Origin of the sequence: Croceicoccus gelatinilyticus, from assembly GCF_018398395.1 — a bacterium.
In the GTDB taxonomy this organism is placed as follows: Bacteria; Pseudomonadota; Alphaproteobacteria; order Sphingomonadales; family Sphingomonadaceae; genus Croceicoccus; species Croceicoccus gelatinilyticus.
On the sequence record NZ_JAHCBF010000002.1, the window covers coordinates 1 to 55,309 of the forward strand.

General features: G+C 63.1%; 58 protein-coding genes and 1 pseudogene (1 of these 59 cut by a window edge). 29 read left to right on the top strand and 30 right to left on the bottom strand.

Features of this window, described 5'->3' with window-relative positions; genetic code table 11:
• Positions 1-13: 13 nt before the first annotated feature.
• The gene (locus tag KIH45_RS03895) at positions 14-826 is read right to left on the bottom strand and encodes a TonB-dependent receptor (RefSeq protein WP_213174708.1); all 813 of its coding nucleotides are present in this window, start codon (positions 824-826) and stop codon (positions 14-16) included.
• 88 nt (positions 827-914) lie between these two features.
• Positions 915-1,598, bottom strand: a complete 684-nt coding sequence (locus KIH45_RS03900; RefSeq protein ID WP_213174709.1) for a cupin domain-containing protein — start codon at positions 1,596-1,598, stop codon at positions 915-917.
• Here KIH45_RS03900 and KIH45_RS03905 point away from each other — a divergent pair.
• The 6 genes from KIH45_RS03905 to KIH45_RS03930 are packed head-to-tail and all read left to right on the top strand — an operon-like array spanning position 1,597 to position 7,331.
• Complete coding sequence (locus tag KIH45_RS03905) at positions 1,597-2,682, top strand: aromatic ring-hydroxylating oxygenase subunit alpha (protein WP_213174710.1); 1,086 nt, start codon at positions 1,597-1,599, stop codon at positions 2,680-2,682. The genes KIH45_RS03900 and KIH45_RS03905 overlap by 2 nt on opposite strands.
• 27 nt (positions 2,683-2,709) lie before the next feature.
• Positions 2,710-3,363 carry a TetR/AcrR family transcriptional regulator gene (locus KIH45_RS03910; RefSeq protein ID WP_213174711.1) on the top strand — a complete coding sequence of 218 codons (654 nt, stop codon included), beginning with the start codon at positions 2,710-2,712 and terminating at the stop codon, positions 3,361-3,363.
• Between the two features lie 40 nt (positions 3,364-3,403).
• A complete protein-coding gene (locus KIH45_RS03915) occupies positions 3,404-4,333 on the top strand; it encodes a fumarylacetoacetate hydrolase family protein (protein WP_213174712.1) in 930 nt (309 codons plus the stop codon).
• Positions 4,323-5,078 carry an SDR family NAD(P)-dependent oxidoreductase gene (locus tag KIH45_RS03920; RefSeq protein WP_213174713.1) on the top strand — a complete coding sequence of 252 codons (756 nt, stop codon included), beginning with the start codon at positions 4,323-4,325 and terminating at the stop codon, positions 5,076-5,078. Before KIH45_RS03915 ends, KIH45_RS03920 begins: the two co-directional genes overlap by 11 nt.
• Entirely contained in the window at positions 5,075-6,271 is a 1,197-nt protein-coding gene (locus tag KIH45_RS03925) for an acyl-CoA dehydrogenase family protein (RefSeq protein ID WP_213174714.1), read from the top strand. The genes KIH45_RS03920 and KIH45_RS03925 overlap by 4 nt, the downstream gene beginning before the upstream one ends.
• Complete coding sequence (locus KIH45_RS03930; protein ID WP_213174715.1) at positions 6,264-7,331, top strand: phosphotransferase; 1,068 nt, start codon at positions 6,264-6,266, stop codon at positions 7,329-7,331. The genes KIH45_RS03925 and KIH45_RS03930 overlap by 8 nt, the downstream gene beginning before the upstream one ends.
• 58 nt (positions 7,332-7,389) lie before the next feature.
• Here KIH45_RS03930 and KIH45_RS03935 read toward each other — a convergent pair whose 3' ends face one another.
• From KIH45_RS03935 to KIH45_RS03970, 8 genes are all read right to left on the bottom strand, one after another.
• Complete coding sequence (locus tag KIH45_RS03935; RefSeq protein WP_213174716.1) at positions 7,390-7,926, bottom strand: VOC family protein; 537 nt, start codon at positions 7,924-7,926, stop codon at positions 7,390-7,392.
• Between the two features lie 11 nt (positions 7,927-7,937).
• Positions 7,938-9,377, bottom strand: a complete 1,440-nt coding sequence (locus tag KIH45_RS03940) for a 2-oxo acid dehydrogenase subunit E2 (protein ID WP_213174717.1) — start codon at positions 9,375-9,377, stop codon at positions 7,938-7,940.
• Between the two features lie 13 nt (positions 9,378-9,390).
• Entirely contained in the window at positions 9,391-10,404 is a 1,014-nt protein-coding gene (locus KIH45_RS03945; RefSeq protein WP_213174718.1) for an alpha-ketoacid dehydrogenase subunit beta, read from the bottom strand.
• Between the two features lie 15 nt (positions 10,405-10,419).
• On the bottom strand, positions 10,420-11,406 hold the full coding sequence (locus KIH45_RS03950) for a thiamine pyrophosphate-dependent dehydrogenase E1 component subunit alpha (protein WP_213174719.1): 987 nt from the start codon (positions 11,404-11,406) through the stop codon (positions 10,420-10,422).
• Positions 11,407-11,432: 26 nt separating this feature from the next.
• Positions 11,433-12,641 carry an acyl-CoA dehydrogenase family protein gene (locus tag KIH45_RS03955; protein WP_213174720.1) on the bottom strand — a complete coding sequence of 403 codons (1,209 nt, stop codon included), beginning with the start codon at positions 12,639-12,641 and terminating at the stop codon, positions 11,433-11,435.
• Between the two features lies 1 nt (position 12,642).
• Positions 12,643-13,791: a thiolase family protein gene (locus KIH45_RS03960; protein WP_213175346.1), complete on the bottom strand. Its 1,149-nt coding sequence runs from the start codon at positions 13,789-13,791 to the stop codon at positions 12,643-12,645.
• Positions 13,788-14,180 carry a Zn-ribbon domain-containing OB-fold protein gene (locus tag KIH45_RS03965; RefSeq protein WP_213174721.1) on the bottom strand — a complete coding sequence of 131 codons (393 nt, stop codon included), beginning with the start codon at positions 14,178-14,180 and terminating at the stop codon, positions 13,788-13,790. Before KIH45_RS03965 ends, KIH45_RS03960 begins: the two co-directional genes overlap by 4 nt.
• Before the next feature lie 192 nt (positions 14,181-14,372).
• Positions 14,373-15,143, bottom strand: a complete 771-nt coding sequence (locus KIH45_RS03970; RefSeq protein WP_213174722.1) for a helix-turn-helix transcriptional regulator — start codon at positions 15,141-15,143, stop codon at positions 14,373-14,375.
• Positions 15,144-15,270: 127 nt separating this feature from the next.
• Here KIH45_RS03970 and KIH45_RS03975 point away from each other — a divergent pair, with 127 nt between their 5' ends.
• Both KIH45_RS03975 and KIH45_RS03980 read left to right on the top strand, forming a co-directional pair.
• On the top strand, positions 15,271-16,386 hold the full coding sequence (locus tag KIH45_RS03975) for an acyl-CoA dehydrogenase family protein (RefSeq protein WP_213174723.1): 1,116 nt from the start codon (positions 15,271-15,273) through the stop codon (positions 16,384-16,386).
• 24 nt (positions 16,387-16,410) lie between these two features.
• The gene (locus tag KIH45_RS03980; protein ID WP_213174724.1) at positions 16,411-17,373 is read left to right on the top strand and encodes a quinone oxidoreductase family protein; all 963 of its coding nucleotides are present in this window, start codon (positions 16,411-16,413) and stop codon (positions 17,371-17,373) included.
• Positions 17,374-17,383: 10 nt separating this feature from the next.
• On the opposite strand, the gene KIH45_RS03985 is transcribed toward KIH45_RS03980, so the two are convergent.
• From KIH45_RS03985 to KIH45_RS04015, 7 genes and pseudogenes are all read right to left on the bottom strand, one after another.
• On the bottom strand, positions 17,384-17,860 hold the full coding sequence (locus KIH45_RS03985; RefSeq protein ID WP_213174725.1) for a YtoQ family protein: 477 nt from the start codon (positions 17,858-17,860) through the stop codon (positions 17,384-17,386).
• Between the two features lie 3 nt (positions 17,861-17,863).
• A pseudogene (locus tag KIH45_RS03990) lies at positions 17,864-19,390 on the bottom strand (peptide chain release factor 3); the annotation flags it as partial.
• A 10-nt stretch (positions 19,391-19,400) separates the two neighbouring features.
• Positions 19,401-20,144, bottom strand: coding sequence for an SDR family NAD(P)-dependent oxidoreductase (locus KIH45_RS03995; protein WP_213174727.1), 744 nt, complete (start codon positions 20,142-20,144; stop codon positions 19,401-19,403).
• 4 nt (positions 20,145-20,148) lie between these two features.
• Entirely contained in the window at positions 20,149-21,057 is a 909-nt protein-coding gene (locus tag KIH45_RS04000; protein ID WP_213174728.1) for an aldose 1-epimerase family protein, read from the bottom strand.
• Positions 21,054-23,453 carry a phenylalanine--tRNA ligase subunit beta gene (gene pheT, locus KIH45_RS04005; RefSeq protein WP_213174729.1) on the bottom strand — a complete coding sequence of 800 codons (2,400 nt, stop codon included), beginning with the start codon at positions 23,451-23,453 and terminating at the stop codon, positions 21,054-21,056. Before pheT ends, KIH45_RS04000 begins: the two co-directional genes overlap by 4 nt.
• Positions 23,450-24,550, bottom strand: a complete 1,101-nt coding sequence (pheS, locus tag KIH45_RS04010) for a phenylalanine--tRNA ligase subunit alpha (RefSeq protein ID WP_213174730.1) — start codon at positions 24,548-24,550, stop codon at positions 23,450-23,452. The genes pheT and pheS overlap by 4 nt, the downstream gene beginning before the upstream one ends.
• A 467-nt stretch (positions 24,551-25,017) precedes the next feature.
• On the bottom strand, positions 25,018-26,607 hold the full coding sequence (locus tag KIH45_RS04015; RefSeq protein WP_213174731.1) for a phosphoenolpyruvate carboxykinase: 1,590 nt from the start codon (positions 26,605-26,607) through the stop codon (positions 25,018-25,020).
• Positions 26,608-26,976: 369 nt separating this feature from the next.
• Here KIH45_RS04015 and KIH45_RS04020 point away from each other — a divergent pair, with 369 nt between their 5' ends.
• The 7 genes from KIH45_RS04020 to KIH45_RS04050 all read left to right on the top strand — a co-directional run bounded on the left by KIH45_RS04020 (position 26,977) and on the right by KIH45_RS04050 (position 32,286).
• Positions 26,977-27,687 (top strand): response regulator transcription factor, encoded by a 711-nt coding sequence (locus tag KIH45_RS04020; protein WP_213174732.1) that lies wholly within the window; start codon positions 26,977-26,979, stop codon positions 27,685-27,687.
• Positions 27,674-29,299 (top strand): HAMP domain-containing sensor histidine kinase, encoded by a 1,626-nt coding sequence (locus KIH45_RS04025; RefSeq protein ID WP_337925398.1) that lies wholly within the window; start codon positions 27,674-27,676, stop codon positions 29,297-29,299. The genes KIH45_RS04020 and KIH45_RS04025 overlap by 14 nt, the downstream gene beginning before the upstream one ends.
• A 5-nt stretch (positions 29,300-29,304) precedes the next feature.
• The gene (locus tag KIH45_RS04030) at positions 29,305-29,724 is read left to right on the top strand and encodes an HPr kinase/phosphorylase (RefSeq protein WP_213175347.1); all 420 of its coding nucleotides are present in this window, start codon (positions 29,305-29,307) and stop codon (positions 29,722-29,724) included.
• 37 nt (positions 29,725-29,761) lie between these two features.
• Positions 29,762-30,697: an RNase adapter RapZ gene (gene rapZ / locus KIH45_RS04035; RefSeq protein WP_213175348.1), complete on the top strand. Its 936-nt coding sequence runs from the start codon at positions 29,762-29,764 to the stop codon at positions 30,695-30,697.
• Between the two features lie 90 nt (positions 30,698-30,787).
• A complete protein-coding gene (locus KIH45_RS04040; protein WP_213174734.1) occupies positions 30,788-31,192 on the top strand; it encodes a PTS sugar transporter subunit IIA in 405 nt (134 codons plus the stop codon).
• Positions 31,189-31,479, top strand: a complete 291-nt coding sequence (locus tag KIH45_RS04045) for an HPr family phosphocarrier protein (RefSeq protein ID WP_213174735.1) — start codon at positions 31,189-31,191, stop codon at positions 31,477-31,479. Before KIH45_RS04040 ends, KIH45_RS04045 begins: the two co-directional genes overlap by 4 nt.
• Positions 31,480-31,491: 12 nt before the next feature.
• A complete protein-coding gene (locus tag KIH45_RS04050) occupies positions 31,492-32,286 on the top strand; it encodes a TrmH family RNA methyltransferase (protein WP_213174736.1) in 795 nt (264 codons plus the stop codon).
• Positions 32,287-32,289: 3 nt separating this feature from the next.
• On the opposite strand, the gene KIH45_RS04055 is transcribed toward KIH45_RS04050, so the two are convergent.
• Together KIH45_RS04055 and KIH45_RS04060 are read right to left on the bottom strand one after the other, a co-directional pair.
• On the bottom strand, positions 32,290-33,000 hold the full coding sequence (locus tag KIH45_RS04055; protein ID WP_213174737.1) for a hypothetical protein: 711 nt from the start codon (positions 32,998-33,000) through the stop codon (positions 32,290-32,292).
• A gap of 11 nt (positions 33,001-33,011) precedes the next feature.
• Positions 33,012-34,448, bottom strand: coding sequence for a DNA recombination protein RmuC (locus KIH45_RS04060; protein ID WP_213174738.1), 1,437 nt, complete (start codon positions 34,446-34,448; stop codon positions 33,012-33,014).
• A 104-nt stretch (positions 34,449-34,552) separates the two neighbouring features.
• Between KIH45_RS04060 and KIH45_RS04065 the strand changes: the two genes are divergently transcribed.
• Positions 34,553-34,957 carry a four-helix bundle copper-binding protein gene (locus KIH45_RS04065; RefSeq protein WP_213174739.1) on the top strand — a complete coding sequence of 135 codons (405 nt, stop codon included), beginning with the start codon at positions 34,553-34,555 and terminating at the stop codon, positions 34,955-34,957.
• A gap of 256 nt (positions 34,958-35,213) precedes the next feature.
• On the opposite strand, the gene KIH45_RS04070 is transcribed toward KIH45_RS04065, so the two are convergent.
• Both KIH45_RS04070 and recR read right to left on the bottom strand, forming a co-directional pair.
• On the bottom strand, positions 35,214-35,780 hold the full coding sequence (locus KIH45_RS04070; protein ID WP_213174740.1) for a peptide deformylase: 567 nt from the start codon (positions 35,778-35,780) through the stop codon (positions 35,214-35,216).
• Between the two features lie 87 nt (positions 35,781-35,867).
• Positions 35,868-36,479 (bottom strand): recombination mediator RecR, encoded by a 612-nt coding sequence (gene recR, locus KIH45_RS04075; protein ID WP_213174741.1) that lies wholly within the window; start codon positions 36,477-36,479, stop codon positions 35,868-35,870.
• Between the two features lie 58 nt (positions 36,480-36,537).
• On the opposite strand from recR, the gene fmt reads away from it, so the two are divergent.
• Both fmt and truA read left to right on the top strand, forming a co-directional pair.
• Positions 36,538-37,443 (top strand): methionyl-tRNA formyltransferase, encoded by a 906-nt coding sequence (gene fmt, locus KIH45_RS04080; RefSeq protein ID WP_213174742.1) that lies wholly within the window; start codon positions 36,538-36,540, stop codon positions 37,441-37,443.
• 6 nt (positions 37,444-37,449) lie between these two features.
• Complete coding sequence (gene truA / locus KIH45_RS04085; protein WP_213174743.1) at positions 37,450-38,196, top strand: tRNA pseudouridine(38-40) synthase TruA; 747 nt, start codon at positions 37,450-37,452, stop codon at positions 38,194-38,196.
• 1 nt (position 38,197) lies between these two features.
• Here the strand turns inward: truA and KIH45_RS04090 are convergent, their stop codons facing one another.
• The 3 genes from KIH45_RS04090 to KIH45_RS04100 form a co-directional block, all read right to left on the bottom strand.
• Positions 38,198-38,404 carry a dodecin gene (locus tag KIH45_RS04090; RefSeq protein ID WP_213174744.1) on the bottom strand — a complete coding sequence of 69 codons (207 nt, stop codon included), beginning with the start codon at positions 38,402-38,404 and terminating at the stop codon, positions 38,198-38,200.
• Positions 38,405-38,478: 74 nt separating this feature from the next.
• The gene (cobS, locus tag KIH45_RS04095; protein WP_213174745.1) at positions 38,479-39,456 is read right to left on the bottom strand and encodes a cobaltochelatase subunit CobS; all 978 of its coding nucleotides are present in this window, start codon (positions 39,454-39,456) and stop codon (positions 38,479-38,481) included.
• Positions 39,457-39,506: 50 nt separating this feature from the next.
• Complete coding sequence (locus KIH45_RS04100) at positions 39,507-40,196, bottom strand: winged helix-turn-helix transcriptional regulator (protein ID WP_337925399.1); 690 nt, start codon at positions 40,194-40,196, stop codon at positions 39,507-39,509.
• Positions 40,197-40,319: 123 nt separating this feature from the next.
• Between KIH45_RS04100 and KIH45_RS04105 the strand changes: the two genes are divergently transcribed.
• The 6 genes from KIH45_RS04105 to KIH45_RS04130 all read left to right on the top strand — a co-directional run bounded on the left by KIH45_RS04105 (position 40,320) and on the right by KIH45_RS04130 (position 43,923).
• Complete coding sequence (locus KIH45_RS04105) at positions 40,320-41,003, top strand: glutathione S-transferase family protein (RefSeq protein WP_213174746.1); 684 nt, start codon at positions 40,320-40,322, stop codon at positions 41,001-41,003.
• Positions 41,004-41,006: 3 nt separating this feature from the next.
• Positions 41,007-41,357, top strand: coding sequence for a DUF1428 domain-containing protein (locus tag KIH45_RS04110; RefSeq protein ID WP_213174747.1), 351 nt, complete (start codon positions 41,007-41,009; stop codon positions 41,355-41,357).
• A 15-nt stretch (positions 41,358-41,372) separates the two neighbouring features.
• Positions 41,373-42,167 (top strand): VOC family protein, encoded by a 795-nt coding sequence (locus tag KIH45_RS04115; RefSeq protein ID WP_213174748.1) that lies wholly within the window; start codon positions 41,373-41,375, stop codon positions 42,165-42,167.
• 158 nt (positions 42,168-42,325) lie between these two features.
• Positions 42,326-42,973 carry a glutathione S-transferase family protein gene (locus tag KIH45_RS04120; RefSeq protein ID WP_213174749.1) on the top strand — a complete coding sequence of 216 codons (648 nt, stop codon included), beginning with the start codon at positions 42,326-42,328 and terminating at the stop codon, positions 42,971-42,973.
• 16 nt (positions 42,974-42,989) lie between these two features.
• Positions 42,990-43,436, top strand: coding sequence for an SRPBCC domain-containing protein (locus KIH45_RS04125; RefSeq protein ID WP_213174750.1), 447 nt, complete (start codon positions 42,990-42,992; stop codon positions 43,434-43,436).
• 10 nt (positions 43,437-43,446) lie between these two features.
• Positions 43,447-43,923: a GFA family protein gene (locus KIH45_RS04130; RefSeq protein WP_213174751.1), complete on the top strand. Its 477-nt coding sequence runs from the start codon at positions 43,447-43,449 to the stop codon at positions 43,921-43,923.
• Positions 43,924-43,926: 3 nt separating this feature from the next.
• Here KIH45_RS04130 and KIH45_RS04135 read toward each other — a convergent pair whose 3' ends face one another.
• On the bottom strand, positions 43,927-44,523 hold the full coding sequence (locus KIH45_RS04135; RefSeq protein WP_213174752.1) for a J domain-containing protein: 597 nt from the start codon (positions 44,521-44,523) through the stop codon (positions 43,927-43,929).
• A 59-nt stretch (positions 44,524-44,582) separates the two neighbouring features.
• Between KIH45_RS04135 and KIH45_RS04140 the strand changes: the two genes are divergently transcribed.
• Positions 44,583-44,867 (top strand): BolA family protein, encoded by a 285-nt coding sequence (locus KIH45_RS04140; protein ID WP_213174753.1) that lies wholly within the window; start codon positions 44,583-44,585, stop codon positions 44,865-44,867.
• On the opposite strand, the gene KIH45_RS04145 is transcribed toward KIH45_RS04140, so the two are convergent.
• On the bottom strand, positions 44,864-46,093 hold the full coding sequence (locus tag KIH45_RS04145) for an MATE family efflux transporter (protein ID WP_213174754.1): 1,230 nt from the start codon (positions 46,091-46,093) through the stop codon (positions 44,864-44,866). The genes KIH45_RS04140 and KIH45_RS04145 overlap by 4 nt on opposite strands.
• A gap of 39 nt (positions 46,094-46,132) precedes the next feature.
• Here KIH45_RS04145 and KIH45_RS04150 point away from each other — a divergent pair, with 39 nt between their 5' ends.
• Positions 46,133-47,242 carry a glycosyltransferase family 4 protein gene (locus KIH45_RS04150; RefSeq protein WP_213174755.1) on the top strand — a complete coding sequence of 370 codons (1,110 nt, stop codon included), beginning with the start codon at positions 46,133-46,135 and terminating at the stop codon, positions 47,240-47,242.
• Here the strand turns inward: KIH45_RS04150 and KIH45_RS04155 are convergent.
• Complete coding sequence (locus tag KIH45_RS04155) at positions 47,226-48,356, bottom strand: glycosyltransferase (protein WP_337925400.1); 1,131 nt, start codon at positions 48,354-48,356, stop codon at positions 47,226-47,228. The two genes, KIH45_RS04150 and KIH45_RS04155, sit on opposite strands and share 17 nt — an antisense overlap.
• Before the next feature lie 146 nt (positions 48,357-48,502).
• Between KIH45_RS04155 and KIH45_RS04160 the strand changes: the two genes are divergently transcribed.
• The 3 genes from KIH45_RS04160 to KIH45_RS04170 all read left to right on the top strand — a co-directional run bounded on the left by KIH45_RS04160 (position 48,503) and on the right by KIH45_RS04170 (position 51,601).
• Positions 48,503-48,766: a spike base protein, RCAP_Rcc01079 family gene (locus KIH45_RS04160; RefSeq protein WP_213174756.1), complete on the top strand. Its 264-nt coding sequence runs from the start codon at positions 48,503-48,505 to the stop codon at positions 48,764-48,766.
• A gap of 3 nt (positions 48,767-48,769) precedes the next feature.
• A complete protein-coding gene (locus tag KIH45_RS04165) occupies positions 48,770-50,212 on the top strand; it encodes a DUF1565 domain-containing protein (protein WP_213174757.1) in 1,443 nt (480 codons plus the stop codon).
• Positions 50,213-50,275: 63 nt separating this feature from the next.
• Complete coding sequence (locus KIH45_RS04170; protein ID WP_213174758.1) at positions 50,276-51,601, top strand: hypothetical protein; 1,326 nt, start codon at positions 50,276-50,278, stop codon at positions 51,599-51,601.
• Here KIH45_RS04170 and KIH45_RS04175 read toward each other — a convergent pair.
• The 3 genes in view from KIH45_RS04175 to KIH45_RS04185 are tightly spaced (at most 2 nt apart) and all read right to left on the bottom strand, a layout consistent with a single transcriptional unit that may run on beyond the window.
• Positions 51,551-52,732: a hypothetical protein gene (locus KIH45_RS04175; protein WP_213174759.1), complete on the bottom strand. Its 1,182-nt coding sequence runs from the start codon at positions 52,730-52,732 to the stop codon at positions 51,551-51,553. The genes KIH45_RS04170 and KIH45_RS04175 overlap by 51 nt on opposite strands.
• On the bottom strand, positions 52,677-54,842 hold the full coding sequence (locus KIH45_RS04180; RefSeq protein WP_213174760.1) for a GumC family protein: 2,166 nt from the start codon (positions 54,840-54,842) through the stop codon (positions 52,677-52,679). Before KIH45_RS04180 ends, KIH45_RS04175 begins: the two co-directional genes overlap by 56 nt.
• A gap of 2 nt (positions 54,843-54,844) precedes the next feature.
• Positions 54,845-55,309 carry the 3' portion of a polysaccharide biosynthesis/export family protein gene (locus KIH45_RS04185; protein WP_213174761.1) on the bottom strand. The gene runs 249 nt beyond the window's last position, so 465 of the gene's 714 nt are visible here — the last part of the coding sequence; the start codon falls outside the window, past its right edge; the stop codon is at positions 54,845-54,847.

The window sequence follows — 55,309 nt, forward strand, 5'->3', positions numbered from 1 at the left end:
AGGTGGACGACTTTTACGCCGCCCGCAGCAGGACTATCCCGCCGCTACCGTGGTCGAATATTGCTCCGCCGTTCTCATCGAGGCGGGCGTCGCTGCCCACATCAAATGACAAAGACGCACGAATGCTTTGACTGCGGCTGTCATCGACATCTTTGCCGGTAGTGAGATTTTTGCCGTAGCCGCTTCGATCGCCGACCTTCGCAGCAATCCGCGCTCGCACGCCTTCACCAAGGGGGCCGCCTACCGCGCCTTCGAGGGAAAGAGCATCGTAGTTGCCGAAGCCTGCACGGATGTAGCCTCCAAGATAGTCTTCCGGCTTCCGGCTGATGACGTTGATCGATCCGCCCGTGGCGTTGCGTCCGTAGAGCGTTCCTTGCGGACCGCGCAGAACCTCCACGCGCTCGACATCGAAGAATGTGCCGATCTGTGCGGCAGGCCGGCCGATATAAATCCCGTCGAGGTGGTAGGCGATCCGACCTTCCGCCCCCGGATTGATGGTGTCGAAGCCAATGCCCCTGATTGCAAAGCGGGCCGAGCCCCCGAATACGCCGAGATCCACGTTAGGCACAGCCTCTGCCAGTCCCGTGATCGACACGATTTGCCGGTCTTGTAAGCTGTCGCCCGAAAGCGCTGTGATCGACAGGGAGGTATCCTGCAGACTCTCTTCGCGCCGCTGCGCCGTAACCACGATCTCGTTGAGACCGCTGGGCGCAGAACGGCTCTGCGCCCGCTCATTCTCGTAATCGCTCTGAGCGTAAGCATGCCCTGACAGCAGCATGGCCAAACTGGTAGAAGCCAGTGCGGTCGCTCCAATCCGCTTGATCATTACCCTCTCCTAAATTTGCCTTTTTTCGCGGCTCGTTCTGTTAAATCTATTCTGTAAAGTCCCATGCCGCGCGCCCCGCGGTTACCTTTCAAACGGCCGGGGTCGCTGACACCAGCGTCACAGCTAAAACGCACGGCTTGTCGCCCTTCACACTCCAGCTGTGCACGGTGCCGCGCTGAACGAGCGCGTCTCCCCGCCTCAAGCGGATGGTCTCGGTGTCAAGCACCGCGTCGATCTCGCCTTCCAGGATGACGATGTAATCGATGGTGTCCGTTTTATGGCGCAGCGGATCGCTTGATCCGTCGTCATGCGCTCCACCCGCCGCAACGGAATCAAATGCAGTGGAGACGTCGACTTTATCGAGCCAGTCACCGTCCGGCGGAAATTCAACGATCCGAAAAATTGACCCGCCCGTCATCGGCTCCAGTCGCACCGGACGATTAACAGCATCATCTGTCCCACTATTGTCCGCTGGGGAACTAACAGTCTCCCAAAGGTCGGTAAGAACCAGACCCGGCATCGAGTCCATCTCTTTCACTTGCCCGTTTTTGTCATCGAAAATGACAGTCGACCGGCCGTTTTCATCATGGCCCGTAACGACCCGCCTGATGCTCCAAACCATCGTGGCCCCTCCATTGTTGCCATTTCGATAGGTTACAAAATTGAACTGTGCAACGGTTTTTTTGAACAAGCGTTCAATTATATTGATCAATTGGTCTGCAGGCGCTAATGCTCCGGGAACAAGACAAGACAAGGCGGAGAGCAGCCCCATGAATTTCCTGCACAACAGCTGGTATTGCGTTGGATGGTCACTCAATCACGGCGACGGACCTGTCGGGATCAAGCTGCTTAATCGTGAACTGGTTCTGTTTCGGAGGTCTGACGGCACAATCGCCTGCATCGATGGCATATGCCCACACCGTTTCGCGCCATTATCGCGCGGCGAGGTTTGCAACGACGTGATTCAGTGCGGTTATCACGGGCTGGAATTCGATGGCGAAGGCCGCTGCGTGCGCAACCCTCATGGCAGCGGGACGATCGCGCCGAATGCGCATTTGAACTCATACCCGGTCGTCGAGAAGAGCGGGGCCATCTGGGTCTGGATGGGCGGAAAGGGCGCTGCCGATCCTGCCGAAATTCCAGAATTCGATTTCGTTCACGATCGCAAGAATTGGGCCGGGGCGACAGGTTACCTCAAGATCGATGCGAACTATCAGCTACTGATCGATAACCTTCTCGATCTGACGCACGCCACCTATATCCATGCCAATACGGTCGGCGTCGGTACGGACAAGTGGGAGGGTGAAACCCGGATCGACTATGACTTTAGCGCTAGTGGGAAGGTCATCAATTCCGATTATATATGGCGCAACAGCCCGCCCACCCCGCTACTTCGCGAATTTTCGGAAAGGTCCGCTGGCGACATCCATGTGCCCATGCGGCTTTACCTAGCCTCCAGCCTGATCCTCAACATTGCCATGTGCGACAGGGGCGCCCCACCCGAAACGGGAGACCAGATGCCGAGCGCGCACCTGTTGGCTCCCGAGACTGAAAACACTACCCACTACTTCTACGCGATTGCACGTGACGATAAGCTGGACGACGCTGAAATCACTGCGCGTATGATCAAACTGGTCGAACAGGCTTTTGTCGATGAAGACGCTCCGATGATCGAAGACATCGCTGAGATCATGGACAACCGCGAATTCTTCGCAATGCGTCCACTCATTTTGGAGACGGACAAAGCAGCCATCCACGCGAGGCGCACTCTGGCAAAGTTGATCCGAAACGAATTAGACAATACCGCATCGCCCACCGATGGCGCTGCTCAAAAAAAGGTTGAAGAAAGTGCTTGAGCCGATGATGATCGAGGCAGAACGGCTATGAGCGGAGCACGTAAGCGCAGCGGCGCCGAAGAAAGCACGCAGGAACGGATTTTAAACGCCGCCGAACAACTTTTCGCCTATTCAGGCTTGGACGGCACATCAGTCCGCCAGATCGCCGACAAGGCTGATGTCCAAGTCGGACTCATCAACTATTATTTCGGCAGCAAGGAAGGTCTGTACAGGGCCGTTTTCACGACACGCGCGCCAGTGGTCGTAGAAGAACGACGCATCGGCCTTCGCATGGCTGCGCTGGAAAAAGATCCGCACCGCAGGCTCGAGTTGATTGTGAAAGCGATCATAGTGCCGATGCTGAACATGCGCTCGCGCGACGGCTCCAACCATTTCAGCCAGCTTCTGGCTCGCGAACCGCGCGATCCCCGCTCTGTTGAGCGGGGAATCATTGCCGAGATTTTCGATCCGATCGCTCTAGAGATCATCGAAAGCCTCAAAGAGATCTGGCCCGATCGATCGGATGCAGAAGTGCACTGGGCCTACCAAATGATCATTGGTGTCATGATGTACATAATGTCTGACCACGGCCGGATTTCGCGCCTTAGTGGAGGTGCGGCCGATCCCAAAAATGCTGATGAAACACTCCGAATTATCCTGCCGCTTGTGATGCAGGGAATTGAGGGAAAACCGACCGGCTAGACCCGCAGCTCATTGGCTGCCACGCAACTGGAGACCAGCTATGAAATTCGTAACTTACGACGCGGGCGAAGGCCCCGTCGTCGGAGCCATTGTCGTGTCCGGCATCCTGGACCTTGGCGCAGAGGCCGCCAGACAGGGTACTGAGGCACCGACCTCTATGCAGTCTCTGATCGAAGGTGGCCGAACGTCCCTCGACCAAGTTCAACAGCTTGTAGACGGCTACGACCCCGCCAATTGTCGGAATAGGGACAGCGTCCACTTGCTCGCTCCCCTGCCACGGCCAGTACGGTTTCGCGATTGCTGTCTTTTCTTGGAGCATCTCGAGAAATCGTTCGGCTTGATCAGCCAAAAGCTTGATCCTGAGTACAGGCAGCAAGTTGTCTATTACAACGGCGACAACGTTCATGTGTTCGGAGACAATGATGTCATAAATTGGCCCAGCAACTCGCACGAGATGGATTACGAACTCGAATGGGCGATAGTGATAGGCAAGGGGGGCGCCGACATTCCGCGCGAACGCGCACGGGATCACATCTTCGGATACACGATCCTGAACGATTGGTCGGCACGCGACGTTCAGATCCCGTTTATGAGATGTGGACTTGGGCCTGCTGCGGGGAAGGACTTTGCCAACAGCTTTGGCCCATGCATCGTCACCCCTGACGAGTTCGACAATCCCTACAATCTTGAAATGACCGCCCGCGTGAATGGCAAGCTTTGGTCTCAAGGCAATACTGCCTCGATGCATTGGAGCTTCGAGGATGCCATCGCGAAGTTGAGCGTTGACCGCCCCCTAGTGCCTGGCGAAATTCTGGGGTCCGGGACGGTGCTGGATGGTTGTGGCTTTGAGCTCGGACGCAGACTTCGTGACGGGGACCGGGTCGAACTTTCGGTCGAGGGTATCGGCACGCTCACCAATCTCGTCCGGATGTATTCCGCGCAAAACGACGATGCACACCATGAATCTTGACGTTGATCTAAGAGGGAAGACCGCGCTCGTAACCGGTGCATCCAGCGGGCTAGGTGTGCATTTCGCGGGTGTTCTGGCGAATGCCGGCGCAAAAATCATCCTGGCTGCGCGCAGTAGGGCCAAATTGGAAGCCGTGTCTTCCAGGATCATTTCCGCAGGAGGTGAGGCCGAAGCAATTCCCCTGGACGTGTCGAGCCCTGAAAGCGTCAACATGATCGCACCATATATGGAACACGTCGACATTGTGGTGAACAATGCCGGGATCGTCCGTGAGGCCACGCTGCTGGATATGTCCGAAGACGACTGGGACGCGGTTCTCGATACGAACGCGAAAGGAATTTTCCTGACGACCCAATTGGCGGCGCGCGCAATGAAGGCACATGGGCGTGGCGGATCGATTATCAACGTAGCCTCGATCTTGGCGCTGCGTCAGGCCGGCATGGTGACTTCTTATGCTGCCTCGAAAGCTGCAGCGATACAGCTCACCAAGACATCCGCACTCGAACTGGCGCGTTATGGCATACGCGTAAACGCGCTTGCCCCAGGATATTTCGACACCGAACTCAATGCAGACTTTTTTCAGAGCGAGAACGGGCGCGCCCTGATCAAACGCATTCCCCAGCGCCGGTTGGGCAGACCGGAGGATCTTGACGGTCCGCTGCTGCTGCTGGCATCGGACGCATCCGCCTACATGACCGGATCGGTGATCGAAGTCGACGGCGGTCATCTGGTAGGCTCGCTTTGATCGCCGTTCCCGACCGCGCGCTTGAAATCGGCGCGCGGGTAGAGAAATTCGTCCGCGAAGTCGTCATTCCTTACGAAAAGGATGACCGGCGCGACCACCACGGCGCGCCGCTGGACGAAATGGTCAACGAGATGCGCGAAAAGGCCCGCGCCGCCGGCGTGATGACGCCGCACATCCTCGACGACGGTTCTCACCTCACGCAGGTCGAGACGGCATATGTCCTGATCAAGTCCGGCCTGTCGCCGCTGGGCCCGCTGGCCTGCAACACGATGGCACCGGACGAAGGCAACATGTACCTACTGGGCCATGTCGGTTCGCCCGAACTGAAGGACCGATTCCTGAAGGACATGGTTTCGGGCCACGCCCGCAGCGCATTCTTCATGACCGAACCTGCCGAATGGGGCGGTGCGGGTTCCGACCCGTCGATGATGAAGTCGACTTGCCGCAAGGACGGCAATCACTGGGTCATCAACGGCAAGAAGACCTTCATCACCGGCGCAGACGGCGCCAAGGTCGGCATCGTCATGGCTGCGTCCGAGGAAGAGGATTCCAAGGGCGGCGCATGCATGTTCCTGGTCGACCTGCCCGATCCGGCGATCAAGATCGTGGACGTGCCGAACACCATCGACAACTCGATGCCCGGCAGCCATGCCACCATCGATATCGAAAACCTGCGCGTTCCCGCAGATCAGCTGCTGGGCCAGCCGGGCGAAGGGTTCAAGTACGCCCAGATCCGCCTCTCGCCTGCACGCCTGTCGCACTGCATGCGCTGGCTGGGCTGCTGCATCCGCGCGCAGGAAATCGCCACCGACTACGCCTGCCGCCGCGAGGCGTTCCGCAAGACGCTGATCGATCACGAGGGCGTGGGCTTCATGCTTGCGCAGAACAAGATCGACATCCAGCAGGCCGAACTGATGATCTACTGGTGTGCCAGCGTTCTGGACACCGGCGATCTGGGCACGACCGAAAGCTCCATGGCCAAGGTCGCCGTGTCTGAAGCGCTGATGCGCATTGCCGACAACTGCGTGCAGGTCATGGGCGGCACCGGCGTGACCGACAAGACCGTGGTCGAGCAGATCTTCCGCGAAGTGCGCGCCTTCCGTATCTACGACGGCCCGACCGAAGTCCACAAATGGTCGCTCGCCAAGAAGATCAAGCGCGCATGGCGCGATGCGCAGGCCCAAGATGGCTGAGACGATTGCAGAGGCCAACACCGGCACCACGCCGGTGCGCGAAGGTTACGAGGTCGATCTGGGCCGCCTGAGCACGTGGATGGAAGCCAATGTCGAAGGCTTTTCCGGGCCGCTGACGATCGAGCAGTTCAAGGGCGGCCAGTCGAACCCGACCTACAAGCTGACGACGCCGGACGCGAAATACGTCCTGCGCCGCAAGCCGCCGGGCGAACTGCTGAAAGGCGCGCACGCGGTGGAGCGTGAGGCCAAGGTCATGACCGGACTCGGCAAGGCGGGCTTCCCCGTGCCCAAGGTCTACGGCATCTGCACCGATGACGATGTCATCGGCACATGGTTCTTCGTGATGGACATGGTCGAAGGCCGCATCTTCTGGGACGCGACGTTCCCCGAGGTCACCCGCGAGGACCGTCCTGCCTATTTCGACGCCATGAACAAGGTCATGGCGGACCTCCACAAGGTCGATTACGAGGCTGTCGGCCTTGGCGACTATGGCAAGCCCGGAAACTACTTCGCGCGCCAGATCGGCCGCTGGTCCAAGCAGTACCTCGCCGACGAGGAAGCAGGCCGTAACGACGACATGGACCGCCTTGTCGCATGGCTGCCCGAGAACATTCCGGCCGGTGACGAGACCACCGTCGTCCACGGCGACATGCGCTGCGACAACATGATCTTCCACCCGACAGAACCGCGCGTTCTGGCGGTGCTGGACTGGGAACTGTCGACGCTGGGCCATCCGCTGGCGGACTTCGCCTATCACGCGATGATGTACCACATGCCGCCCGACATCGTGGCGGGGCTGGAAGGCGCGGACCTGAAGGCACTGAACATCCCGAGCGAGGACGAATACGTCGCCGCCTATTGCGAGCGCATGGGACGCGAGAGCATCCCCAACTGGGACTTCTACGTCGCCTTCCAGTTCTTCCGGCTGGCCGCGATCTTCCACGGCATCAAGGGCCGCGTAATCCGCGGCACGGCTGCCAATGCGCAGGCGAAGGAACGGGCCGAGGCCTTCCCCCGCCTCGCCCGATTGGCGGCAGAGGCGATGGATCGCTGCTCCTGATACGAAAAGAGCCGCCGGTCACCCCGGCGGCTCTTTCATTTTCAGCCTAGCGGCCTGATCAGCCGAGCTTGCGAACCGGGTCGCTGCCGTCCCAGTTCACCGAAGCTTCCTTGATCATCGCGAACAGTTCGGGGCCGCCGGCGCCAAGCTGAACGAATTCGACGATACCGCCTGCGCCGAAGCCAGGATCGGCGTAAATGACGTAACCATCTTCACCTACCTTGCCTTCGACCACGATCGTCGCGCCTGCCGCTTCCACGGCCTTGCGAGCGTCCTCGATGTCGTCGACCACCTGGCAGACGTGGTGCAGCCTGTCGTGCACCTTGTATTTGCCGGTGTAGTGGGCTGGCGCATCGTTTTCGGGACGCACCAGTTCCACCTGAATGTCGCCCCAATAGGCGATGGCGACGGTGAAGACCGCGTCGGTCGGCTGACCCAGACAGGTCATGTCGCCCAGCCGGATATTCTCCAGCATGTAGAACGGGCCGACGCCCATCGTCTCGGTCCAGTACTTGACCGCGGCGTCGAAATCCTCGGGCAGGTAGGCCTGCTGCATGATCGGACCGAGATCGGCGATCGAGTTTGCTGTCGGCATGGCAGCCTCCCTTAAGCGAACAGCTCTTCGGGGTTTTCGAGAAGCCCCTTGAACGTCTTGAGGAACTGCGCGCCCAGCGCACCGTCGATGGCGCGGTGGTCGACCGACAGGGTGAACGAAATCATCGTCGCGAACTCGATACCGCCGTCATCGGTTTCGACCGCGCGACGCTCTGCCCCGCCAACGGCGAGGATCGCGCCCTGCGGCGGATTGATGATGGCATCGAAATTCTCGATCCCGAACATGCCGAGGTTGGAAACGGTGAACGTGCCGCCGTCCATTTCCTCGAAGCCCAGCTTGCCCTCACCGGCCTTGCCGATCAGCTCCTTGGTCTTGGCCGCGATCTGGTCGATCCGCATGCGATCTGCCTGGCGCACGATCGGCGTGACGAGACCCTTGGGGCTGGCCACTGCAACCGCGATGTCGGCGTGCGGGAAGGAATGAATCTCCTCACCATGCAGTTGCACGTTGACGTCGGGATGCGCGGCAAGCGCCTTGGCGGCGGCCATGACGACGTAGTCATTGACCGATGCCTTGGTGCCCAACACGAGGTTCGCCGTCTTGCGCAGTTCCAGCATCTTGTCCGCCTTGACGCTGACGCGCAGGTAGAAATGCGGGATGTTCTGCTTGGCCGCGGTAAGCCGCTTGGCCACGACCTTGCGGATCTTGTCGAAGGGGATGACCTTCGCCTCGTTCGGCACGGCCTGGAACGGCGCACCGAAAGCTGCAGGTGCCGACGAACCGCTGTCTTCCGGAACCTTGGCGAGGACGTCCTTCTTCGAGATACGCCCACGCGCGCCCGTTCCCTTGATCGAGCCGAGTTCGATCCCGTGGATAGCCGCGATGCGGCGCGCCAGCGGCGATGCGAAAACGTCGGTTTCTTCAGGAAGAACAGCCGTGCCCTTGGGCGATGCCGTCGAAGGCCCGCGCAGAGCCTGCTGCACGTCCTGGAACGTGATGCGGCCGCCGCGGCCCGAACCCTCGATGTCCGAAATGTCGACGCCTTCGGCCTCGGCAAGTTTAAGCGCCTCGGGGCTGATCGGGCGATTGGTGTCGATCGTGATCGCCTTGGGCTTGTCTTCGTGCCCCTCGATCGCGGCTTCCTTGGGCTCGCCTTCCTTCTTCTTCTGCTTTCCCTCGGCAACGCCGCCCTGCGCGGGAACGAAGTCGTTCGCGAACTGCGCGATTTCCTCGTCACTGGCAGAGCCGTCGTCGAACACGGCCAGAAGCGCGCCGACCGGTTCGGGCTGGTCGCTGCTGGGCACGACGATCTTGCGAACGGTCGCGTCGTATTCGGCTTCGACCTCGTTGGTGATCTTGTCCGTTTCGATCAGGCAGATCAGGTCGCCCTTGGAAAAAGACTCGCCCTCGCCGAACTTCCATTCGGCGATGGTCCCTTCCGTCATCTCGATGCCCCATTTCGGCATCGTGAAAGCACGTATCTTAGACATTATCCGTGCCTCCTCAATTGTAGGCCAGCGCCTTGCGGACGGCGGCCTCGATCTTGTCGGGGTTCGGCAGGTAGGCGCTTTCCAGTTCGCGTGCGAACGGGATCGGGGTGTGCGGAGCAGTGACCATCTCGATCGGCGCCTTGAGGCTGGCGAAGGCCTTGTTCGCGACGATCGCGGCAAGGTCGGTCGCGAGGCTGCAACGCGGCGGAGCTTCGTCGACGATAACGAGACGGCCGGTAACCTCGACCGAATCGAGGATCGCTTCCTCGTCCAGCGGGCTGGTCGTGCGAAGGTCGATGACGTCCGCGCCGATGCCGTCTTCCGCCAGCTTGTCGGCAGCGCCCTCGGCCATGCCGACCATCATGCCGGTGGCAAGGATCGTCACATCCTGGCCCGCACGGGTAAGGCGCGCGTGGCCGAAGGGGATGGTGAAGTCCGGATCGTCGGGCACTTCGCCCTTCATGCCGTAGAGCGCCTTGTGCTCCATGAAGATGACCGGGTCATCGTCACGGATTGCCTGGCGCATCAGGCCCGCAACGTCCGCCGGAGTGGACGGCATGACGACCTTTAGCCCGGGCATACCGGTCAGGATGCCGTGCGGGCTCTGGCTGTGCTGGGCCGCGGCGTTGTAGCCTGCGCCATAGATGCAGCGGATGATCGCCGGACACTTTGTCTTGCCGCCGAACATGTAGCGGAACTTGGCGATCTGGTTCCAGATCTGGTCGAGGCTGACGCCGATGAAGTCGGCGAACATCAGTTCGGCGATCGGGCGCTTGCCCGACAGCGCAAGGCCGCCCGCCGCGCCGACGATGGCGCTTTCCGAAATCGGGGTGTCGATCACGCGATCGGGGCCGAATGCCTCGTAGAAGCCGCCACTGGTCGACCAGATGCCGCCGATGGCTTCGGGGCCGCCTGCGGTGCCCATGCCGCCAACGACGTCTTCGCCAAGGACGACGACGTTGGGGTCGCGTTTCATTTCTTCAAAGATGGTGTCACGAACGGCGTCGCGATACATTTTCCGTGCCATTGTTTCGCTCTCCGCTCAGTAATCGATGTAGACGTCGACGAGGACATCTTCTGCGGTGGGTCGTTCGGCACTTCGGGCCGATTCAACCGCCTTCTCGATCCGGCTGGCGACTTCTGCGTCGATCTTGTCGAGGTCCGCGCCTTCGAGCAGCTTTGCCTCGGTCACGGTCTCGCGGAACTTCTTGATGCAGTCACGCTCGGCGCGGATGCGGTCCAGCTCTCCCTTGGCGCGGTAACGCTGCGGATCGCCTTCGAAGTGGCCGTAGAAACGTTCGGTATCGAACTCGACCGCGGCAGGACCGTTGCCCGCGCGGACATATTCGAGCACTTCGCGCATGGTATCGTGAACTGCGCTGAAATCGGTGCCGTCGGCGCGCCAGACCTTCATGCCGAAGGCTTCGGCGCGGCTGGCGATGTCCTTGTCGGTGCCGACCGCATATTCAAAGCCGGTGTGTTCGGAATAGTGGTTGTTCTCGAACACGAAGATCGCCGGGGCATGGGTCACGACGGCCATGTTCATGGCCTCGAACGTGGTGCCCTGGTTACAGGCGCCGTCGCCAGAAAAGGCGATGGAAACCTTGAGGTTGCCGTTCTCGTCCTTGCCGTCGATCTTGGCGGCAATGGCCGCGCCAACCGCAATCGGCGCGCCTGCGCCGACGATGCCGTTGGCGCCCAGCATGCCCTTGTCGACATCGGCGATATGCATCGAGCCGCCCTTGCCCTTGCACAGGCCTTCGCGGCTGCCCCAGATTTCCTTCATCATGCCTTCGACATCGCAGCCCTTGGCAAGGCAGTGCCCGTGGCCGCGGTGGGTCGAGACGATCTTGTCATCGTCGGACAGGTGTTCGCACACTCCGACAGCGACGGCTTCCTGCCCCGCGTAGAGGTGGGTGAAGCCGGCAATTTCGCCCTTCGCGATCTCGTCGTGGAGGAAATCCTCGAAATCGCGGATGATCTTCATCCTGCGATAGGACTCCAGCAGGTCTTCACGGCTGAGTTGCATTTATCTCTCCCGAGTATGGATTCTTGTTAGAGGCCAAGCACCGTCTTGGCGATGATCGTGCGCTGGACTTCGTCGGTACCACCGAAGATCGTCCATGCACGGCTGTTGAGATAGCGCGCTGCGGCAACTTGCGCCTTTTCGCAGCGGAACGGAGCCGGCGCGTTCTCGCCATAGAGCGGGCGCGCGGTCGGCAACTGAAGCCCGGCCGGACCGAACAGGTCGACGGCCAGCAGATCCACATCTTGCCGCAGGTTCGATGCCAGCAGCTTGGTCAGCGAGGTCTGGGGACCCGGCTTCTGCCCCTTGGCAATGCGCGACAGGATCTTCAGTTCGATCACTTCGAGCGACTGGACGCCGAGACGCAGCCTCGCCATGCGGCGACGCCAGTCGAGATCATCGACCAGCTTGCCGCCACGGCCATCGGGCACGTCCTTCGACATTTCCTCGATCTGGTCGAGGTCGAACAGCAGCTTGGGCGCATGGCACGAACCACCGCGTTCGTTTTCCAGCAGGAACTTGGCGATCGTCCAGCCCTGCCCCTCTTCGCCGACAAGGTCGTCGGCAGGGACTTCGACGTCTTCCATGAAGACCTGGTTCACTTCATGATCGCCCGCCAGCGTCAGGATCGGGCGCACCGAGATGCCCGGCTGGTCCATGTCGACAAGGAAGAAACTGATGCCGGCCTGCTTCTTCACGGTCGCGTCGGTGCGGGCGAGCACGAACATCTTGTTCGCCCAGTGCGCGTGCGTGGTCCAGATTTTCGAACCGTTCAGGACGTACTTGTCACCCTGTTTGACCGCGCGGGTCTGCAGCGAGGCAAGGTCCGAACCGGCGTTGGGTTCGGAGAAGCCCTGACACCAGTAATCATCGCCCGCGAGGATGCGGGGCAGGTACTTGTCCTTCTGCTCCTGCGTGCCGAAATTGAAGATGACCGGCGCGACGAGTTTCAAGCCCAGAACGGTCAGGTTCGGCGCCCCTGCAAGCGCGCATTCCTTTTCGAAGATATAGCGCTGCACCGGGGTCCAGCCCGTGCCGCCGTCTTCCTTCGGCCACTGGTAACCCAGCCAGCCCTGTTCGTTGAGAACCGCGTTCCAGTCCTGCCCGATGTCGGGTTCGACGAACACCGTCGGCGAACTGGCCGCACCCTCGCGTATGCGATCGGTCAGGTTGTTCTTCAGAAAGTCGCGGACTTCCTCGCGGAAGCTTTCCTCTTCCGGGGTCAGCTCGATATCCATCTCAACGCTCCAAGATGGTCACCGCGGACACGCCGGGTGCACCATAGACATGACTGTAAGCGGTCTTGGGATCGCCCGGCACCTGCCGTGCGCCGCCCTGTCCGCGCAATTGAACAACGTTTTCGTAAACCTGGCGCAGGCCCGACGCGCCGATCGGTTCGCCGCAGGCAAGGCAGCCGCCATCGGTGTTGACCGGCAGCTTGCCGCCGATCTCGGTCAGGCCCTCGGCCAGCCACTTTTCCTGATCGCCATCGGCGCAAAACCCGTTTTCGGCCATGTGCATCAGTTCGGCGCCTGCCTCGGTGTCCTGAAGCTGGGCGACATCGATGTCTTCGGGGCCGACGCCTGCGATGGCAAAGGCATCGCGGCTGGCGATGTTGGTCGCACTGCCGCCGCGCTCGATATCGACCGACGGTGCGAAGACCTCGAAGCTGCCCGGGGGGCGGGTGCGCATCGTCGCGGCCTTCAGGCGGACCATCGGCACGCCCAGTTCGCGAGCCTTCTTTTCGCTACCGAGGATGAGCGCGACCCCCCCTTCGGCGGGCGAGCAGAACATGTATTTCGAATAAGGGTCCGAGACCATCGGAGCCTCGAGGATTTCCTCCAGCGGCACTGGCTGGCGGCGCCATGCATGGGGCGCTTTTTCGCCGTTGCGGAACGCCTTTTCGGACACGCGGCCCAGCGTTTCGCGGCTGATGCCGTTGAGGTGCATGTAACGCATGATCTTGTTCGCGAAGAACTGCGTCGTGACCATGTAGCCCGCATCACCATACCATTCAGGCAGGTTATATTCGGACGGCTTGGCGTCGAACGCGCCGCGCGGGTGCTTGTCGAAACCGACGGCAAGGCCGATGTCGCACTCACCCGACTTGATCGCCATCTGCGCCGAGAACAGCGCCGAACCGCCCGCCGCGCAGCCGTTGCGCACGTTGATGAACTGGACGCCGGTCAGCCCGAGCTGGTCGACCATCGTGTCGGGATTGCCCGCGGCATCCGACGCACCATAAGCGAACTGAACGTCATTCCATTCCAGCCCTGCGTCCGAAAGCGCCTGGCGCACCGCGAAGACGCCTTGGTCCACGCCGGTCATGCCTTCTGTCCGGCCGAAGGGATGGATCCCGATACCCAATACGAAAACGTCGCCCATTATGCAGCCTCCGCCGGGCGGAACGCCGGGATCATGACCGGATCGGTCGCATCGGGGTCAAGCGGGGTCGGCGTGAATTCAAGCGGCATGCCAATCTCGATATCGTCGAAGTCGACGTCGACCAGCCGCGCCTCGACGATGGTTTCGCCGGGCAGCTCGACATAGGCGACAGGGAACGGGGTGAACGCCTCGGGCCCGGCATAAGGCGGGCTTTTCGGGCGGAAACGCTGGATCGTGTAGCTCCACAGCGTACCACTGCGCGACAGGGGAACGGGTTCGAAACGATCGCTCTCAGGGCAGGGAAAAACGATACGGCCGCTATCGCGATCCTTCCCGCCGACAAGACGTGGCTGGGGCTCGCTCGTGAACAGGCCTTCGGCGATCGCTTTCATCTGTCTCCCCTCCGGCGTCGGCGTGGTTGCCGACTTGAGTCGCTTTGTGTCTCCACGGTTAAAGCGCAATCGGCGGACCTGCGCAGGCTCCTAAAAACGCTAGGCACTTGTCGCAGGTCGCATTCCCGTATGCGCGCACAAACACCCGCCGCCGAAGCGACGTAAGTCCGTATTTACGCGGAAGACAGGCGATCAGTTGAGCGAGATGTAACCGAGCTGCGCCGCCTTGAAGACGGTCTGACTGCGGTTGACCGCGTTCAACTTTGTCGAAGCGTTATGAATGTGGAAACGCACGGTGGCACGGCTGCGCGACATGATCATCGAAATTTCCATGTCGGTCTTGCCGATGGCCGCCCAGCGCAAGCACTCCACCTCGCGCTTCGACAGGCGGGAGCCCGGCGGCAGCGCCTGGATTGCGCCCATCACGCGCGAATAACTTTCGATGAACGCACGTGCATAGATGCCGAACTTGTCGCCATTGCGGGCGAAGTCCTCGCTCAGGTCGACCTTTTCCGGATCGTCGAAATCGAAACTGACCGCGCCGATCTGGCCAAACGCCATGTGCACCGGCACGACGATGGCCGCACGGGTCCGGGCGCGGGCCTCGAAATTCGAAAGATCGATCGATTCGAGGTACTTGTTCGGCGCGGGCAGGTGAAAGCCTTCCGCGTTCACCCAGAACGGTTCGTTCTCGAAACGGCACGCCGACGTGATCGGCGATTCGAGCGCGATGCGCGGGTTGCGCCACCACACGTCTTCCGTGTCGGGCCAGCCGAAAACGGAGGTTGCAAGGACATTGCCTTCCATGTCCACGGGGGTACGCTTGTCCGCGATGTCGTGCGCGGGGGCTACTTTCATGCCTTCTGCAGCGGCGATATCGGCCAGCGCCTTCGCGGCGCGCGGGATATCTTCCGGTTTGCGAATACGGACATCGTCCAGCTTGTCGATAATCAATTGGGCCATGGGTTCCTCTCGTGCCCGGACGATAACCTGCTGATTCTGTCAGGACAATGACGCAATCCCTAACACTTTGCAGAGCCTCCGCACGGTTCAATTCCTGCTAGGCACCGAACCGGAGAAGGAGTGACCCTTGAATTTCGAGCTCAACGAAGACGAAGAAATGCTCAAGGCGGTCGTCGAAAGGTTCGTTTCGGACCGTTACGACGTTGAACGCCGCCGTGGCTATCTGACCGAAACCGCAGGCTTCAGCGCCGAGAACTGGTCCTTGCTGGCCGAACTCGGTGTGATGTCCGTGCCTTTTTCCGAAGAAGCCGGCGGGCTTGGCCTCGATGCGACGGCGACTGCCGTGATCTTCGAGGCGCTGGGCCGCGGCATCGTGGTCGAACCGGTGCTCGAAAGCTGCGTCCTCCCCGGCCTTTATCTCGCCGCCGGCGCCGATGAAGCGGTGCAGGAAGAATGGCTCCCCGCCCTGCTCTCAGGCGAAAAGCGCATGGCCGTGGCCTCGCTTGAAAACGGGTCGCGCGACGGCAGCCTCTGGATCGAAACGACTGCCATGAAGGACGGCGACGATTTCGTCCTCAATGGTGAAAAGCAGTACGCGATCGCCGGTTCGCACGCCGACGCCTATCTGGTCAGTGCACGCGAAAGCGGCGATGCGACCGACAAGGATGGTTGGGCCTGGTATCTCGTCTCCGCCGATGCGGAAGGACTGACGGTCACCGACTGGCGCCTTTCGGATGGCACCTGGACGGCCTCTCTGACACTTTCGGGCGTGAAGGTTCCGGCCTCGGCGCGGCTCGCCGACAATTCCGACGGTTTTGCACGCGCCGACGCACTGGCAAACCTTGCTCGTTCGGCAGAAGCTCTTGGCATCATGGAGGCCATGTTCGCCGAAACGCTGGATTATTTGCGCACCCGTGAACAGTTCGGCACCTCGCTCGGCAAGTTCCAGGTCATCCAGCACCGCATGGCGGAGCAGTATGCCCACCTCGAACAGGCGCGCGCGCTGGTCGAACTCGCCATCGTCAGCGACGGTGAGGACGGCTTTACCCGCAACGTCGATGGGGCCCGCGCCTTCATTTCCGACGCCTCGCTGGAACTGGGGCACGAGATGATCCAGTTCCACGGCGGCATGGGCGTGACGGACGAGCTTTCGATCGGACAGGGGCACAAGCGCCTGCTGGTCCTTTCGCGCTGGCCCGAACCGCCGCAGAGCACGCTGGACCGCTACGCACTGGCATCCTGATCGCATCTGCGGCAGGACCGGCACATGAAAGCAGCATGGTATAGCGAGAACGGAGGGCCAGAAGTCCTCCAGTACGGCGAACTTCCCGATCCGGAAGTCGGCCCGAAAACAGTGCTCGTCCGCGTCGAGTGGATCTCGATCGAGGGCGGAGACCTGCTCAATCGCATCCACACGCCGCCTTCGTCGGACCACCACATCCCCGGCTATCAGGCCGCAGGCATTGTCGAAGCAGTCGGCGACGAAGTCACTCGGTTCAAAACCGGCGACCGCGTCGTCGCTTTCGACTGGAGCGGAAGCCATGCCGAGCTGTTCGCCGTTCCTGAACACTACGCCTATGCCGTGCCCGAAGGCATGGACATGCGGCAGGCGTCGACTGTTCCCATCGCTTTCGGCACCGCTCATGACGCCTTGTTTGAATATGGCGGACTGAAAGCAGGCGAATTCGTGCTGGTTCAAGGCGCAGCAGGCGGCGTCGGCCTATCGTCTGTGCAACTGGCTGCGCGCGCCGGGGCGCAAGTGATCGGCACGGCTTCGGGCGAAGCGCGCCTCGACCGCATCCGCCCGCTCGGCCTCGAACACGGTATCGACTACAAGAACGAGGATATCGCCGCACGCTGCCGCGAGATTACCGGCGGCAAGGGCGTCGACCTCGTGCTCGATCTCGCCGGCGGCAAGGGCAAGGATCTGCTGGTGAAGGCCTTGCGCCCGCATGGCCGCTATTCGGTGATCGGCGCAGCGGAAGGCACCCTGCCCAGCTTCGATTTCTTCGAACTGATCCGCAAGGCCATGCAGGTGACCGGCATTTCGTTCGGGCGCGACATGCACACGCCGCGCGTTCACAAGCTGCTGGAAGAGCTGTTCGCAGACGTTGCCAGCGGCGCGCTCGTCATGCCGATCGAACGGGAATTCCGCCTGTCCGAAGTGCGCGAGGCCCACGAATTCGTGGCGACCCAGCACCCCTTCGGACGCGTGGTGATGCGCCCGTGATCAGGCCAGCTCAGCGCTTGTCGGTATAGCCTGCGAGCCTGCCGGTAATCACGTAATCGAGAATGTCGACGATCTGCGCCGGGCTTTCCGCCACGGCCAGAGCGGCGGCGTCCACTTCCTTCAGCGGGTGGGTCAGGCTTTCGTCGTGGTTGACGATGATCGCCTTGCCCAGCGCCGCGGCGAAGCCTGCGTCGAATGCGGCGTTCCACTGCTTGTACTTGTCGCCAAAGCGCACGACGACGACATCGGCATCCTTGATCAGCGTTTGCGTACGGATCGCGTTCACTTGCGCGCCCTTGCGGTCATGCCAGAACTTGTTGTCCTCCGCCCCCGTGATCGCGACGCCGCAATCGTCGGATGCAGGGTGATCGGTAACCGGAGCGGAAAAGCGGATCGGCAAACCGCGATGCTTGGCCGCGTCCTCGATCTCGGTGCGCCAGTCGGTGTGGATTTCACCGGACAGATAGACGTTCCAGGTGCGTTCCATGGCTTATCGTTCCTTCGTGGCGCTGAAAGTCAGGTCGGGGTTCTTTTCCTGCTGATAGCCAACATCCCATGGCGACTTGGCAAGGAAGACCGGGTCTTCGTCGCGGTCCTTCGCCATGTTGGCGCGGTTGAAACCGGCGAACTCGTCGATCTTCTTCTCGTCACCCTTCACCCAGCGCGCGGTCGCGAAAGGCGCGGGCTCAAGGCTGGCATCGACCTTGTATTCCGCCGAAAGACGGCTGATCAGAACGTCGAGCTGAAGCTGTCCGACGACGCCGATCACCCACTGGCTGCCGATTTCGGGATAGAAGACCTGGATCACGCCTTCTTCGGAAAGATCATCCAGCGCCTTGCGCAGCTGTTTGGTCTTGGTCGGGTCGGCCAGCTTTACGCGGCGCAGGATTTCGGGCGCGAAGTTGGGCAGACCGGTAAAGCGGATGTCGTTCTTTTCCGACAGGCTGTCGCCGACGCGCAAAGTGCCGTGGTTGGGGATACCGATGATATCGCCGGGGTGCGCGGTGTCGGCGATCTCGCGGTCCTGCGCGAAGAACATGATCGGCGAATGGACCGCAATCGGCTTGCCAAGGCCCGACGGCGTCAGCTTCATGCCGCGCTTGAAGGTGCCCGACACCAGCCGCATGAAGGCGATACGGTCGCGGTGCTGCGGGTCCATGTTGGCCTGCACCTTGAAGATGAAGCCCGAGACCTCGTCCTTGGTCGGCTCGACCGGGCCAGCCTCGCTCGGCTGCGGGCGCGGCGGCGGGGCGTGGTTGGCGATGGCCTCGATCACGTCGGTCACGCCGAAATTCTTGAGCGCGGAACCGAAGAAAACCGGCGTCAGGTCGCCAGCGCGATAGGCGTCAACGTCGAATTCGGGATAGCCGATCTGGGCCAGTTCAACCTGTTCGGAAAACTCTTCGGGGATGGTCGCATCCTCGTCGACTTTGCCGAGAAATTCCTTCGACCCGCCCTCGGGCCGCGCAACTGCGCCGCTGGCCAGGTCCATGATGCCTTCGAAGCGCCCGCCCATGCCAACCGGCCAGGTCATCGGGCAGACGTCGAGGGCCAGCATGTCGGCCACTTCGTCCATCAGTTCGAAAGGCTCTCGCCCCTCGCGGTCGACCTTGTTGACGAAGGTGATGATCGGCACGCTGCGCAGGCGGCAAACCTCGAACAGCTTGCGGGTCTGCGGCTCGATACCCTTTGCCGCGTCGATCACCATGATCGCGGAATCGACCGCAGTCAGCGTTCGGTAGGTGTCTTCGGAAAAGTCTTCGTGGCCCGGCGTGTCGAGCAGGTTGAAGGTGATCCCTTCACGCTCGAACGTCATGACCGAGGACGTGACCGAGATACCGCGCTGCTGTTCGATCTTCATCCAGTCCGAACGCGCGCGCCGCGCCTGCCCGCGAGCCTTCACCTCGCCGGCAAGGTGGATTGCGCCGCCGGTCAGCAGCAGTTTTTCGGTAAGCGTCGTCTTACCGGCGTCAGGGTGCGAAATGATCGCGAATGTGCGGCGTTCGGCCATTTTGGTTGTGCTTTGCTTATTCCCGCTCGACCGAGAAACCGGCGAAGGCCTGCCTCACCGGCATAAGTTCGAGCGTGTTGATGTTGAGATGCGGCGGCAGCGTCGCCACCCACAGAACGGTTTCGGCGATGTCGTCGCCGGTCATCGGGTTCACACCTTCGTAAAAGGCATCGGCGGCTTCCTGGTTGCCGCCATTGCGTACGACAGTGAATTCGGTCTCGACCATGCCCGGCTCGATCGAAGTGACGCGAACGCCGGTCCCGTTGAGGTCGGAGCGCAGGCCGAGGCTGAACTGGCGCACGAAGGCCTTTGTCCCGCCATAGACGTTGCCGCCCTTGTACGGATAGTTCGCCGCGACGGACGAGATATTGATGATCGCGCCCTTGCGCTCCACCAGCATCGGCAGGAGCTTGCGCGTGATCGAGACGAGCGCGGTGACGTTCGTGTCGATCATCGTCTTCCAGTCGTCGAGATCAGCTTCCCACGCAGGCGCCATGCCAAGCGCAAGGCCGGCATTGTTCACCAAGCAATCGATCTGCGCGAAGTCGCCTTCAAGCGCGTCGAGCGCGGCGTCGCGACCCGCTTCGTCGCGAACGTCGAAGACACAAGGCATGAAATTATCGCCCAGCTCCTCGCGCAGCGCGTCAAGGCGGTCGGCCCTGCGGCCCGTGCCCACGACCTTCCAGCCCGCGCCGATGAATTCACGCACGCAGGACGCGCCAATGCCCGAAGTCGCTCCGGTGACGAGTGCGGTAGGCATGGGTCTATTCTCCTGTAACGGCGGGTCGGATCGTGATGCTTACCCGGAACGAGCGTTCACCACCCGGTTCCAGTTCCATGACGCCGGGTTTTTCGCGGAAATCGCCATCGAACCCCACGGGATCCGCGTGCCCTGCCCATGGTTCGAGGCAGATAAAGTCTGCGCCCGGTTTTTGCCAGATGCCCAGCATCGGGCAATCGGGAAAGGCCATCTGGACTGACGCGGGGCTTGCCCCCTCACCTTCGGGCGCCGCACCTTCGTAGCAAAGCCCACGGCTTTCCAGCCGGTCCCAGATCATCGCATCGGCGCGAAACAGGCCGGAGTGCAGCGCGATCCTGCGATCGACGACCGGCGTATCTTCGTAAAAGCAGAGCAGGCCATCGCTATCGAGGCGGCGGATCGGGCCGCCTTCGCGTTCGAAGAAACGCACCGAATGCTCGCGCTTGTCCCCGCCGCCGGGCAGCGGCCATGCGAAACCGGGGTGGAAGCCGATGCTGAACGGCATTGGCTTGTCGCCGGTGTTACGGACCGTCGCGGTCATGGCGAGCGTCGTGCCCTCTATCGCGTAATGCAGGTCGAGATCGAAGGCGAAAGGGAAAACAGAGCGAGTATCCTCGTTGTCGGAGAGGCGAAACAGCACCGCCTCGCCGTCATCCGAAATGCGTTCGAATTCGCGCTTGCGGGCGAAACCGTGCCGCGCAAGATCGTACTCCGCCCCGCCCAGCCGCAGCTTGCCGCCGGCCAGTTCACCCACGATGGGGAACAGGATCGGCGAGCGGCCCGTCCAGAATTCGGGATTACCATCGGTCATCCACTCGGCCCCGCCGGCATCGGTGATCGATACCAGTTCGGCGCCGAGCGGCGATATGCGTGCCGTCAGCTCGCCCGACCCGATGGCAACAGCATCGCTCATCCGCGCAACGTTGCGCCCTGCTTGGCCGCTGCTGCCGTCACCGCGTCGCTAACCGCCTTGAGGTCGGCGTCGGTGAACGTCGCTTCGACCGGCTGCATCGTGATTTCGATGGCCAGCGATTTCTGTCCATCGGGCACGCCCTGTCCGGTGAAGACGTCGAACAGTCGGGCATCGACAATGCGTTTCTTGTCCGCGGCCTTCACCACGCGGACCAGATCGCCCGCAGGAAGATCGGCAGGGACAAGAAACGCGAAGTCGCGCGAAACGGCCTGAAGCGAGGGCGGCGTATAGCTGGCCCGCGTAAAGGTGGCCGCGCCCTTCTTCGCCGGGATCGCTTCGAGGTCGATCTCGACCGCAACGACTGCGCCTTCAAGGTCGAACTGCTTGGCGACAGAGGGGTGCAACGTGCCGAAGCGCGCGAGCACGTTCTTGGGGCCAAGCCGGAGCGTGGCCGACTGGCCGGGGTGATACTGGCTACCCGCCTCGCCCATGACCATCAGGTTGCTGACCGGCGCACCGGCAGCTTCGAGCAGGGCCATCGCCTCGGCCTTGGCGTCGAAGGCGTCGAAGCCCTGCGCCTTGCCCGACTGCCACGAACGCGGTGTGCGCTCACCTGCCAGCACGACGCCGAGCGTCAGGCGCTCGTCACTCGCGCCGCCCTTGCCGCGCAGATAACGGCGGCCAACCTCGAACAGGCGGACCGAGGAAGCGCCGCGCGCCATGTTGCGCTGTGCCGCCATGAGCAGGCCGGGGATGAGCGAGGGGCGCATGGCCTTCATGTCCTCGCTGATCGGATTTGCCAGAACCCAGAGCGGTTCGTCGGCAAAGGCTTCCGCCTCCGCCATAGGCAGAAACGACCAGGTGATCGCCTCGTGCAGCCCGCGCGCGGCAGCGGCGCGGCGTGCACGGCGTTCGCGGGTCTGCATCGGAGTCGCGGTCGGCTTGGCGACGCCCTCTGCGCGCGGCAGCGCGACCGAGGGGACATCGTCCAGCCCGTGGATGCGGATCACTTCCTCGACAATGTCGGGCGCGCCATCGACGTCGGGACGCCAGCTCGGCACGGTGACGGCCCAGTGGTTCTCGATCTCTGCGATCTCGAAGCCCAGCGCGGACAGGATGCGGCGCTGTTCGTCGTCGTGCACGGCAACACCGCCAAGGCTCTCGGCCAGTGCCGGTTCGTAGCGCACGACCTTGCCGCCCGCAGGGGGCGCGCCGACGTGGACCGCTTCGCTCGCCTCGCCGCCGCAGATGTCGAGGATCAGGCCCGTCAGGATTTCGAGGCCGGTGCCGAGGAAGTCGGTGTCGACCCCGCGCTCGAACCGGCTGCGCGCATCGCTCGTCAGGTTGAGCGCGCGGCCCGTGTGGGCGATGCGTTCGGGATCGAAGTACGCAACTTCGAGCAGGACATCGCTGGTATCGTCACCGCAACCCGAATGCTCACCGCCCATGATGCCCGCGATGTCGTGGACGCCGTTGTCGTCGGCGATCACGGTCATGCTCTCGTCGAGCAGGTAGTGCTTTTCATTGAGCGCGGTGACGCCCTCACCCGCCTTCGCACGGCGCGCGACGACCGGGCCGGTCAGCTTGGCGATGTCATAGGCGTGGCTGGGACGGCCATACGTCAGCATCACGTAGTTCGTGATGTCGACCAGAGCCGAGATCGGTCGCTGGCCCGCGGACTTCAGGCGCGCCTGCATCCACGCAGGGCTCTGCCCGTTGGTCACGCCCTTGATGGTGCGGCCGAAGAACGCGGGGCAACCCTCGCGGTCGTCGCTGCCGATTTCGACCGGACAGGGGTAGCTGCCCGCATGGGCCGTATCTGCCACCGGCTTGAGAGTGCCAATGCCAGCCGCCGCCAGATCGCGAGCAATGCCATAGACGCCCATGCAGTCGGGGCGGTTCGGCGTGATCGAGAGGTCGAAGACCGGATCGTCGAGATCTGCGAACGTCGCGAACTCGGCACCGATCGGCGCGCCTGCGGGAAGCTCGATGATGCCGTCGTGATCGTCGCCAAGGTCAAGCTCGCGGCTCGAACACATCATGCCGTTCGATTCGACGCCGCGGATCGCGGCCTTGCGCATTTCCATGCCGTTCGACGGCACGACCGCACCCGGAGTGCCGAGCACGCCGACAAGGCCGGCACGCGCATTGGGCGCGCCGCAGACGACCTGCAGCGGGTTGCCGTCACCCAGATCTACCGACAGCACCTGCAGCTTGTCCGCATCGGGATGCTTTTCAGCCGTCAGCACCTTTGCCACGCGGAAACCCGCGAGCGCCTCTGCCGGGTTTTCGATGCCTTCGACTTCGAGGCCGATGGCATTCAGCTTGGCCGCGATTTCGGTGAGCGTCGCGTCGGTTTCAAGGTGATCCTTCAGCCAGGAGAGCGAGAACTTCATGCCGAAACTCCTACGCCGCCGGAAAGGGTGGGCACATCGAGCGCCGCGAAACCGTAATGCTTCATCCAGCGCAGGTCGCCGTCGAAGAAGGCGCGCAAGTCGTCCATGCCGTATTTCAGCATGGCGAGCCGGTCGACGCCGGTGCCGAAGGCAAAACCCTGCCATTCATCGGGGTCGAGCCCGCCGAATTCGATGACCTTGCGATTGACCATGCCGCTACCCAGCACTTCCATCCAGGCGTGGCCTTCATCATCGCCCGAACCGCCGACGACGCGGCGTCCCTTTTCCATCGAGTAGCCGACGTCGACTTCGACCGAAGGTTCTGTGAAGGGGAAATAGCTGGGGCGCAGGCGCAGGACGATGTCGTCACGCTCGAAAAAGGCTTTGAGGAAGGTTTCCAGCGTCCATTTCAGGTGACCGAGGTGTATGCCCTTGTCGATGACGAGGCCTTCGATCTGGTGGAACATCGGCGTGTGCGTCGCATCGCTGTCCGAACGGTACACGCGGCCCGGCGCGATGATGCGCAGCGGTGCGCCTTCCTTCAGCATAGAGCGGATCTGCACCGGCGAGGTATGCGTGCGCAGCAGCATCGACCGGCCCTGTTCGTCAGCGTCGGGGAAGTAGAACGTGTCGTGCATCGCGCGCGCCGGATGGCTTTCCGGCATGTTGAGCGCAGTGAAGTTGTGCCAGTCGTCCTCGATTTCAGGCCCCGTCGCGACGGCAAAGCCCATATCGGCGAAGATTTCGGCCAGTTCGTCCATGACCTGCGAAACGGGGTGGACCGAACCGGTTGCCGCGTCTGGCGCGGGGAGCGAAAGGTCCAGCGTTTCGGAAGCAAGCTTTGCCTCCAGCGCCGCGCCTTCGAGCGCGACCTTGCGCGCGGCGATCGCATCGGCGACTTCGGTGCGCAGCGCGTTGAAGCGTGCGCCCGCTTCTGATCGTTCTTCCGGGCTCATCCCGCCCAGCGTTTTCATCAGCGCGGAAATGCTGCCCTTCTTGCCCAGAAAGGCGACGCGGTGCTGGTCCAGGAGGTCCAGCGTGTCCGCCTCGGCGATTTTCGCCAGGGCCTCGGCAAGCAAAGAATCGGTATCGGCCATCGGTTCCGTCAACTTAGGGAATTTGCAGGTTCGGAGCGCTCTCTAGGCACTGCCGCGCATCACCGCAATGCCCCGCCTTGGGACGGTTTCGAACCGAGACGGCATTAGAACCGGCCTACTTATGACAATTGCCGTATGAAACTCGCCATCCCATTGCCAGTGGGCGCGGCTGGCGTTCATACCTGTGCTCGAAATTAACGACCAGCGATGCCCGATCGTTCAGAACGCGGGCGAAGAGTTGGTTAACAGGTCGCCGGTTTTTGGGTCGCAGATCCGGCGGACGCTCGGAACGTCGAAGCGCAGGTTGGGGGACCGGCAATTCGACACCCCGGGGGCACGAAGGCGCGGGGAAGTGGCAAGCTCCCCGCGCCTTTTTGATTCTCCAGTCCGAAAATCCCACCGCCACAAACGAAAAACGCCCCGAGCCATCGGCCCGGGGCGCTTTCGCGTGTCGGTGATCGGTCCGATCAGGCGGCGGTCGGCGCAGCCTTGCGGACACCTTCGTCGACGTGTGCTTCGAAGTCGGCGAAGTTGTCGACGAAAAGCTGCACCAGCTTCTGCGCGGTGCGGTCGTACTCTTCCTTGTCGCTCCAGGTCGCGCGCGGGTCGAGAATCTGGCTGTCGACGCCCGGCACTGCGACCGGAACCTCAAAGCCGAAGTTCTCGTCCTTGCGGAATTCGACATTGTTCAGCGAGCCGTCGAGCGCGGCGTTAAGCAGCGCGCGGGTCACCTTGATCGGCATGCGGCTGCCGGTGCCGTACTGGCCGCCGGTCCAGCCGGTGTTGACCAGCCAGCACTGCGCACCGCCCTGGGCGATGCGTTCCTTCAGCAGGTTGCCATAGACGCTGGGATGACGCGGCATGAAAGGCGCGCCGAAGCAGGTGCTGAACGTCGCCTGCGGCTCGGTCACGCCGATCTCGGTGCCGGCAACCTTCGCGGTATAGCCCGACAGGAAGTAGTACATCGCCTGATCGGGCGTAAGACGCGCGATCGGGGGCAGAACGCCGAAGGCATCGGCGGTCAGCATGATGACGTTCGACGGAACCGGACCGAGGTTCTTTTCCGAAGTGTTCGGAATGTACTCGATCGGATAGGCGCCGCGCGTATTCTCGGTCTTCGAAGTGTCGGTAAAGTCGATCTCGCGGGTCTGTTCGTCCATCGCCACGTTCTCAAGGATCGTGCCGAACATCTTCGTCGTCGCGTAGATTTCCGGCTCGCCCTCTGCCGAGAGGTCGATCATCTTGGCATAGCAGCCGCCTTCGAAGTTGAAGACCGCCGAATCCGACCAGCCATGTTCGTCATCGCCGATCAGCGTGCGGCTGGCATCGGCCGAAAGCGTGGTCTTGCCCGTGCCCGAAAGGCCGAAGAAGATCGCGGTCTTGCCGTCCGCGCCGACGTTGGCCGAGCAGTGCATGGGCATGACGCCCTGTTCGGGAAGCAGGTAGTTGAGAAGGCCAAAGACGCCCTTCTTCATCTCGCCCGAATATTCGGTGTTCGCGATCAGGATCAGCTTTTCGGTGAAGCTGACGGCGATCATCGTGTCGGACACGCTGCCGTGGCGTTCCGGATCAGCCTTGAAGCTGGGCAGGTTGATGATGGTGTATTCCGGCTCGAAATCCGCCAGCTCTTCCTCGGTCGGGCGGACCAGCAGGGTGCGGATGAACAGGTTGTGCCAGGCCAGCTGATTGATGACGCGCACGTTGACGCGATATTCGGGCTGAGAACCGCCGAACAGGTCTGCGACGTAGAGCTTTTCCTGACCTTTGAGCGCATCGAGCATATCGGCCTTGAGGTTCGCGAAGTGCTCCGCGCTCATCGGCTGGTTGATCTTGCCCCAGTTGATGGTGTCTTCGGTCTTCTCGTCGCGAACGACGAACTTGTCCTTGACGCTGCGGCCGGTGAAACGGCCGGTGTCGACGACCAGCGGACCATGCGCGGCAAGGCGGCCCTCACCGTTGGCCAGCGCGTGTTCGACAAGGGCGGCAGTGCCCAGGTTGGAATGAATTTTGGCCCCGGTTTCAATTCCCTGGGCTTCAAGCGGCGTATTGAGCGACACGTCTCTCTCCTGTCAGCGCCCCCGGCCCGTCCTCACGCGATCGGGGGCGAAGCGGCACCGGTCGGCACCGCGACAAATACGGGCTCGTCACGAATGGTCGAGCAATAGCCCCGGTGATTCTCCCTCTCTCCGGGTCAGTCCGGCCATGGAGACCGGACCCGCCACAAGCGCATAGTCGAGCGGATACGGGAGGTCAAACCAACTGAAAGTTACATCGGAAACCTTGAAAAATACCATTTTGTTTTCGAGATTTGCCGCAACTGCTTAGCAACTGGCGGGACCCGGCAATTGGCGAATCCGTTCATGATTGTCTAAGCGGTGAAATAACAGGGCCGCGAAGCGATCGCGGCACGCAACACGGGATGACGCATGGCGCAGGTAATCGCGCTGGTCGATGACGACCGGAACATACTCACGGGCCTGTCGATCGCTCTACAGGCCGAAGGGTTCGACACGCGCGTCTATTCCGACGGTTCCGCCGCGCTTGAGGCGTTGATCGAAAACCCGCCGGATCTGGCGGTTTGCGACATTAAGATGCCCCGGATGGACGGGCTGGAACTGCTGCGCCGCCTTCGGGAAAAAAGCGCGCTGCCCGTCATTTTCCTGACCAGCAAGACCGACGAGCAGGATGAGGCCATTGGCCTTGCCATGGGTGCTGACGACTACATCGCGAAGCCTTTCTCGCAGCGTCTCCTGATCGCCCGCATCCGCGCGCTGCTGCGCCGGGAAGAATTGGTTCGTGCTCGCCTGGCGGGCACGAGCAAGGAACCGCCGGCCGAAATCATCACGCGTGGCCGCCTGGCGATGGAACCGGAACGCCATAGCGTGACGTGGGACGGCAAGCCGGTGTCGCTCACCGTGACCGAGTTCCTGATTCTCGAAGCGCTGGCCCAGCGGCCGGGCGTGGTGAAGACGCGCAACCAGTTGATGGACGCGGCCTACCAGGACGATGTCTTCGTCGATGATCGCACGATCGACAGCCACATCAAGCGCCTGCGCCGCAAGTTCCGCGAGGCCGATCCCGAATTCTCCGGCATCTCGACGCTCTACGGGGCAGGCTACAGCTTTGCAGGAGACTGATCCGCCATCGGGGCCGACAGAGCCCGAGGCGATTGCGGAAAAGCCGCCGCTAGTCCCCGATCGCCTGTTCTGGACAAGGCGGTTCTCGCTCACCACCCGCATCCTTGCGGTTAATGTCCTGATCGTCGGGCTCGTGCTCGGCGGGCTGTTCATTCTCGACACTTATCGCAAGCAGCTGATCGCCGAACGCTTCAAACTCGCGCGATCGGAAGTCGAGATCATCGCCAACGCGCTGGCCGAAGCCCCGTCGAGCGAACATGCAGCCCTTCTTGCCCGCATCGGCGCCGAACAGCGCCTGCGCCTGCGCACCTTCGACGCGCTGGGCGAATTGCAGACCGACAGTTTCGTGGTCGGCGAACCGGCCTTCCGCTTCGTCGATCCGGCGGACGAGACCTGGGTGCAGGATTTCGCACGCTGGATGGACAAGGCGGTCGACTTCATCGTCGGCGCGCCGCCGGTTGCATCCTACGATCCGGCGATTGACGAGCGGCCTGCCGAAAAGTCCGAGTGGCCCGAGGTCTTCGTGTCCGAACAAGCGGGGCAAGGCGCGGTCATGCTGCGCTATGCGCCCGATCGCACGCCGGTCATCACCGCTGCTGCCCCTTACGGCGCGCAAGGCGAAACACTGCTGACGATGCGCAACGCGGTCGACGTCACGCAGTCGGTCCGCTCGGCGCGCCAGACGCTTCTGGTGCTGCTTGCCCTCGGCATCCTGTTCTCGATCCAGCTCTCTCTGTTCCTTGCGCGCACCATCGTCCAGCCGCTGCAATTGTTGTCCCGCGCAGCGGCCCGCGTGCGTCTTGGCCGTGACCGCGAAGTGGTCGTGCCCCGCCTGCCCGAACGCGGGGACGAGATCGGGATGCTGGCGCGCGCGCTGTCGGACATGACCGGCGCGCTTCGTGAACGCATCGACGCGGGCGAGGCCTTTGCCGCCGATGTCAGTCACGAACTCAAGAACCCCCTCGCCTCGCTGCGCAGCGCGCTCGACACGCTGGAAAACGTCGAGGATCCCGACCTTCGCAAGCAGCTGACCGAGATCGCGCAGCAGGACGTGCGCCGCATCGACCGTCTCATCACTGAGATTGCTGAGGCGACCCGCGTCGATGCCGAACTCTCGCGCACGACGTTCGAGCCGGTCGACCTGCTCTCGCTCGCCCGCAGCGTCATCGGCGGACGCACGATGGCCGCCCGCATCGGTGAGGAACGGGACCTGACCTTCGAGGTCGAGAGCGCGCCCATCGGGGCGACGATGATCTCGGGCGATGCCGCGCGGCTCGAGCGCGTGATCGAGAACCTCGTCGACAATGCCGCGGGCTTTTCGCCGCACGGCGGGCGCATTGCCATTGGCTTTGCCGACCTTGGCGACGAGATCGAGATGACCGTCACCGATGACGGTCCCGGCATTCCTGCTGAAGAACGCGACAAGGTTTTCGAACGCTTCCACTCGGTCCGCCCCGAGGCTGCCTTCGGCTCGCACAGCGGGCTCGGCCTTGCCATCGCGCGTTCCATCGTCGTCGCACATGACGGCACGCTGACGATCCGCGACCGCGCGGACGGCGAGTCGGGCGCTGTCATGGTCATCACCCTGCCCGCACTGGAAACCGCATCTTGAGCGACGTGACGCACCAAGCGACCTGCGTTGCCATCGATGGCCGCGCGATCCTGATCGAAGGCGAACCGGGGACCGGCAAGACGAGCCTCGCCCTCGCCCTGATCGACCGCGGGGCGACCCTCGTCGGCGACGATGGCGTCCTGCTCGAACAGCGTGATGGCCACCTCTGGGCCCTGCCCCATCCCATTACGCGCGGGCTGATCGAGGTTCGCAATGTCGGCATCGCGGCCATGCCCTGCGACGAGGCTCCGGTCGCGCTGCTGATCACGCTCGACGCTGCGGCCCCGCGGCACGTCGAAGGGCCGACCGCTATTCAGCGCGGGGGCATTGCCCTGCCCTCGCTCACGCTCTGGCCCGAAAGCCCGGTGCTGGCGATCCGTGCCGAAATGGCATTGTCGATGCACGGGCTGGCATTGCATGGCTGACGGCGGCGCAACAAACGGGCATAGCTTCGAACAGATCATGCTTTCCGACTCGCCCGATCGGCCCACCCGGGTCCTGCTCGTTACCGGCCTGCTCGGCGCAGGCAAGACAACCGCATTACGCGCGCTCGAAGATCTCGGGTGGGAGCCGGTGGACAACTTTCCCGTCCGCCTGATCTCCCGCCTCCTCCACACCGCCCCCGGTCCCGGCAGCGAGCATGGCTCCGACGATGAGGCCGCGCCGCTGGCCATCGGCTTCGATTCGCGCACCCGCGGGTTCGACCCGCACGCCGTCATGGCCGAGATCGAGGCCTTGGCCGAGGCGGAGGGCATCGCGTTCTCCACGCTCTACCTCGACTGCGGCGCCGAAGAGCTGGAACGCCGCTACAACGAAACCCGCCGCCGCCACCCGCTCGCAGGCGACCGCCCCGTCGCAGCGGGCATCGCGGCAGAGCGCGAGATGATGGAACCGCTGCGCCGCTGGGCCGACGTGGTGATTTCCACGACCGAGTTTTCGACCAATGACCTTGGCCGCACGATCCGCGAACTTTTCGCACCCACCGCGCCGCAGGAAATGACCGTCACGGTCTCCAGCTTCGGCTTTTCGCGCGGAATGGTGCCGACCGCCGACTTGGTCTTCGACATGCGCTTCCTCGACAATCCGCACTGGGACGAGGCACTGCGCCCACTAACTGGCCGGGACGAACCGGTGAAGGAACACATCCGCAAGGACACGGCCTGGGGCGAGGCGTTCGACCGGATCCGCGATCTCGTCCTGTTCCTGCTGCCCCGCTACGAAGCGCAGGGGAAGGCATATGTGAACATCGCCTTTGGTTGCACGGGCGGGAAACACCGCTCGGTCTTTTCGGCAGAAAGTCTAGCTGACGCGCTTCGCAAAGCAGGGCATTCCCCTACGGTGCTGCATCGCAACCTTGACTCGGCCCATACCGATCTGGTCGAAGGCGCGACCCGCTGATGACCTTGCACGATTCATTGCCGCCCATGGGCGATCAAGTGCAGGTTCATCTCGATTCGGGCAGCTTGGACAGGCTGCGTTAGGAACTTCATGATTGGCCTCATTCTCGTAACTCACGGCAATCTCGCGGAAGAATTCGTTCGCGCGATGGAACACGTGGTCGGTCCGCAGGATGATGTCGTGCCGGTGTGCATCGGCCCGAACGACGACATGGAGCAGCGCCGCAGCGAGATTCGCGACGCGATCGCCTCTGTCGATTCGGGCAAGGGCGTGATCGTGCTGACTGATCTTTTCGGCGGCACGCCGTCGAACCTGGCGATTTCGCTGCTGAACGCAGGGTCGGTCGAAGTCATCGCTGGCATCAACCTGCCGATGCTGATCCGCCTTGCCGGTGCGCGCACCGAACTCAGCGTGACGCAGGCCGTTGCCGCCGCGCGCGATGCGGGGCGCAACTACATCACCATCGCTTCCGAATTCCTGGGTCAGGACGCATGAGCGAGGCCGGACAGGCGCACCGCCGCCGCGTCACGATCTGCAACCAGCGCGGGCTTCATGCACGCGCCAGCGCCAAGTTCGTCGGCATGGTCGCGGAATTTCCCGCAGGCACCAGCGTCCGCGTCGTGCGCGAGGGGAACGAGGCTGCAGGCGGCTCGATCCTCGGCCTGATGATGCTGGGTGCGGCCAAGGGCGACGAGATCGAAATCATCACCGGCGGTCCCGCAGGGGCCGAGGCGCTGGAGAAGCTCTGCGCGCTGGTTGAGGACCGCTTCGGCGAAGAATAGGCAAACCGGGCCATGCGCCTCATCACCGGTCTCTCCAATCCCACGATCAAGTACCTGCGTTCGCTGCGCGACAAGAAGCACCGGCGGCGCGAAGGGCGTTTTCTCGCCGAGGGCTTGCGCCTGCTGACCGACGCGCGCGAAACCGGGCACTTGCCGGAGATGCTGGTCATGGCCGAAGGGCGCGATCCGCACCCGCTGCTGGACACTCTGATCGAAGCAGTCGAGGCCGCAAACGGCGACGTGATCGAGGTATCGGAAGCGGCACTTTCCAAGATCACCGGCAAGGACAATCCGCAGGCGGTCTGCGGCGTTTTTGCAGAGTTCGACACGGGGCTGGAGCGGATCGACCGTTCGTCGGCCCCGCTGATCCTCGTGGCGCAGGCGATGCGCGATCCGGGCAACCTCGGCACGATGCTGCGCACGGCCGACGCGGTCGGTGCGGGTGGGCTGATCCTTGTCGACGATTGCGCCGATCCGTTCAGCGTCGAGGCCGTGCGTGCCAGCATGGGCGCGGTCTTCACCGTCCCGCTGGCGCAGGCGCGATGGGACGAATTCCAGGGCTGGCTGCGCAGCGGCGAAGGCCAGCTCGTCGCTGCGTCCCTGCGCGAACCGCACGATTACCGCGAGGCGCCTTACGCGGCGCCGTGCTTCGTCATGGTCGGCAACGAATCGCGCGGGCTGCCCGAGGAATACGAGGTCGAATGCGACTTGCGCGTCACGATCCCGATGCTGGGCCGTGCAGACAGCCTCAACGCCTCGATCGCCGGTGCGGTTCTGGCTTACGAGGCGCTGGCCAAGCTGCGCTAAGCGTCAGTCGCCGGCGATGAAGGCGGTGATTTCCCAGCCGCGATCGGAGCGGTCTACGATCAGGCGATAGTCGACAAGGCTGCGAAGGCTGGCTTCGGCGACATATCCAATCGATGCGTCGGTCAGTGACCGAACCTCGACGAACCCGTCTGTCGGCACTGACTCGCGGCCGACCGGCATCACGAAGTCATGGCTGAGACTGCCCAGCTTTTCGGATTTCGCAGCCGCCTTGGCGCGCAAGGGCACGTGGTTTCCGATGACGTAATAGGTTTCGAACGGATCGTCGGTTTCGGGGGCGCGCTCGAAAGACCAAGGCATCGCGGCATGGTCGCGGCGGTCGCTGGCGCAGCCGAGATAGGCCAACTTGTCCAGCGCATCCCAAAGCGTGTCGTCGGCATCGAGGCGGCGGCGGAATTCGTCGATCCCTGCACCGCCCCCGAAATCGAGTTCGATGGCCGGATGCGACAGCGCGACCATCGCGTCGCTGTCACGGTTCTCGATGGCCGCATCAAGCGATCCGCGGAAGGATACGAAGCCCGGCAGGTCCGCACACTCGTCCATCGGCGCGTAGGGACCTTCGGCGAGCTTGCCGTTCGCCATCGCCACGGGAACGGGTTCGACCACCGCCAGTGCCGTTTCGGCCGTGCGGGATTCGGCGGTGCACGCGGCGATGAATATGGCCAGGGCAGCCGCCCCGGCGGCCCTGTAGTTCATGTGGCCTGCCTTCAGTCGTTCTTGCGGTCGTTCGCTACCGAAAGCATCGAAACCTCTGCCGGTTCCCCGGAAACGTCTTCCTTGCCGTACCGCGGCGCAGCCTCGACCAGCGGCACGTCCTCGATCTCGCGCTTGCCAATCTCGATATTTTTATCACGCAGCTTTCGCGCCGAAACCAAAACGCGGCTCTCAAGACTCCGCCCAAAATCGTTGAAGCTGTTCACCGCCCTACCGAGGTGGGTGCCAACTTTTCCGAGGTCCTCAAGCACCTTGGCGAGGCGGTCGTGGAGTTCGGCCCCGAGCTCTCCGATTTCTCGTGCATCCTTGGCCAGCCCATCCTGACGCCAAACCTGTGCAACGGTGCGCGCAATCGCGACGAGATTGGTCGGCGTTGCTAGCAGCACACGATTGTCGAAGGCGTAATCCCAAAGTTGCGGATCATGTTCGAGCGCGGCGGAAACGAAGTGCTCACCCGGCACAAACATCACGACATAGTCAGGCGCTTCTTCAAACTGGTTCTGATAGGACTTTGTCCCCAATGCCTGAACATGGGATCGCATTGACTTGGCATGAGCATCGAGCGCGGTCGACCTCGCCTCCTCGTTGTCCGCTTCGTAAGCGTCTTGATAGGCGTTGAGCGAAACCTTGGCGTCGATAACAAGGATTTTTCCGCCGGGAATTCGCACAATAGCATCCGGTCGTAGTCGGCCCTCATCAGTCGTCATCGACTGTTCGAGCATGAAGTCGGTGTGCTCAGAGAGACCGCAAGTCTCGAGCACATTTTTCAGCTGCTGCTCACCCCATCGTCCGCGTGCCTTAGGCGCATTGCGTAGTGAATTACCCAACCTTGCTGCCTCTGCGCGCACCTGTTCCTGCCCCAACCGCATTTGTTCGATCACACCCGACAGGCTGCCGAAATCCTTGACCCGCTTTTCCTCCAGCGCGGCGACCTGGTCTTCATAAGCCTTGAGCCGCGCGCCGACCGGATCGAGCAACGCCTTGATCTTCTCGGCATTGGTCTTCTCGCTTTCGGAAAACCGTTCATTCGCGCGTTCGAGGAAGCGGGCCTGCGCGCCTTCCAGCGCTTTCGTGCCCATCGCCTCGAACTGCTTGCCCAGTTCCTCGCGCGCTTCCTTCAGCATCGCCTCGCGCTCGATCAGGTTGGCGCGGTCCTTGTTGAGTTCGGCGACCTGTACGCGCAGGCCATCGAGCTGCAATCGCGCTTCACCAAGCTGCTCGTCCAGCGCCGCGGCCTTGTCCGCCCGCTCGCTCATCGTCGCGAGTTCGGCGATGGCGGTGCGGAACTTCTCGTCCAGCGCTTTCGCCTCTGCATCACGCTCGCCATGACGTTCCCGCCAGTCGGCTACGGGCCGCCCGCCGAGATACCAGCCGAGCCCCAGACCGACGACGAGAGCAACGATGACGAGAACGAGCGCAAGAATATCCATCAGGGGAACATACATCGAACATCGCGCAAGGCAAACAGCCGGTCCGCCCGCTTCGGAACTTCTCCCCCGCTTCGTCCGTCAGTCAGGGGAAAAGGAGAATTTCGATGTCCATCCAGAAGATGATTTCCGAACACCCCGCCGTGGGGTCCGACTACAACGAGAGCCTCGGCCTGGCGGTCAAGCATGCCATGTACTGCTCGGCCATCTGCAATTCCTGTGTCGATGCCTGTGCGGCGGAAGACATGGACATGAGCCGCTGCATGCGCCTGTGCAGCGATTGCAGCGATATCTGCACCGCGACCTATCGCGTTGCCAGCCGCCGGACGGACGAGAATCGCTCGGTCATCCGGGCCATGCTCGCGCTATGCGTGAAGGCCTGCGAGACCTGTGCCGAGGAATGCGAAAAGCACGACAACCCGCACTGCCGCCGCTGCGCCCAGATGTGCCGCGAATGCGCGCGCGACTGCAAGGCTGCGATGGAAGACCTGCACGACGAAGCAGTTGCTTGATTTTTGTCAGGCCTCAAGCGCCGGCGGGGCCGCCCGGCCCCTTGGCTATCCTCGCATAGGCTCGGGCGCGCATTCGCGCTTGCCAGAGTCGCTACGCGCCCGGAATTTCGCCAGACCTAGAGGATAGCGCTGGACCGGGGCGCCGAAGGCGACTCCCGCAAGGCCGAACGGCCGCCGCCGCTAATGCGGCGAAGCCAAGCGGGCCGGATGGCCCGCGCCCGGCGTCTGAGGGCGTCCGGCAAAGCCGGACCAAAAACTACGCCGCGCGGCGCAGCTTCTCCAGCTTCTTCATCGCCATGTTGCGCTTCAGGCGCGAGAGGTGGTCGATGAAGACGATGCCATTGAGGTGGTCCATCTCGTGCTGGATGCAGACGGCCATGAGGTCGTCCATGTCCTCTTCGTGAGTGTTCCCCTCAAGGTCCTGCCAGCGCACGCGGCAGGTCGCGGGGCGGTCCACTTCGGCGAAGATGTCCGGCACCGAGAGGCAGCCTTCGTTATAGGCCTTGGTCTCTTCCGACGGGTCGAGAATCTCGGGGTTGATGAAGACCCGCGGTTCCTTCTTCGTCGGCTGGTGCGTGTGTTCATGGCCGCCGTGGTTGCATACCTCGGGCTCCGCATCCGGATCGTCCGGCTGCAGGTCGATGACGAGCACGCGCAGCGGCACGCCGACCTGGATCGCGGCAAGACCGATGCCCGGGGCATCGTACATCGTCTCGAACATGTCCTCGACAAGCTGCTTCAGCTCGTCGTCGAACGTCTCAACCGGCTTCGAGACCTGCTTCAGCAGCGGGTCCGGCACTTCAATGATTTCACGGATAGCCATCGCGCCAAGATAGGCGGATGCGCGGGTTTATTCAACGCGAATGGTTGGATCAGGGTGATCGACGTGATCGCTCAGTGCACGCCAGCGTCAGGCGACCGGACGGCGCGCGCGCAAGGCCTGCGCCAGTGTGCCCTCATCCATGTAGTCCAGTTCGCCGCCAACGGGCAGGCCATGTGCAAGTTGGGTTACGCGAACGGGCCGTTGTTCCAGCCGTTCGGCGATGTAGTGCGCCGTCGTCTGCCCCTCCAGCGTGGCATTCATGGCGAGTACGACTTCGTCGATCCCGCCTTCCTCCACCCGTGCCAGCAGGCTGCCGATGGCAAGGTCTTCAGGCCCCACCCCGTCGAGCGCCGAAAGCCGTCCGCCCAGCACGTGATAGCGCCCGGTATAGAGCTTTGCCCTGTCGAGCGCCCAGAGATCGGCCACGTCCTCGACCACGCAGATCGAACGCTGGTCGCGGCGCGGATCGGCACAGACGTGGCATGGGTCCGACGTGTCGACGTTACCGCAGACATGACACTCGACAAGGCTCTCCTGCACCGCCGTCAACGAGGCGAGCAGATCGACCAGCGCGGTGTCGCGCCGCTTCACCAGCCAGAGTACGGCGCGGCGGGCAGAACGCGGCCCAAGCCCCGGCAGCCGCGCAAGCGACGATGCCAGTCTCTCGATCTCGTTCCCGCGCGGGTCTTGTGAAGCCATGTGTCGATAGATAGGGACTGCCGCGCAGGGCGGGAAGTCCGGCCAGAGGACATTCAACATGCGCGTCATTTTCATGGGCACTCCCGACTTCGCGGTTCCGACGCTGAGAGCGATCGTGGAAGCCGGTCACGAAGTCGTCGCCGCCTATTCCCAGCCGCCCCGCCGAGCCGGTCGCGGCAAGAAGCTGCAACCCTCGCCCGTCCACCTCGCCGCCGAGGAAATGGGCATCGAGGTTCGCACGCCCGCCTCGCTGAAAGCGCAGGAGGAAAAGGACGCCTTCGCCGCATTGAACGCAGATGTCGCCGTGGTCGCCGCTTACGGCCTGCTGCTGCCGGTCGCTGTGCTGGAGGCGCCGACCCACGGCTGCCTCAACGTCCACGGCTCCATCCTGCCGCGCTGGCGCGGAGCCGCGCCAGTGCAGCGAGCGATCCTTGCGGGCGATGCAACGACGGGCGTGACGATCATGCAGATGGAAAAGGGGCTCGATACCGGCCCCATGCTGCTGAAGCGCACGACGCGGATTGACGAGAAGACGGCTGGCGAGCTGACCGACGAGATCGCCGCCATGGGCGCAGAGGCCATGGTCGAAGTGCTTTCGCAGCTTCCCCACGTGCGCGCCGAGGCACAGCCGGTCGAAGGCGTCACTTACGCGCACAAGATCGACAAGGCCGAGGCGCGCATCGATTTCTCCAAGGGCGCGGAACACATCGAACGGCAGGTCCGCGCCTTCGCCCCGCGCCCAGGCGCATTCTTCGAGCTTGCGGGCGAACGCATCCGCGTGCTCGAGGCCGACGTGATCGGCCGCGAAGGCGCGACCGCAACCGTGCTCGACGACGAACTGACCATCGCTTGCGGTTATGGCGCGATCCGGCCCACGCGGGTCCAGCGTGCTGGCAAGCCCGCGATGGAGACCGAGGCCATGCTGCGTGGTTACCCGATCCCGGCAGGCACCGAGATCCGCTGAGCGCGCATGACCCGTTTCTCTTTCACCATCGAGTTCGACGGCGGGCCCTATATGGGGCTGCAGCGGCAGTCGCACGGGCCTTCGGTGCAGCAGAGCATCGAGGAAGCTGTCGCCGCGATCACCGGCGAGGATGCGCGCATCCATGCCGCGGGCCGCACCGACACCGGCGTCCACGCACTTGCCATGCGCGCCCATGTCGACGTGGAAAAGGACATCGATGCCTTTCGCCTGATGGAAGGCGTGAATGCCAAGCTTCGTCCCGAGCCGATCGCGGTCACACATTGCGAGGTCGTGCCCGACGATTGGCACGCACGCTTTTCGTGCATCGGGCGGTCCTACGTCTATCGCATCATCAACCGGCGCGCGCCGCTCACGCTCGACCGCGGCAAGGCGTGGCAGGTCGCCAAGCCTCTCGACCACGAGGCCATGCACGAAGGCGCGCAGCACCTGGTTGGCCGGCACGACTTCACGACGTTCCGCTCGGTCCATTGCCAGGCGCAGAGCCCGTTGAAGACGCTCGACCGGCTGGACGTGGAACGCGAAGGCGAGGAAATCCGCATCCACGCCGCCGCGCGCAGCTTTCTGCACCATCAGGTCCGTTCGATGGTCGGTTGTCTGGCACTGGTCGGACTCGGCCGCTGGACACCGGACAATGTGCGTAATGCGCTGGAGGCCAAGGACCGGCAGTCCCTTGGCCTAAACGCCCCGCCGGACGGGCTCTATTTCGTGAGCGCGATCTACCCTGAAAAGTAGGTCAGTCTTCCAGCGCGAAGCCTACCTTGATCACGACCTGGTGCTGGATGGTGCCGTCATCCTCAATATAGCCGCGCTGGCTGACGACTTCGTACCATTTCACGCCGCGAATTGTGGCTTGCGCGCGTTTCAGCGCCGCCTTGATCGCCGCGTCGCTGCCTTCGTGCGACGTGCCGACGATCTCGCTCAGCTTGAAGACATGGTCCATGATCGCATCCTCCTGTTTCCGCTTGGTAACAGGAGGATAGCGCAAATCGGCCCGTTGGTCAGGCCAGCAACCCATCAGGCCTTGGAAACGACGCTTTCAGGCAGGTCCTTGCCGAAGACGCGCTGGTAGTATTCTGCCACCAGCATACGCTCCGTCTCGTCGCACTTGTTGAGGAACGAGAGGCGGAAGGCAAAGCCCAGATCGCCCAAAATCTGCGTGTTCTGCGCCCAGCTGATCACGGTACGCGGGCTCATCACGGTGGAGATATCGCCGTTGATGAAACCCTGACGCGACAGGTCTGCCGTGCGGACCATCTTGGCAATCGTGTCCTCGTCCATCTCGGGGACCTTGGCCTTGACGATCTGCACCTCGGTCGCCTCGGGCAGGTAGTTCAGGCCGACGACGATGTTCCAGCGGTCCATCTGGCCCTGATTGATCGCCTGCGTGCCATGGTAAAGGCCGCTCGTATCGCCAAGACCGACGGTGTTGGCCGTCGCGAACAGGCGGAAATAGGGGTTCGGGCGGATGACGCGGTTCTGGTCCAGCAGGGTCAGCTTGCCCGCCGTTTCCAGAACGCGCTGGATCACGAACATGACGTCGGGGCGGCCCGCGTCGTATTCGTCGAAGACCAGCGCGGTCGGCGTCTGCAGTGCCCAAGGCAGCAGGCCTTCGCGGAATTCGGTGACCTGCAGCCCGTCACGCAGCACGATCGCATCACGGCCGACAAGGTCGATACGGCTGATGTGCGCGTCGAGGTTGATGCGCACGCAAGGCCAGTTGAGGCGCGCTGCAACCTGTTCGATGTGCGTCGACTTGCCCGTGCCGTGATAGCCCTGAACCATCACGCGGCGGTTGTGGGCAAAGCCTGCAAGGATCGCCAGCGTCGTGTCCGGATCGAAGACGTAGGATTCGTCGCGGTCGGGTACGCGTTCGTCGGCCTTGGAGAAGGCCGGGACCTTCATGTCGATATCGATACCGAACGTCTCGCGGACGTCGACTTCGATGTCGGGAGCGGCAAGGACGGTCTGGTGGCTGTTGGTCATGTCGTTCATCGCAAGGGGGCGGTAAACGCACCCGCGCCGCACTGCAACAGGCTAGAATGTCAGGTCGCGGGCGGATCGAACTTGGAAGGTAGGCCGAACAGACCTGCAAACCTGTCGGCCAGTGCCCTGTCGCCCTTCACGATAAGCCCTGTTTCCGCCTCGACCTCGTCCAGCGGCCGCTTGCCGTAGAAATAGGGAAGGATGGCATTCGGCGACGCGGCCTCGAACGTCAGATCGGTCTCGCGAGCATCGTGCGCGCGTTCGATTTTCAGCTCTCCACCCGCCAGTTTCGCGATGAAAGCATCTGTCGCGAAGCGGAAGGCGACGGTTATGTCCATGTCTTCGGCCCGGGCCGGATCAATCATCGTGCGCAAGGAAAGCATCGCCGAAACCGGCGTCAGCGGCAGGGTCGGATCATGATCGCGAGAGCGAACCGACCAGCGGCCCAGCGCCTGCATCACGAATTCCGCCTCGTACCCCCATTCGGTCAATTCATAGACCTGCACCGATGCAGGCGGCGGCAGCATCCGGCGCACCAGCACACCTGCGAGTTCCAGCTTTTCCAGCCGCTCGGTCAGGATCTTGGCGCTGATTCCCGGCAGGTTCGCACGGATCTGGGAGAACCGCAGCGCGCCCAGCATCAGTTCGCGCATGACGAGCAACGACCAACGCTCCCCGATGATTTCCATCGCGAAGGCTGCACCGCAGGCATCTTCATACCAGCGCCCGTGTTTCGCTCGGTTCGTCACGCCCAAATACCGATTGGTAACTTTTAGAATGTCCGTAGTTGCTTTTTGTAACTGACAAGCTCACGAATCGCAAGCATCGAAACATGCCGAGTCGCGCCAACTGCGACGCAGGAGAGAGTTTTCATGCCGCAAGTGCCAGACAGTAGCCTCGTCATCACAGCGTATGGCTGGGTCCCGAATTTCGCTCGCGGCATGGTCCGCGATCTGCGTCCGCGCTGGTTCTGCGAAGAAGTCGGCCTCGACTATTCGGTCCGCCTGATCAGCGCGATGAAGCGGCCCGATTGGTATTTTGAAGAGCAGCCCTTCGGACAGGTCCCCTATGTTCAGGACGGCGATGTCGGCCTGTTCGAAAGCGGCGCGATCCTGCTGCACCTTGCCGAAAAGCACGGCCACTTGCTGCCCGAGGATGGGCAGGCCCGCGCCGATGCGCTTGCATGGCTGTTTGCCGCATTCAACTCGGTCGAACCGATCGTCTTCCAGCTTTCGGCGGTGAACGGGTTTTCCGCCGGCGAGGAGTGGGCAAAGCTGCGCAAGCCTTCGCTGGACGAAACCGCGAACCAGCGTTTCGACCGGCTCGCCGCCGGAATGGAAGGGCGCGAGTGGTTGGCCGGCGAGGAGTTCTCGATCGCCGACATCGCGATGGCGACCACCCTGCGTGAGGCGGACAACAACGGCATGATTGCCACCCGCCCCGTGCTTGCCAGCTATCTCGAACGCGCGCTGGCCCGCCCTGCCTGGAAATCCGCGCTCGACGCACAATTCAACGATTTCGACGATAGCTTTGCGCCGCAGAAGGAAGGGGCCTGAGCCATGTATATTCAAGGGTTTCTGATCCCCGTCCCGGCAGAGAAAGAGAGCGACTACCTCGCCCTTGCCAAATCTTTCGACAGCATCTTCATGGACCACGGCGCGATCGAAGTCGTCGAGGCGTGGGAGGATGACGTTCCCGACGGCAAGGTCACCGACTTTCGCCGCGCCGTCGCGGCCCAACCGGGCGAGAAGGTCGTGTTCTCGTGGGTCATCTGGCCGGATAAGGAGACCGCCAAAGCTGCCGAAGATTCGATCATGGCAGCCGATACGCCTGACATGTCCGAGATGCCATTCGACGGAAAACGACTGGTGCATGGCGGCTTTCGCTCGATTCTCGAACTTGGCCGGTAACGAAGGAGAAGATTCATGACCAACATGGCCGGAGAGCCGATGTGGTACGAACTGATGACGCAGAACCTTTCGGCGACGCGCCCCTTCTACATGAATGTCGTCGGCTGGAAGATCGGGCGGTCGCCAGAACAGCCTGAGGGCGTTGGCGACTACGAGTTCATTCTGCGTCAGGATGGCGGGCTCACCGGCGGTGCGATCCAGTTGACGGACGAGATGCTGGCGGGCGGAGCCAGGCCGATGTGGACGGTCTATTTCACGGCAGCCGATGTCGATGCCGCGGTGGCACGCGTCAAGGACCTTGGCGGCAGCGTATTGATGGAACCGCACGACATTGGCTCTATCGGCCGCCTCGCCTTCGTCGCCGATCCGCAGGGCGTGCCCTTCTACCTGATGCGCGGCAATTCGCCGGAGAAGAGCCAGGTTTATGACACGGCATCGACCGCGTTCGGCCAATGCGGCTGGAACGAGCTGACGACGCCCGATCTTGATGCCTCACTTGCGTTTTACGGCGAGATGTTCGGCTTCGCAGTGAATGAGCGAATGGCAATGCCCGGCGATGCAGGCGACTACTGCTTCCTCGATCTCGGTGACTTGCGTCTTGGCGCGGCCATGACCGCATCGGAGGCATGGCCCGCCGGATGGAAGCCCTATTTCCGCGTGGCCGACATCGACGCCGCGAAGGCAGCAGTGGAGGCGAACGGAGGCAAAGTGCTGATGGGTCCCCACGAAGTTCCGAGTGACGAGATGATCCTTGTCGCCAGCGATCCCGAAGGTTCGACCTTCGGCCTTGTCGCACCGAAAAAGAGCTGACCTTCACAGTTTAGGAGACAGATCGGCAACACGGTGCCATCGTCCGCAATGGCGGCACAGAGTCGCCCCAGATCCCGCAAACGCGAAAACGCTGTTGCGAGGTGAAAAATACAATTGGGAAAGATCGACATCGCGGCGATCGAGGAGGCACGACAGGCATGATTTCGCTCTATGGGCACCCGTTCTCGTCCTACACATGGAAGGCCGAGATCGCCCTCCATTCGTGCGGGATCGAATATCGTCTGCGGCAGGTCGACCCCGGCCACCCCGACAACACCGCCTTCGTGGCCGAACACGGCGGACCTTTCGCCAAGTTTCCGGTGCTTGAGGAAGAAGACGGCACCATCGTCTTCGAGGCCAGCTCGATCATCGAGCATCTCGTCGCCACCCGTCCCGAGGCTGCACACCTGATCCCTGCTGATCGCGCGCTGGAAATCCGCAATCTCGACCGCGTCTTCGACAACTACGTCATGAACGTGATGAACGTCGCTGTGCTGGAACAGCTTCGCGCCCCCGATGCGCCCGATACCGCGCGGCAGGACGAAGTGCGCGCGCAGCTTCGCCGCGTCTATGCATGGCTGGAGCCGAAGGCCGACGCACTGGGCCGCGATCCGCTGACGATGGCCGACTGCGCCGCCGCGCCCGCGTTGTTCTACGCCGACTGGGTCGAGGAGATTGGCCCCGACTGCCCGAATTTGAAGGCGCTTCGCGAGCGGTTGAACGCCATGCCCGAAGTACACGCCTGCATCGATGCGGCCTATCCATTCAGGCCGCTCTTCCCGCTCGGCGCGCCCGATCGGGACTGAGTACAAAGGAAACCCCATGCACGAGTTGAAAGTTACGAGATTGGTCGCAGCGCCCGTCGACACGTGCTGGGATGTCCTCGCCAACCGGCAGGAAGAGTGGTGGTGCCCTGCCCCCTGGCGGATCGAGATGCTGGCGCAGGAACGCCGCCCGGGCGGGCGCAGCGCGATGGTCATGCGCGGCCCCGAGGGCGAGGAGATGCCGCAGGAAGGCGTGTTCCTCGACTGGGATGAGGGGCGCGGCTTTACCGTGACCGATGCGATCACGCTCGGCCCCGATGGCTTCGTTCCGGCCCAGCCATTCATGATCGGACGCTGGCAGATCGAGCGTGAGGGCGACGGCACCCGCTACACTGCCTACGCCCGCCATTGGAGCGAAGAGACGATGACCCAGCATAAGGAAATGGGATTCGATCAGGGGTGGCGCGCGGTTGCGGACCAGTTTGCCGCGCTCTGCGAAAGCTGAAGGGGGCGGCATGACGCACGAAGGGGGATGCGCTTGCGGAGAAGTTCGCTACAGACTGGAGCAGGCGCCCTTCGCGGTGCACTGCTGCCATTGCCGGTCCTGCCAGCGCGAGACGGGTTCAGCCTTTGCGCTCAACGCGTTGCTGGAGGCAGAGAACATCACCGTCATTGCTGGAAAGCCGGAGCGGGTCGAAACCCCGTCCGAGAGCGGCAAGGGCCAGTCGGTGTTCCGCTGCCCTTCGTGCCGTGTCGCGATGTGGAGCCACTATGGCGGCATGGGCGACAAGGCCGGTTTCGTGCGGATCGGGACGCTGGACGATCCCGACGCCTGTCCGCCCGACTTGCATATCTTTACGCGCAGCAAGCAGCCGTGGGTCGTGTTGTCAGGCGATGTGCCCGCGTTCGAGGTCTATTACAGCCAGAAGCAGTACGACGACCTTTTCGGCGTTGATCGCGCCGCCCGTTACCGGAAATTGCGCGGACTTTAGACTTCAGGCGAAGCGCCGCGCCTTGCGCAAGTGTTGATAGGCATCGACGACGCGCTGCAGCCGTTCCTCGTTCGACCGGTCCCCGCCGTTGCGGTCGGGATGATAGCGGCGCACCAGTTCGGAATAGCGCCGCCGCAGCGCGCGCCGGTCGGATTCGTAGCCCAGCCCCAGTTCGTCGAGCGCGCGGCGGTCGCCCGGCTCCAGCCCGCGCTGGCGCGCCTCGGCCTCCTGCTGCCACTGGCGCTCACGCTCGCCGCGAATGTTCTTCGCCCGCGCCGAGATTGCATCCAGCGGATCGTCGAAATCGGCCCAGCGCGGTCCGTCGTTGCCCATGCCCGAATAGACCTTGGCCGTGTGCCGCCAGCCGAAAACAGGTGACTGCGCATCAAGGATTTCCTCCGCGCTCATGCCTTCGAAAAAGTCGTATCCCGCATTGAAGGCGCGGACGTGTTCAAGGCAGAACCAGCGCCAATCGCCCGGTCCGTCGAAGCTGGACCCGCGCGAACCGGGCGCGCGAAATTCCCCCGCCTCCACGCAGCCGGGAGCCTCGCACTGCCGACCCTCGTGTTCGAACCTTCCGTGAAACCTGTCATGACGCATTCGCTGTCAGATGATGGCTTTGACCTTCAAATGGAACCCCTTTGCCCTATATCCGGCGCATGACCAGCACACCCGGACCCGTCGAAACCGAGATTCGCCAGCGGCTTGAAGCCGAATTCACGCCCAGCGAACTCGTCGTCAGCAACGACAGCGCCATGCACAGCGGCCATTCGGGCGACGACGGATCGGGCGAATCGCACTTCTCGGTCATCATCGTCGCGGATGCTTTTGCCGGCGTGTCGCGGCTCCAGCGGCAGCGCATGGTGAACGCGGCGCTGGGCGACCTGCCCGGACAGCGCGTCCATGCACTCGCGATCAAGGCCCGCGCGCCGGGAGAAGCCTAGACCCGGCGTATCGCGGCCAGTTTCAGGCCCGAAAACACCAGCGCCGTGACAAGGCTAGCAATTGTGGCCCCAATTACCCCGCCGAGCATGGCACCGGCGGCAATCGCAAGCATCAGGCATGCTGCGAATCCGATGTTGAGCGACGCGCAGGCCCCGACCGCACCGGCGCTATTCAGCACGGTCGACAGGTAGTCCCCGAAATAGCCCGCCATCACGGCTGCGAAGACGAGGATCGCAAGCCCCGTCTGCCAGGGAAAGTTGCTCTGCGGCACGAAATTGTGCCCCAGCCAGATGAACAGCAACAGCGCCGCCGAGGCTGCGACGCCCGTGGCAGGTATCGCCACGCCAAGCTGCCTCACCGCCTTCAGCCAGCCGCCACGATCCTTTCGGTGCAGGTCAATGAGGCGCGGCAGGGAGGGCGTGACGATGGCCGATTGCATTAGAGTCCGGATCATGTTCGCGAAGGTCCAGAAAAACACATAGATGCCCAGCGTCTCCTCCCCCACCGTGGCGGACAGGATGAACCGGTCGCCGTAGGTGATGAGGACAAGCGCGACATCGCTAGGCCAGATCCGCATCGCGCCGGGCACGGTGCGCCGAACCCAGCCAGTCGGAGGATCGGACTTCCAGCGATGCCACAACCCGAGGCGGCGCAGCACCCAGCCGAGCATCACGAAATTGGCGACATGGCCGACAAGCCAGCAGGCGAAGACGAAATCGAGCGTGCGCAGGCCGGCATCGAGCAGTCCACCGATCACCGCGACCGGCACCCATGCGGCCGTGCGCAACAGGACTCCCCAGTTGGCGACGACGTTCATCCTCAGCCCCGTCAGCGCGAGGTAGGCGTCCATCGCCAGAGTCTCTGCCAGCAGGATCGCGACGATAAGCAGCGGCGAGATGCCAGAACCGCCCCCGAGACCGCCCAAAGTCCAGACGCCCAGCAATCCGAGCACCGCTGCGCAAAGCGAAACCCGCAACGTCCACGCCATCCTGTCGCGCACAATGGCGATGCGGCTTGCCGGATCGTCGCTCACCACGTCGCGGCACATGTGGAAGTTGAACCCCATGCCCAGCACCGCCGGAACCAGCGCGGTGAGGCCCTTTACCAGCCCCAGTTGCCCGACCTCGACCAGCCCCAGCATCGCGGTCACGTAGACCGTCAGCGCAAAGCGCATGGCCAGCGTCACGATGCGGATCGCGGCGATCGTGCCGCCGGTCAGCCACATGACGGGCCTGCTTGATCGCGGAGAAACGACTGATTAGGCATGGCTTTCCGGCCTGACGTGTCCGGGGGCACGGGAAACGATAGCGAGGCCGCTTTGATCTACCTGAACGCGCGTTTCACCGGCCAGCCGATGACCGGCGTACAGCGCGCCGCCCACGAACTCGGCCGCCGCCTGATCGCGATGCGCAGCGACGTAGAGGCGCTCGCCCCCGAACCGCCACAAGCGGAATACGATCTTCCCGTCACCCTTGCCGCAGGGCTGCACGGACACTTGTGGGAACAGGTCACTTTGCCGCGCCGCGTCGGGCGGACCGACCTGCTGCTGGGGCTTGGCGGCACCGGGCCTGTCTCGCTCTCGCGCCAGATCGTGATGATCCACGATGTGAACTACCTGCTCGGTCCCGAAGGCTACTCGCGCAAGTTCCGCATCACCTATCGCACGATACAGACCCTGCTGGCGCGCCGCGCGACGATTTGCACCGTCTCGCATTGGTCGGCGCGGGAAATCGGGCGCGCATTCGGGATCGCCCCCGATGCGATCACCGTCATTCCCAATGCAGCCGATCACGTCCTGTCCATCGAACCCGACGCGGCGGCGCGGCAAACGCTCGGCATTGCAGAGCGCCCCTTTGTGCTGTGCGTCGGCAGCGCGAACCCCAACAAGAATTTCGCCACTGCGCTCGCCGCCTATGCCGCGCTGGACGATCCGCACTTCGATCTCGTGATCGTGGGCGGCGGCGATACGCGTATCTTTGCCGGCTCCCCCCTCGCCAGCCATCCGCGCGTCCACCGCTTGCCGCGCATTTCGGACGGAGCGCTGCGCACCCTGATTGAGCAGGCCGAGGCGTTCCTCATGCCCTCCCTGCTCGAAGGGTTCGGCATTCCCGCGATCGAGGCCATGATACTCGGCACGCCGGTCATCGCCGCCAATGCCGCGGCGCTGCCCGAAGTCTGCGGAGATGCGGCCATGCTTGTCGATCCGCTCGACGCGCGGGCCATGGGCGGCGCAATGGAGCAGGTCTGCGGCAACGCCGCCCTGCGCGCCAAACTGGCGACCAAAGGGCGAAAACGGGCCGCCAGTTTTGCGTGGGATACCTCCGCCCGAAAGCTTTCCGCCCTGATCGACAGGACGATCAGGCATCGAGGATAACTTCGCAGAACCGCCGGTCGAACACTTCCGGCGCGAAGTTGCGCGCATGGCCAACTGCCGCCGCCGGATCGAAATGCGGCAACCAGTCATCGAACCGCGTCAGCCCCGCCTCCAGCGAATTGGCGCTCTGCTCTGCAAAAAACATCCCGCTGACCTCGCGCGCGACGGTGTCGAGCGCCCCGCCCTTCCCCAGCGCCAGCACCGGTCTGCCAGAGGCCATCGCCTCCACCGGCACGATCCCGAAATCCTCCTCCGCCGTGAAGACCAGCGCCTTTGCCTCGGCATAGGCGCGGCAGAGCGCGGGGAAATCCATGCGCCGGACCAGCGTGATGTTCGGTCCGGCCCGCCGCTCCATCTCTTCAAACAGGTCGCCATCGCCCACCATCATCAGCGGGCGGCCAGTGCGGTTGAACGCCTCCACCGCGATGTCGGGCCGCTTGTAGCGCGTCATCTGCGACACCCACAGATAACGGTCGCTCACCTCGCTCACCGGCGCGAAGTCCTCCACCGCGACGGGCGGGTGGACCAGCTGCGATGACCGCCGCCAGTACTTCTCGATCCGTTTTTGCACAAAGCGCGAATTGGCCATGAAGCGATCGACCCGCGCCGCGCTTGTCACGTCCCAGCGGCGCAAGGTCGGGAACGTCGCCGACATGGCCAGCCGCGACAGCCGCCCCGCCGATGCGCGGTAATCGGGGTAGTGGTCCCACAAATAGCGCATCGGCGAATGGGTGTAGCAGGCGTGAAGCGCATCGGGCGCGGGGATCACGCCCTTGGTCGGCCCGGTCTCGTTCGAGATGACGAGATCGTATCCGCGCAGGTCCAGCTCCTCCAGCGCAGCAGGCATCAGCGGCAGGTATTTCTGATAATGCTTCGCCGCGCCCGGCAGGCGGTTGATGAACGTAGTTCGCACGCGGTGCATCCGGATCCTGGCGCTGATCTTCTCGGGCACATAGACGTGGGTATAGATGTCGGCGTCGGGGAACAGGTCCAGCATCCGTTCCAGCACTCGTTCGCCCCCGCGCATCTGCACCAGCCAGTGATAGATGATCGCGACGCGCCCAAAGCGCCGCGCGGCCGCATTTCGCAGCCCATCCAGTTCCGTACCCGTCACGCGCGACCCCTCTTGCGTCCGGAAAGTGCCCCCAAACCCCTGCGCATCAAAGGTTTTCGGTGTCCGGCAAGGGTTAGGCAGCTTTCCATTTTCCTACAAGGCCACTTGTGCATATTGGAAAGGCTCCAACAGAACGGAGCATGAACATGGATCGATTCGAATCCTTCCAGGACAGCGCTTTTTCGCCCTCGCGCTCTCCCTTCACCATCGTCCCCGACGACGTTGCCGGATTGCCCAGCGTTCCCAAGGGGATTTACGTCGGGATCGGCGGAGACGTGACGCTGCGCGGCATCGACGGGACCGAGGACGTGACTTACCGGAACCTGCCCGATGCGAGCTATATCGCGGTGCGCGCCAGCCACGTGCGCGCCACCGGCACCACCGCGGCCAACCTGATCGCGGAGGCCTGAGCCATGCACCATAGTGGATCGATCGGCGGGGTCAGTCGCTCCGCCCTTGCCGCGCTTGGCGTGCCGATGGGCCTTGCCAGCACACCCGCGACCGCGCCGCAGGGCTGGCGCGACCATTGGCAGGTCGCCGCGTGGGAGCCACAGCTCTCGCTGACCCACCACGGCGCGGGCGTCACCGCGACGCTCGACCGCACGCCGGCCGAGATCTTCGACCTGTTTTCGGCCGCGCGTTCGGCGCCTGCGAACACCTACCACGTCTCGCCCAACGGCAGCGACAGCAATGCTGGCAGCGAAGTGGCGCCCTTCCGCTCGATCTGGAAAGCCGTTTCTGCCGCGAACGCCAGCGGGCAGCCGGCCAAGATCGTCGTGAAGGCTGGCGACTATGGCAAGCCCTACAACCCATCGCAATTCCTCAACTTGCGCCCCACGGTCGACATCGCCTTCGTCGCGACCGGAGGCCGTGTTGTCGTGGGCACATGGGACGAATTCGGATCGCCCGCAAAAGACGGTACCTATACCAACTGCTACAGCTACAGCCTCGGCAACGTCGATCGCGTGATCGACCGCGCGCGGCTCGATGCAGACGGGTTTCACCCCGACCTGATGCGGGTCGCCGATGCCGCGACCTGCAACCGCATTGCGGGTAGCTGGACGCTGGAAGCAGGCAAGATCTACATCAACCGCGCCGACGGCAAGGCGGTGACCGACGCCAACACGGGCGTCCTGCGCGCTGCTGGCGGGACATGGCGTTTCGATGCGCCGGTCAGCATCTATGTCGGCGCGGAGGACACGATCTCGGGCTTCGATACGATCGGCGGCAGCGGGGGCGCTGGGTTCCATTACCAGCCAACCACCAAGCCTGCCGCGATGAAGGCTGTCGTCGTAGAGCGGTCCACCTTCGGCTATTGCGGCGGTAGTATGTATCAGAGCAACGGGACGCTGATCGCGAACCTCCACGGCCTTGCGCTGTTCAGCGACTGCGATGCCAGCAACAACGTGAAAGACGGCTTTTCCGCCGGAAACGACGGCAATTTCGGCGCGCAGTGCCACATGGTCACCGTCAATTCGCGCGCGATCCTGTGCGGGCGCGGTTCGGCACTTAGCTGCAACAGCCTCACCGCGCATGATGATGCGGTGATCGCAGACTTCGCGGGAGAATTCGGGCGCACGAACGGCGGCAGCGTTCGGACCATCGGCGACACGCGTTGCTGGCTGTCCGGCACCAGCATCGCCAACGACCGGGGCGACCGGGTATCGGGCGGGACGACGCCCCCAGCCGCGATCATGGCGGGCGACAATGCGCAAATCTGGGCTGATCGCACAGTCGTTTCGATGCCGCCCGCGACGGCTGCGGTCTTTGCCGATGCGCAAGCCGCAGTCCGCCTACGCGCGATGCCTCCAATGCGGAGCATTCCGCAAGGCAACGGACCTATTGAAGAGTGGTGATAGATCGGGGCCGGATCATTCGCGATCTGGCCCCACTCATCCGGTGATGCTAACCCATTGTTCATGGGGTCCTATTCGGGGGAAATGTCCGCGTCGGGCGGCACTTGGCATGATGCGCGGATGCCGGTTCACGGCGCGGCGCTTTTCGGACTTCTTGCGGGCACAAGCTATCTGACAAGGGATGCCTTCGCGACAATCTGGCGGTGGCTTTTCGATCTTGCCGGGATGCCGTTTGCGTGGTTCGCCTTCGACATTCTCGGCTTTGCAGCATTGGGCGCATTCGCGTGGAGCTTTGCGGTAAAACGCAAATCACCGTTCGCGCTTTACGCCCTCGCCCTTCTGCCAATGTCGGTGATCGTCGCGGCGCTCACGGTCGATAGCAATCCGGCTTTTCTGGGTGCGGCGGTAAAGATGATCGTCCCGCTCTATGCCGGATGGTGCCTTGCGGGGCTGGACCTTCCCGCCCGGCCCCGTGCCCGGCGATTTTTCATTGCCATTTGTCTTGCGACCATTGCCGGGATCGCGCTCGACGCTGTGACGGACTTCCCATGGACCGGACTTGCCGTCGACCAGTTCGGCGTCAGCAAGACGGTCGACAAGGTCTGGTCGATCGATAGCGTCACTCGCGTCGGTGGCTTTGCGGGCGAATCCACGGCGGCAGCCGCAATAGCGCTGTTCGCGTGGCTGATGGTCCACCGCAAATTGGCCCCCGTTTCAGCCGTCTCGCTCGGACTTCTGGTCGCCGCCGCCTGCTTCGTGGCGACAAGCCGGACCGCACTGGGTATTGCGGTACTGGCGACCGGATGGATCGCGGCAGAGGCATGGCTGATGGCGGGCCTGCGTTCGACAGCTGCGCACCGTTCGCTGGCGATGGGCTCGTTCGTGCTGGTGTTGGTCCCGCTCGCGCTGGTGGCATCTGCCTCTGCGCTCTCGTTTGCGGAAATTTCGTCCTCTCTCACCAGTTTTGAACAGCGGATTGAGGCGAGCTGGCAATATCCCTTTGCGCTTCTCGCAGACCGATCGCCGGTTTCATTGGCTACGGGGTGCGGGCTTGGCTGCCTGAACTTTCCGGCACGCTATTCGGATTGGGCCAACCTGCTTCAGCCGGTCGACAATTTCTACATTCTCAACTTCGCGATGTTCGGGATTTTCTTTGTGCCGGTGCTCGCCGGTCTGGTCCTGACCGCTGTGAAAGAGGGCGATCGCACGAAGCTACTGCTGATCGCGGCGGTCAATCTCTACACCTTCTTCCTGGAGGGGTTTTCGCCCAGCTTCACGCTCTTCACCATCGGCTACGCGACAAGCGGGATGCACCTGCTGCGCATTGGCAGAAGCGTTTCAGGTCAGCGGGCGCAGCGTCGTTTCGGAGACTTCAAGCCTGCCGCGTGAGGCATGAGTGAGCATACGGACGTGCAGAAATGTGCAGCCGGTCGGCACCTCGATGTCGCGCCAGCGCCAATGTCCTTCTTGAAACAAAGGTCCGTTGTTCGCCGCAACATTTCCAAGCACACACCGCGCATCCAGCGAAACCGCCCCCGCAGAGCCGACCCGCCAGGAAAGGCGATAGGAACCGGCGTTAACCGGCGCGAAGATACCGGCAACGTGCACCGGCGCGTTGTCGGCCAGCTCTATCGTCAGGGTGCCGTCCGCCCCGTCCGAAAGCCACGCATTCGCGCCCTGCGCCTTGCGCCATGCAAACGGACTGCCCTGCGATCTCGGCTTGGCGGCAGCCGACGGATTTGCCCGCCAAAGTCCGCTCTCGGCAAAATCACCGCCTCCGCCCAAGGCGATTTGCATGGCCAGTGCTCCTGCAGGATCACGATCCAAGAGGTGTTCGATCGCAGGCAGTCCATCGGGCGTGAATCCTGATGCCGCAGCGCTTTTCATCATTGGGAGCATCACGCCGAGTGAAATCCGATCAGCACGTGCAATAATCATCGGCACCGATGCGGCCCACCACGGGTTACGGGCAAGCCGCTGATTGATCTGGCGTACCGCGCGTTCGTCCTGCGCGATCGACAGCAGAATCATCGGTGAAAATCGTGATTGGGGGTGCGCCCGAAACAGGGCTTCGACGCGATCGACAGCCTCATCAGTGCGGCCTGCCTGCAACGCCGCTTTGCACGCCGCAGCCTGCAGAAGAGGATCGCGCCATCCCAAGTGTCCCGCTGCGACAACCACCGGCGGAGATACCACGCCATCGTTGTGCACCGCCTGCGCCAAGATTGCCAAGCTGAGGTTAACTTGCCGAAGCGGGACGGCCGTCACCAACCGGCGGGCCATGCCTTGGGCGCTATGCGTTTCAATCGCCGCACGAACACCGGCCTGCGATCCATTCGCGGCAAGCCAGCCATCCTGAACAACCGGCATCCCACTCCGGTCTGCAGCGGCCGCTACTGTCAGCCCGGCAAGACCGGCAAATGCAAGGGCGGCGAGCACGCGAGAGCCGGCCCGCCCTGCACCCTCAACCCCCATAGCGATAGTATGCTTGCCCGTCCCCATATTGCCGCCCCAGCCCAAGCCGACGCGCCTCCGCAAAGTCGAACTTCGCCATCACTCCCCCTACGATCCGGGCGCTGCCCGCTGCCAGTCGGGACAGCGCATTGCGCGCAGCTTCGACATCGGTACGCCCCGCTTCGACTACGAAGAGCGTAGCCACGTCCTTGCCGCTGGCCAGCACAGGAACATCTGCAAGGCCAAGAACGGGCGGCCCATCGAGAACGATGATGTCGAAGTCGCGTTCGAACTTGCCCATCAGCTGGGCAAATTCGGGCGAACCGAGCAGGTCGGTCGGCACGGCAGGTACCGCCCCGCTGGGCAGCACGCTCAGATTGGCCACCGGCCCAGCCACGATCGCCGATGCCGCATCACCCGAAGCCAGCACACCCGAGAGGCCAGGCTCTGCCGCCAAACCCAGCATGTCGTGCAAGGCAGGGCGGCGCAGGTCGCAATCAACAATCAGAGTCCGCCGACCGCCTTCGGCAAAGGCCCTTGCGATACCGTAAGCGGTGGACGATTTGCCCTCACCCGGTTCTGCCGAAGTGACCAGAAGCCGCTGCGAACCACCGGACGGCAGCGCGAATTGCAGCGCGGTGCGAAGCGAGACGAGCGCTTCGTGCAGCGGCTCACCCGGCTGATCGAGCGCGTGGTCCATCCCCCCGCGACCGACCTTTGGCGTAATGCCAAGCAGGCGCAGGCCGAGCCGGTCTTCGATCTCTCCGGGCGTTCTAACCGCATTGTGACCCTGTTCGCGTAGCGCCACGGCCACGCCAGCGATTAGAAGGCCGGTAACCGCCGCCAAGGCAAGATTGAGGAGAAGGCGCGGCGATGACGGCTTCACCGGCGGGGATGCGCGGTCGATCTGCTGCACGTTGTTCGCCGTGATATTGGCTTCCGCGCTTGTCTGGCGGAACCGGGCCAGCAACCCGTCATAGAGCTGCCGGCTGGTATCGACTTCTCGCATCAAGGTGTTGAACTGAACGGCATCATCTCGCTCCCGCTGGGTCGCGCCTTTCAGCATGTCGACCCGGCCCTGAAGCTCCTGCTCACGCGATGCGGCCATGCGATAGGAATCGCGGATGGACGTGCGGATCCCTTCTGCCAGCGTAGCGATCTGCGCATCGTATTCGCGAACGCGCTGCCGCAGGGGGGCGACGGCCGGATGCCCTGCCTGTTTGTCGGCCAGTTCCGCCTCCAGCGTCGCCTGGACTTGCGCGCGACTGGCGACCAGATCCTGCATCGCGCGGTTCTCGATCGCCTCTGCAATCGCGCCCGCGTCGGCATTGGCGACAAGCTGCCACTTGCTCTGCGCCGCGATCCGCTCGTTCCGGGCCTCGCCGAGGGCGGCATTATAGCTGGTGAGGTCGAAGTCGGTCAGCGACGTTTCGTCACCGCCGCCAACGGTGCGCACCAGCCCGACTGCGCGGGCATAGTCGTTTGCCTCACGCTCCGCACTTTCCAGCCGGTCCCGCGCCTCTGCCAACTGCCGGCCAAGGAAGTCCCGTGCATAGACAGTCGCCTCCAACCGCCGGTCCACGTTGTAGCGTGCGTAGCTTTCGGCATAGGCGTTCGCCATCTGCGCGGCGAAGTCGGCATCAGGGCTTGTGAACGCGATCTGCACAACGCGCGAACCGCTGGGCAAAGTGACTTCGACACTGTCCTCGATGGTCTGCAGCACAAGCTCTCGCCGCGCCTCGGCCCTTGCGTCCGGACCGTCAGTGGCAGCAGAAACGTGCATCCTGTCAAAGAAAGCCTGCGGATCGCCCAGCAGATCCATCTCTTGCGCGACACGTTCTGCCATGCGGCGGCTGTTCAACACGTCGACGTGCGTTTGCAAAAAGCGATCGGCATCGCGGTACGCCTCACGAGAGGCGTTCTCCTCGCCCATGATCTGGCGCGATTCCTGATCGATCTGAAGGCTGGATACCGCGGTGTAGCGCGGCGTCAGCATCAAGGTCATGGCAAGGCCGGCCAAGAGGCAACCGACGACGACGGCCCCGATGAGAACGCGATTGTGCCAAAGCACACCCCAGAAACGCTGAAGATCGATAACCGGCGCGGCATCGATCCGATCGCCCCCTTGCGTGTCGGAGATTGCGGTCCCTTGTGCGAAATTTGCCATCCTGTTCATGATCAGAATGCCCGGAAAGTGTTGAAGAACGGGGCGGTCAGCAGGAAGTCGCGGAACGCGCCCTTCAATGCCGAATTGTTGACGACGACCATGTCGCCCCCACGCAAGGGCGGGTCGTCCGCCGCGCCGGTGCGGATATCGACGAGGTTGAAGACCGCGCCCATGCGCTGCCCGTCCTGCACGCGGAAGACCATCACCTGGTCCAGCTTTGCCGTGCGGTTCGGGCTCTTTGCCTGCGCGATCATTTCCAACAGGGTCGCGCGGCCTTGTGGCAGTTCGAAACGGCCTGGTGCATTCACTGCACCTTCGACCGTGACGTATTGGCTGGCCGATACCTTCACGAAGATCGTGACGCGCGCATCGTTGTAGAAAGCATCGTCCAGCCGCGCCTTGATCTGGCGGGTCAGTTCGCCCGTCGTCAGCCCTGCTGCATCGACCGTGCCGATCAGTGGATAGTCGAAGCGCCC

Excerpts from the sequence above, each read along its gene's own strand:
- KIH45_RS03895 (WP_213174708.1), bottom strand. The coding sequence starts at position 826 with ATGATCAAGCGGATTGGAGCGACCGCACTGGCTTCTACCAGTTTGGCC.
- KIH45_RS03905 (WP_213174710.1), top strand. The coding sequence starts at position 1,597 with ATGAATTTCCTGCACAACAGCTGGTATTGCGTTGGATGGTCACTCAAT.
- KIH45_RS03900 (WP_213174709.1), bottom strand. The coding sequence starts at position 1,598 with ATGGGGCTGCTCTCCGCCTTGTCTTGTCTTGTTCCCGGAGCATTAGCG.
- KIH45_RS03910 (WP_213174711.1), top strand. The coding sequence starts at position 2,710 with ATGAGCGGAGCACGTAAGCGCAGCGGCGCCGAAGAAAGCACGCAGGAA.
- KIH45_RS03915 (WP_213174712.1), top strand. The coding sequence starts at position 3,404 with ATGAAATTCGTAACTTACGACGCGGGCGAAGGCCCCGTCGTCGGAGCC.
- KIH45_RS03920 (WP_213174713.1), top strand. The coding sequence starts at position 4,323 with ATGAATCTTGACGTTGATCTAAGAGGGAAGACCGCGCTCGTAACCGGT.
- KIH45_RS03930 (WP_213174715.1), top strand. The coding sequence starts at position 6,264 with ATGGCTGAGACGATTGCAGAGGCCAACACCGGCACCACGCCGGTGCGC.
- KIH45_RS03935 (WP_213174716.1), bottom strand. The coding sequence starts at position 7,926 with ATGCCGACAGCAAACTCGATCGCCGATCTCGGTCCGATCATGCAGCAG.
- KIH45_RS03940 (WP_213174717.1), bottom strand. The coding sequence starts at position 9,377 with ATGTCTAAGATACGTGCTTTCACGATGCCGAAATGGGGCATCGAGATG.
- KIH45_RS03945 (WP_213174718.1), bottom strand. The coding sequence starts at position 10,404 with ATGGCACGGAAAATGTATCGCGACGCCGTTCGTGACACCATCTTTGAA.
- KIH45_RS03950 (WP_213174719.1), bottom strand. The coding sequence starts at position 11,406 with ATGCAACTCAGCCGTGAAGACCTGCTGGAGTCCTATCGCAGGATGAAG.
- KIH45_RS03955 (WP_213174720.1), bottom strand. The coding sequence starts at position 12,641 with ATGGATATCGAGCTGACCCCGGAAGAGGAAAGCTTCCGCGAGGAAGTC.
- KIH45_RS03965 (WP_213174721.1), bottom strand. The coding sequence starts at position 14,180 with ATGAAAGCGATCGCCGAAGGCCTGTTCACGAGCGAGCCCCAGCCACGT.
- KIH45_RS03970 (WP_213174722.1), bottom strand. The coding sequence starts at position 15,143 with ATGGCCCAATTGATTATCGACAAGCTGGACGATGTCCGTATTCGCAAA.
- KIH45_RS03980 (WP_213174724.1), top strand. The coding sequence starts at position 16,411 with ATGAAAGCAGCATGGTATAGCGAGAACGGAGGGCCAGAAGTCCTCCAG.
- KIH45_RS03985 (WP_213174725.1), bottom strand. The coding sequence starts at position 17,860 with ATGGAACGCACCTGGAACGTCTATCTGTCCGGTGAAATCCACACCGAC.
- KIH45_RS03995 (WP_213174727.1), bottom strand. The coding sequence starts at position 20,144 with ATGCCTACCGCACTCGTCACCGGAGCGACTTCGGGCATTGGCGCGTCC.
- KIH45_RS04000 (WP_213174728.1), bottom strand. The coding sequence starts at position 21,057 with ATGAGCGATGCTGTTGCCATCGGGTCGGGCGAGCTGACGGCACGCATA.
- pheT (WP_213174729.1), bottom strand. The coding sequence starts at position 23,453 with ATGAAGTTCTCGCTCTCCTGGCTGAAGGATCACCTTGAAACCGACGCG.
- pheS (WP_213174730.1), bottom strand. The coding sequence starts at position 24,550 with ATGGCCGATACCGATTCTTTGCTTGCCGAGGCCCTGGCGAAAATCGCC.
- KIH45_RS04020 (WP_213174732.1), top strand. The coding sequence starts at position 26,977 with ATGGCGCAGGTAATCGCGCTGGTCGATGACGACCGGAACATACTCACG.
- rapZ (WP_213175348.1), top strand. The coding sequence starts at position 29,762 with ATGCTTTCCGACTCGCCCGATCGGCCCACCCGGGTCCTGCTCGTTACC.
- KIH45_RS04040 (WP_213174734.1), top strand. The coding sequence starts at position 30,788 with ATGATTGGCCTCATTCTCGTAACTCACGGCAATCTCGCGGAAGAATTC.
- KIH45_RS04045 (WP_213174735.1), top strand. The coding sequence starts at position 31,189 with ATGAGCGAGGCCGGACAGGCGCACCGCCGCCGCGTCACGATCTGCAAC.
- KIH45_RS04050 (WP_213174736.1), top strand. The coding sequence starts at position 31,492 with ATGCGCCTCATCACCGGTCTCTCCAATCCCACGATCAAGTACCTGCGT.
- KIH45_RS04055 (WP_213174737.1), bottom strand. The coding sequence starts at position 33,000 with ATGAACTACAGGGCCGCCGGGGCGGCTGCCCTGGCCATATTCATCGCC.
- KIH45_RS04060 (WP_213174738.1), bottom strand. The coding sequence starts at position 34,448 with ATGGATATTCTTGCGCTCGTTCTCGTCATCGTTGCTCTCGTCGTCGGT.
- KIH45_RS04065 (WP_213174739.1), top strand. The coding sequence starts at position 34,553 with ATGTCCATCCAGAAGATGATTTCCGAACACCCCGCCGTGGGGTCCGAC.
- KIH45_RS04070 (WP_213174740.1), bottom strand. The coding sequence starts at position 35,780 with ATGGCTATCCGTGAAATCATTGAAGTGCCGGACCCGCTGCTGAAGCAG.
- recR (WP_213174741.1), bottom strand. The coding sequence starts at position 36,479 with ATGGCTTCACAAGACCCGCGCGGGAACGAGATCGAGAGACTGGCATCG.
- fmt (WP_213174742.1), top strand. The coding sequence starts at position 36,538 with ATGCGCGTCATTTTCATGGGCACTCCCGACTTCGCGGTTCCGACGCTG.
- truA (WP_213174743.1), top strand. The coding sequence starts at position 37,450 with ATGACCCGTTTCTCTTTCACCATCGAGTTCGACGGCGGGCCCTATATG.
- KIH45_RS04090 (WP_213174744.1), bottom strand. The coding sequence starts at position 38,404 with ATGGACCATGTCTTCAAGCTGAGCGAGATCGTCGGCACGTCGCACGAA.
- cobS (WP_213174745.1), bottom strand. The coding sequence starts at position 39,456 with ATGAACGACATGACCAACAGCCACCAGACCGTCCTTGCCGCTCCCGAC.
- KIH45_RS04105 (WP_213174746.1), top strand. The coding sequence starts at position 40,320 with ATGCCGCAAGTGCCAGACAGTAGCCTCGTCATCACAGCGTATGGCTGG.
- KIH45_RS04110 (WP_213174747.1), top strand. The coding sequence starts at position 41,007 with ATGTATATTCAAGGGTTTCTGATCCCCGTCCCGGCAGAGAAAGAGAGC.
- KIH45_RS04115 (WP_213174748.1), top strand. The coding sequence starts at position 41,373 with ATGACCAACATGGCCGGAGAGCCGATGTGGTACGAACTGATGACGCAG.
- KIH45_RS04120 (WP_213174749.1), top strand. The coding sequence starts at position 42,326 with ATGATTTCGCTCTATGGGCACCCGTTCTCGTCCTACACATGGAAGGCC.
- KIH45_RS04125 (WP_213174750.1), top strand. The coding sequence starts at position 42,990 with ATGCACGAGTTGAAAGTTACGAGATTGGTCGCAGCGCCCGTCGACACG.
- KIH45_RS04130 (WP_213174751.1), top strand. The coding sequence starts at position 43,447 with ATGACGCACGAAGGGGGATGCGCTTGCGGAGAAGTTCGCTACAGACTG.
- KIH45_RS04135 (WP_213174752.1), bottom strand. The coding sequence starts at position 44,523 with ATGCGTCATGACAGGTTTCACGGAAGGTTCGAACACGAGGGTCGGCAG.
- KIH45_RS04140 (WP_213174753.1), top strand. The coding sequence starts at position 44,583 with ATGACCAGCACACCCGGACCCGTCGAAACCGAGATTCGCCAGCGGCTT.
- KIH45_RS04145 (WP_213174754.1), bottom strand. The coding sequence starts at position 46,093 with ATGTGGCTGACCGGCGGCACGATCGCCGCGATCCGCATCGTGACGCTG.
- KIH45_RS04150 (WP_213174755.1), top strand. The coding sequence starts at position 46,133 with ATGGCTTTCCGGCCTGACGTGTCCGGGGGCACGGGAAACGATAGCGAG.
- KIH45_RS04160 (WP_213174756.1), top strand. The coding sequence starts at position 48,503 with ATGGATCGATTCGAATCCTTCCAGGACAGCGCTTTTTCGCCCTCGCGC.
- KIH45_RS04165 (WP_213174757.1), top strand. The coding sequence starts at position 48,770 with ATGCACCATAGTGGATCGATCGGCGGGGTCAGTCGCTCCGCCCTTGCC.
- KIH45_RS04170 (WP_213174758.1), top strand. The coding sequence starts at position 50,276 with ATGGGGTCCTATTCGGGGGAAATGTCCGCGTCGGGCGGCACTTGGCAT.
- KIH45_RS04180 (WP_213174760.1), bottom strand. The coding sequence starts at position 54,842 with ATGAACAGGATGGCAAATTTCGCACAAGGGACCGCAATCTCCGACACG.